This is a genomic window from Spirosoma migulaei, from assembly GCF_054776855.1.
The window spans coordinates 357485-415155 of sequence record NZ_BAAHBG010000011.1 but is presented as its reverse complement, the minus strand read 5'-3'; the positions used below and the strand labels follow the sequence as shown (position 1 = coordinate 415155).

The 57671-nt window shown below is 49.4% G+C and carries 44 protein-coding genes (2 of these 44 running past the window's edge); 23 read left to right on the top strand and 21 right to left on the bottom strand.

From position 1 onward, the window contains the following. From ACYVGO_RS15380 to ACYVGO_RS15320, 13 genes are all read left to right on the top strand, one after another. Positions 1-21 carry the final stretch of an O-antigen ligase family protein gene (locus ACYVGO_RS15380; protein WP_460970041.1) on the top strand. 1236 nt of this gene lie to the left of the window's left edge, so 21 of the gene's 1257 nt are visible here — the last part of the coding sequence; its start codon lies off the left edge, out of view; it ends in the stop codon at positions 19-21. Continuing rightward, positions 14-898, top strand: a complete 885-nt coding sequence (locus ACYVGO_RS15375; protein WP_460970040.1) for a glycosyltransferase family 2 protein — start codon at positions 14-16, stop codon at positions 896-898. Before ACYVGO_RS15380 ends, ACYVGO_RS15375 begins: the two co-directional genes overlap by 8 nt. A gap of 4 nt (positions 899-902) precedes the next feature. Next, positions 903-2171, top strand: a complete 1269-nt coding sequence (locus ACYVGO_RS15370; RefSeq protein WP_460970039.1) for a glycosyltransferase family 4 protein — start codon at positions 903-905, stop codon at positions 2169-2171. Positions 2172-2219: 48 nt separating this feature from the next. Further along, complete coding sequence (locus ACYVGO_RS15365; RefSeq protein WP_460970038.1) at positions 2220-3107, top strand: aldo/keto reductase; 888 nt, start codon at positions 2220-2222, stop codon at positions 3105-3107. Further along, the gene (locus ACYVGO_RS15360) at positions 3104-4777 is read left to right on the top strand and encodes a GMC oxidoreductase (protein WP_460970037.1); all 1674 of its coding nucleotides are present in this window, start codon (positions 3104-3106) and stop codon (positions 4775-4777) included. The genes ACYVGO_RS15365 and ACYVGO_RS15360 overlap by 4 nt, the downstream gene beginning before the upstream one ends. 60 nt (positions 4778-4837) lie before the next feature. Then, positions 4838-6106: a glycosyltransferase family 4 protein gene (locus ACYVGO_RS15355; RefSeq protein ID WP_460970036.1), complete on the top strand. Its 1269-nt coding sequence runs from the start codon at positions 4838-4840 to the stop codon at positions 6104-6106. A gap of 24 nt (positions 6107-6130) precedes the next feature. After that, on the top strand, positions 6131-7384 hold the full coding sequence (locus tag ACYVGO_RS15350; protein WP_460970035.1) for a glycosyltransferase family 4 protein: 1254 nt from the start codon (positions 6131-6133) through the stop codon (positions 7382-7384). Between the two features lie 95 nt (positions 7385-7479). Then, positions 7480-8481, top strand: coding sequence for an acyltransferase family protein (locus tag ACYVGO_RS15345; RefSeq protein ID WP_460970034.1), 1002 nt, complete (start codon positions 7480-7482; stop codon positions 8479-8481). A gap of 143 nt (positions 8482-8624) precedes the next feature. Then, a complete protein-coding gene (locus ACYVGO_RS15340; protein WP_460970033.1) occupies positions 8625-10328 on the top strand; it encodes an IPT/TIG domain-containing protein in 1704 nt (567 codons plus the stop codon). A 443-nt stretch (positions 10329-10771) separates the two neighbouring features. Then, positions 10772-11302: a hypothetical protein gene (locus ACYVGO_RS15335; RefSeq protein WP_460970032.1), complete on the top strand. Its 531-nt coding sequence runs from the start codon at positions 10772-10774 to the stop codon at positions 11300-11302. A gap of 51 nt (positions 11303-11353) precedes the next feature. Next, positions 11354-11521: a hypothetical protein gene (locus tag ACYVGO_RS15330; RefSeq protein WP_460970031.1), complete on the top strand. Its 168-nt coding sequence runs from the start codon at positions 11354-11356 to the stop codon at positions 11519-11521. Then, entirely contained in the window at positions 11475-11810 is a 336-nt protein-coding gene (locus tag ACYVGO_RS15325) for an ATP-binding protein (RefSeq protein WP_460970030.1), read from the top strand. Before ACYVGO_RS15330 ends, ACYVGO_RS15325 begins: the two co-directional genes overlap by 47 nt. A 5-nt stretch (positions 11811-11815) precedes the next feature. Further along, positions 11816-12070, top strand: coding sequence for a hypothetical protein (locus ACYVGO_RS15320; protein ID WP_460970029.1), 255 nt, complete (start codon positions 11816-11818; stop codon positions 12068-12070). Between the two features lie 325 nt (positions 12071-12395). Here the strand turns inward: ACYVGO_RS15320 and ACYVGO_RS15315 are convergent, their stop codons facing one another. Both ACYVGO_RS15315 and ACYVGO_RS15310 read right to left on the bottom strand, forming a co-directional pair. Next, positions 12396-12677 carry a DNA/RNA non-specific endonuclease gene (locus ACYVGO_RS15315; protein WP_460970028.1) on the bottom strand — a complete coding sequence of 94 codons (282 nt, stop codon included), beginning with the start codon at positions 12675-12677 and terminating at the stop codon, positions 12396-12398. Between the two features lie 12 nt (positions 12678-12689). Beyond that, positions 12690-13103 carry a DUF6640 family protein gene (locus tag ACYVGO_RS15310; RefSeq protein ID WP_460970027.1) on the bottom strand — a complete coding sequence of 138 codons (414 nt, stop codon included), beginning with the start codon at positions 13101-13103 and terminating at the stop codon, positions 12690-12692. A gap of 875 nt (positions 13104-13978) precedes the next feature. On the opposite strand from ACYVGO_RS15310, the gene ACYVGO_RS15305 reads away from it, so the two are divergent. The 3 genes from ACYVGO_RS15305 (at position 13979) to ACYVGO_RS15295 (ending at position 16002) form a co-directional block, all read left to right on the top strand. After that, positions 13979-14533, top strand: coding sequence for a Crp/Fnr family transcriptional regulator (locus ACYVGO_RS15305; protein WP_460970026.1), 555 nt, complete (start codon positions 13979-13981; stop codon positions 14531-14533). Positions 14534-14607: 74 nt separating this feature from the next. After that, positions 14608-15042, top strand: coding sequence for an ester cyclase (locus ACYVGO_RS15300; RefSeq protein ID WP_460970025.1), 435 nt, complete (start codon positions 14608-14610; stop codon positions 15040-15042). Between the two features lie 348 nt (positions 15043-15390). Beyond that, on the top strand, positions 15391-16002 hold the full coding sequence (locus ACYVGO_RS15295) for a DUF1579 family protein (protein ID WP_460970087.1): 612 nt from the start codon (positions 15391-15393) through the stop codon (positions 16000-16002). A 406-nt stretch (positions 16003-16408) separates the two neighbouring features. On the opposite strand, the gene ACYVGO_RS15290 is transcribed toward ACYVGO_RS15295, so the two are convergent. From ACYVGO_RS15290 to ACYVGO_RS15235, 12 genes are all read right to left on the bottom strand, one after another. Continuing rightward, on the bottom strand, positions 16409-16666 hold the full coding sequence (locus ACYVGO_RS15290; RefSeq protein WP_142774892.1) for a hypothetical protein: 258 nt from the start codon (positions 16664-16666) through the stop codon (positions 16409-16411). A 21-nt stretch (positions 16667-16687) separates the two neighbouring features. Continuing rightward, positions 16688-17701 (bottom strand): ScyD/ScyE family protein, encoded by a 1014-nt coding sequence (locus ACYVGO_RS15285; protein WP_460970024.1) that lies wholly within the window; start codon positions 17699-17701, stop codon positions 16688-16690. Between the two features lie 102 nt (positions 17702-17803). After that, positions 17804-18469 (bottom strand): hemerythrin domain-containing protein, encoded by a 666-nt coding sequence (locus tag ACYVGO_RS15280; protein WP_460970023.1) that lies wholly within the window; start codon positions 18467-18469, stop codon positions 17804-17806. 71 nt (positions 18470-18540) lie between these two features. Next, complete coding sequence (locus ACYVGO_RS15275; protein WP_460970022.1) at positions 18541-25599, bottom strand: putative Ig domain-containing protein; 7059 nt, start codon at positions 25597-25599, stop codon at positions 18541-18543. 286 nt (positions 25600-25885) lie between these two features. Then, positions 25886-27937, bottom strand: coding sequence for a hypothetical protein (locus tag ACYVGO_RS15270; protein WP_460970021.1), 2052 nt, complete (start codon positions 27935-27937; stop codon positions 25886-25888). 33 nt (positions 27938-27970) lie between these two features. After that, entirely contained in the window at positions 27971-28654 is a 684-nt protein-coding gene (locus ACYVGO_RS15265; protein WP_460970020.1) for a short chain dehydrogenase, read from the bottom strand. Between the two features lie 25 nt (positions 28655-28679). Further along, positions 28680-29795, bottom strand: a complete 1116-nt coding sequence (locus ACYVGO_RS15260) for a PLP-dependent cysteine synthase family protein (protein WP_460970019.1) — start codon at positions 29793-29795, stop codon at positions 28680-28682. Positions 29796-29832: 37 nt separating this feature from the next. Further along, positions 29833-30705 (bottom strand): c-type cytochrome, encoded by an 873-nt coding sequence (locus tag ACYVGO_RS15255; RefSeq protein WP_460970017.1) that lies wholly within the window; start codon positions 30703-30705, stop codon positions 29833-29835. Positions 30706-30929: 224 nt separating this feature from the next. After that, positions 30930-35045, bottom strand: a complete 4116-nt coding sequence (locus ACYVGO_RS15250) for a hybrid sensor histidine kinase/response regulator transcription factor (protein WP_460970016.1) — start codon at positions 35043-35045, stop codon at positions 30930-30932. Between the two features lie 809 nt (positions 35046-35854). Next, the gene (locus ACYVGO_RS15245) at positions 35855-36676 is read right to left on the bottom strand and encodes an alpha/beta fold hydrolase (protein ID WP_142774901.1); all 822 of its coding nucleotides are present in this window, start codon (positions 36674-36676) and stop codon (positions 35855-35857) included. Positions 36677-36993: 317 nt separating this feature from the next. Next, positions 36994-38574: a Na+/H+ antiporter gene (locus ACYVGO_RS15240; RefSeq protein WP_460970015.1), complete on the bottom strand. Its 1581-nt coding sequence runs from the start codon at positions 38572-38574 to the stop codon at positions 36994-36996. 27 nt (positions 38575-38601) lie between these two features. Further along, positions 38602-39072: a nuclear transport factor 2 family protein gene (locus tag ACYVGO_RS15235; RefSeq protein ID WP_460970014.1), complete on the bottom strand. Its 471-nt coding sequence runs from the start codon at positions 39070-39072 to the stop codon at positions 38602-38604. 443 nt (positions 39073-39515) lie between these two features. Between ACYVGO_RS15235 and ACYVGO_RS15230 the strand changes: the two genes are divergently transcribed. From ACYVGO_RS15230 to ACYVGO_RS15220, 3 genes are all read left to right on the top strand, one after another. Then, positions 39516-41588 carry a sigma 54-interacting transcriptional regulator gene (locus ACYVGO_RS15230; RefSeq protein ID WP_460970013.1) on the top strand — a complete coding sequence of 691 codons (2073 nt, stop codon included), beginning with the start codon at positions 39516-39518 and terminating at the stop codon, positions 41586-41588. 13 nt (positions 41589-41601) lie between these two features. Continuing rightward, positions 41602-43890 (top strand): tetratricopeptide repeat-containing sensor histidine kinase, encoded by a 2289-nt coding sequence (locus tag ACYVGO_RS15225; protein ID WP_460970012.1) that lies wholly within the window; start codon positions 41602-41604, stop codon positions 43888-43890. Between the two features lie 111 nt (positions 43891-44001). Beyond that, positions 44002-46314, top strand: a complete 2313-nt coding sequence (locus tag ACYVGO_RS15220) for a tetratricopeptide repeat-containing sensor histidine kinase (protein ID WP_460970011.1) — start codon at positions 44002-44004, stop codon at positions 46312-46314. Positions 46315-46324: 10 nt separating this feature from the next. On the opposite strand, the gene ACYVGO_RS15215 is transcribed toward ACYVGO_RS15220, so the two are convergent. The 5 genes from ACYVGO_RS15215 to ACYVGO_RS15195 all read right to left on the bottom strand — a co-directional run bounded on the left by ACYVGO_RS15215 (position 46325) and on the right by ACYVGO_RS15195 (position 51190). Continuing rightward, entirely contained in the window at positions 46325-47218 is an 894-nt protein-coding gene (locus ACYVGO_RS15215) for a helix-turn-helix domain-containing protein (protein WP_460970010.1), read from the bottom strand. Positions 47219-47701: 483 nt separating this feature from the next. Continuing rightward, the gene (locus ACYVGO_RS15210; protein ID WP_460970009.1) at positions 47702-48703 is read right to left on the bottom strand and encodes a type I glyceraldehyde-3-phosphate dehydrogenase; all 1002 of its coding nucleotides are present in this window, start codon (positions 48701-48703) and stop codon (positions 47702-47704) included. Positions 48704-48838: 135 nt separating this feature from the next. Continuing rightward, on the bottom strand, positions 48839-49786 hold the full coding sequence (locus ACYVGO_RS15205) for a ring-cleaving dioxygenase (RefSeq protein WP_460970008.1): 948 nt from the start codon (positions 49784-49786) through the stop codon (positions 48839-48841). A gap of 108 nt (positions 49787-49894) precedes the next feature. Then, a complete protein-coding gene (locus ACYVGO_RS15200; RefSeq protein WP_460970007.1) occupies positions 49895-50299 on the bottom strand; it encodes a response regulator in 405 nt (134 codons plus the stop codon). A gap of 105 nt (positions 50300-50404) precedes the next feature. Then, positions 50405-51190 carry an alpha/beta fold hydrolase gene (locus tag ACYVGO_RS15195; RefSeq protein ID WP_460970006.1) on the bottom strand — a complete coding sequence of 262 codons (786 nt, stop codon included), beginning with the start codon at positions 51188-51190 and terminating at the stop codon, positions 50405-50407. Between the two features lie 593 nt (positions 51191-51783). Between ACYVGO_RS15195 and ACYVGO_RS15190 the strand changes: the two genes are divergently transcribed. Together ACYVGO_RS15190 and ACYVGO_RS15185 are read left to right on the top strand one after the other, a co-directional pair. Continuing rightward, positions 51784-52416: an HAD-IA family hydrolase gene (locus ACYVGO_RS15190; RefSeq protein ID WP_142774911.1), complete on the top strand. Its 633-nt coding sequence runs from the start codon at positions 51784-51786 to the stop codon at positions 52414-52416. A 123-nt stretch (positions 52417-52539) separates the two neighbouring features. Beyond that, complete coding sequence (locus tag ACYVGO_RS15185; RefSeq protein ID WP_460970005.1) at positions 52540-53193, top strand: DAPG hydrolase family protein; 654 nt, start codon at positions 52540-52542, stop codon at positions 53191-53193. Positions 53194-53312: 119 nt separating this feature from the next. Here ACYVGO_RS15185 and ACYVGO_RS15180 read toward each other — a convergent pair whose 3' ends face one another. After that, positions 53313-54695 carry a sensor histidine kinase gene (locus ACYVGO_RS15180; RefSeq protein ID WP_460970004.1) on the bottom strand — a complete coding sequence of 461 codons (1383 nt, stop codon included), beginning with the start codon at positions 54693-54695 and terminating at the stop codon, positions 53313-53315. Between the two features lie 517 nt (positions 54696-55212). Next, positions 55213-55851: a CGNR zinc finger domain-containing protein gene (locus tag ACYVGO_RS15175; RefSeq protein WP_460970003.1), complete on the bottom strand. Its 639-nt coding sequence runs from the start codon at positions 55849-55851 to the stop codon at positions 55213-55215. 103 nt (positions 55852-55954) lie between these two features. Here ACYVGO_RS15175 and ACYVGO_RS15170 point away from each other — a divergent pair, with 103 nt between their 5' ends. Both ACYVGO_RS15170 and ACYVGO_RS15165 read left to right on the top strand, forming a co-directional pair. Further along, the gene (locus ACYVGO_RS15170; protein ID WP_460970002.1) at positions 55955-56881 is read left to right on the top strand and encodes an EamA family transporter; all 927 of its coding nucleotides are present in this window, start codon (positions 55955-55957) and stop codon (positions 56879-56881) included. A gap of 214 nt (positions 56882-57095) precedes the next feature. After that, positions 57096-57671 carry the 5' portion of a hypothetical protein gene (locus ACYVGO_RS15165; protein WP_460970001.1) on the top strand. It continues 768 nt past the right edge of the window, so the window shows 576 of its 1344 coding nt (coding positions 1-576); the start codon lies at positions 57096-57098; its stop codon lies off the right edge, out of view.

Here is a 57671-nt window from a genome sequence, read left to right as displayed (position 1 = left end):
TCCACGCACCGCCATGATTAGTATTGTTATCCCCGTTCATAACCGAAGGGAGTTTACCCGCCAATGTCTGGGCTGTTTAGCCGGTCAGACGTACCGTAATTTTCAGATAATCATCGTGGACGATGGATCGACCGACGGGACCGACCTTATGATTCAGAATGAGTTTCCCGACGTAGTGGTCCTGAAAGGTGATGGCAATTTATGGTGGACAGAAGCTACTAACTGGGGAATACGCTACGCCCAAAAAGCGCAGGATAATCGACAGGAAAACTTTGTGCTTACGCTTAACGACGATACGCTTGTTGCACCAGATTACCTGCAAACCATGCTGGATGCATACCGAAAATACAAGCCATGCTTGATTGGTTCGCCCAGTGTCGACAGCGATAATCCCGATAAGCTGGAATACGCAGGGGCTATTTTTGAATTATATACTGCTGGTGGACACCATTTATCAGAAAACTATAGTAGTAGCTATCGTGAACTGGCCGCACGAACTTCCTTTTTGGAATCGCACTCGCTTCCGGGCAGAGGAACGCTTATCCCAATGGAGGTTTTTGATCGGATTGGCTTGTATGATTCGAAAAATTACATCCATTACATGTCCGACATTGAGTTTTCTGTCCGGGCGCGTAAAGCAGGTTATCGCCTGATTGTCAACGTATCCAGTGTGGTTTATGAATTTGTAAAGGCAACTGGCATTCAGGTGGAAAAGCAAATTAGTCTGACTGATTTTATCAAAGGGTTTACCTCCATTAAGTCGCCAACATACCTGCGGGTTCGTTACCGCTTTGCCATCGACCATTCCAAAACCAAATTGCTGTATTTCTGCTTCGATGTCGCTCGAATTTGTACGGGTTTTTTCCTGCGCAAGGTCCGAATAATGAAACCACTATAATCCCATGAGAAAAGTATTGCTCTCGGCCTACGCCTGCATACCTAATCTCGGCTCTGAAGAAGGGACGGGCTGGACGTATGCCTCTACCCTGAGTATGAATAATTTAGAGGTGCATTGTCTGACTAAAAAGGATGGCAAAGCTATTATTGATGGCATTCTGGCCGATGGATTCTTTCCGAATCTGACGGTCTATTACGTAACGGTGCCAGCCTGGGTGGATCGTTTCTGTCACCTCAATCTGATCGGGATGTATTTCCATTATCTCTACTGGCAATGGAGTGCGTTGAAGCTCGCCCGGCAACTTGATCGGCGACTTAGCTTCGATATTGTGCATCACGTTACCTATGGTAGCATTCAGCTCGGAAGTTTTCTCTATAAACTTCGGAAACCCTTCATCTTTGGTCCAGTTGGCGGTGGGCAGCGTGCGCCCGAAATGCTGAAAAGTTATTTCGGTGCCTACTGGTCCAGAGAGTGGATGCGCGACCGAATGAGCACGCTTCTGCAATATGTCAATCCAGGCTTTTACAAATCGGTAAAGATCGCCGACAGATTGGTGGTGACCAATTTAGATACGTACGCGTTGGCCCGTAAACTTCGGCCTACCTTACCTATCGACCGGATTTGGGACGCAGGCTTGAGCCGTTCTTTCCTGCCCGATGCTGCCCTTCCACATTACCCTGGTAAAATTTTAAAGCTATTATGGGTAGGACGGCTATTGCCCCGAAAAGCACTGGAGCTAACGATCCAGGCTCTTAGTCAGGTTGATCCCACGTTAACCGTTAAGCTGACAATTGTAGGTGGTAAAGGTGAAATGGCCAGTCAGGTACGCCAGTACATTGAGACCTATAAGGTGCACGACCGGGTGAACTGGGTCGGCCATGTGTCCTATCAGGAAGTGAAGGACTACTATGAGCAGTCGGACGTATTCTTTTTTACAAGCTTACGCGATTCCTGTCCACACCAATTATTGGAAGCGATGGCCTATTCCCTACCCATCGTGACGCTGGATTTGCATGGGCAAGCTGAACTCGTGAATGAGAAAACAGGGCTGCGTGTGCCTATAAAGACGAAGGAGCAGGTCGTATCGGATTTAGCGGGAGCCGTTGAGTGGATGTATGCGCATCCTGATGAACGATTGGCAATGGGTCAGGCTGGCTATGCCTTTGCCCAGACCCAACTGTGGGATACCAAAGTCCGCCAATTTATTGACGAGTTATACCCGGCTGTACTTAGAAAAACTGCCGATGAGTCAGTCGTTATGAAACGGGCTTGACTAGTTGAGTACTAACCTAATCTGAATAGAACGTAAACGCTTTGTCACATGATTACATTGAACCAGCTATCGCAGGTAGGTATCGGAACCAGTCGGGTTGCCTCGCTGGGTAGCCGTTTGTCATCAGATGCGTTTACCGATTTCCTGACAATTGCCAATGCGCGGGGCGTCAACCTGATCGACACCGCCGACTTCTACGGATCTGGCGATGCCGAACGGCTAATTGGCAAGTGTTTAAAAGAGGCAGACTTTCCATTTTTTGTCGTTACTAAGGCCGGATTGCCCTGCGTCCATACGCCCGGATGGCTCTCTCCAATGAACCAAATCGGCAAAAAAATAAAGCAGCACGCAGGTGCTAAACGCAATTACACAGCAGCCTACCTGGTTGACAGTGTACAGAAAAGCAATAAACGGTTGGGCGTCGAAACGGCCGATGCACTATTACTGCACGAACCTACCTGGAATGACCTCGCTGATGCTGATTCCTGGGACGGACTAGCCCGGATTAAACAGCAGGGTTTAGCCCGATACACGGGAGTCTCGACTAATGATGTGCGGATTGTGGAAGCGGGTATTCAGAGTGGACAGATAGATTTAGTACAAACCGCAATAAGCTGGCAGGACAATACGTCAGACGCGATCATCGCCTTATGTCGCACCCACCATATTCCGCTGATTGCTAATCAAACGCTACAGGCTTTTAAGCCATTGCAACCGGCCTTTGCCAAGCAAGCAGACACCATTCGACAACTGGCTGGACTAGCCAATATATCGTTAGTGCAATTGCTGATTGCTGCTGTACTGGCACAAAAGAAAGCTGATGTCGTCCTGTTCGGTACCAGTAACCTCCTGCACCTGGCCCAAAACACAGAATCGGTACGATATGTATCCAGCCTGTCATCGGCCTTGCCGATAATTAACCAACTGCTGTCATGATCATCACAAAAAATACGTTTCAAGCGGGGCAAATTCTGACAGCGGACATTTGTATCGTTGGCAGTGGACCAGCGGCTATTTCGATGGCATTGAGTCTGGATGCCTCACCGCTTCGCGTGTTGATGCTGACAGGTGGCGGCTGGATCGAAACCATTGCCAATCAGGATTTGTATCGGGGAAATGTTTCACCAGCAGGCTCACACGAGCCGTTGGAAGAGAACCGCAGACGACAATTTGGCGGGACCTCATCCGCCTGGGGGGGGCGTTGTATTCCGTTCGAACCCATTGATTTTAAAACTCGATCCTGGGTGCCGGATAGTGGTTGGCCCATTTCCTACAATGACCTCCTTCCTTACTACCAGAAAGCCGCTGATCTATGCCAAATTGGGCGATATGAGTTTGACGCTCAAGCCGCATTCCCCAACAGCAAACGGGAAATACTGGATGGGCTGGATTCGGAAGAACTGGTGTCGTACCCACTGGAGCGCTGGAGTCCTCCTGTTCATTTCGGCAAAACGTACCAGACTGCTTTAGAAACCAGTACCAACATCCAGGTTTTGATGGATGCACATGTACTTGGCATTCAAACGGAAAACAACACTAGTACCGTCAGCCACGTAACCGTGTTATTGGGAGGGCTTAAACTATCCGTCAAGGCGCGTGAATTTGTGCTGGCAACGGGAGGTATCGAAAACGCCCGCCTGTTACTAACGTCTAAAAATACCCATTTCCCAGCCGGACTTGGCAATCAGCATGATAATGTCGGACGATATTATATGGTGCACTTGAGCGGTGTATATGCAGACGTAAAACTGCATGACAAAGCCAGGCTGATGGCCGACTTTGAGCGAGATACCGGTGGCGTATACTGCCGCAGACGCTGGTGGTTTCCCGACGTGGTACAGGAAACCAATAAACTCCTGAATACCATCTTTTTCCTGTACCATGCCAATACCACCAATGGGCACCGTGATGTTCTGTTTTCTTCCCGTTTCGTAGCAAAGTCCGTTCTGTCTATACTAAGCCAAAAGTCGGTAACCCGGTTTGTCAGTCAGGGTAAGCAACTTCTGCCATCTATAAAAGAACATGCTGTTAACATTGCTAAAAACGGGTTTTTTGAATTACCGGACCTGATTAAACTAGGCCTGCAACGAATGGCAAAACGCCGATTGCCCTTCCTGCTTCCCTCCAAACGAAACGATTACTGGGGTTTATATTTTCAGGCCGAACAGGCACCTAATCGGGAGAGCCGGATTTGCTTGTCCAGTTCGCAGAAAGACTCATTCGGGATTCCTCGGATTGAGGTTAAACTAGCGTTTCTGGAAGCCGATATTGAATCTATTGTCCGGACACATACGCTGTTCGTCCATGAATTCAGGACAAAGAAGCTTGGCGAGATTCGCTATACCGAAGCTGGGCTACGGAAGCACCTTCAGGAACAGATAAGCGCGTTTAACTCTGCATCACACCACATAGGTACCACCCGGATGTCGGATGATCCACATACGGGTGTTGTCGATCGCCACTCTAAAGTATATGGGCTGGAAAATCTGTATGTAGCTGGCTCTTCAGTTTTCCCAACGGGTAGTCATGCGAATCCTACACTAACTATCGTTGCTCATGCATTATTCCTGACTAATTACTTGAAAACCAAGGAAAATCACAAATAATGTGGTCAGTGATTTAGTTTCTTATTGCCCATAAAATGGTTTTTTATACTCCCTAACGTTATGAAAAAAATATTAATTTCTGCCTATGCCTGCATCCCTGATTTAGGGTCGGAGGAGGGGAATGGCTGGCACTACGCTACTATTGTCAGCCAACAGGGCTATCAGGTCTGGTGTTTGACCAGGACTATTGGGAAGGCACAAATCGAGAAGAAATTACAAGCCTCGCCCCAGCCCAATCTGACGTTCGTATATGTTGTTGTTCCCAGTTTGATCGATAAGGCTAGTAAGTGGGGTCTTCTGGGCATGTATTTTCATTATTTGTACTGGCAGTGGGCCGCGTTACAGGTGGCCTTGACATTGAGTAAAGATCATCTATTCGATCTCGTTCACCATGTTAGTTATACTAGTCTTCAGCTAGGCAGTTTTCTGTACCGACTGAAACGTCCCTTTATTTATGGACCGGTGGGCGGTGGTCAGGAGGCCCCCGAATCCATGCGTCATTATTTTAAAAACTACTGGATAAAAGAAAAAATGCGGTCGTGGGTCAGCAATCTTCTGCTTCGTTTCAATCCCGGTTGCTATCAGTCGGTGCGCTATGCCGATTATGTACTGGCCTGGAATGAAGATACACGCCGAATGATTCACTCGCTAGGCCGGGAAAAAACGGTAGTTAAGGAGTTTGGCGGCATTGGTCAGTCATTCCTTCCTGCTGAGCCTATGTATCGGCCCTATCAGAAAACCTTACAACTTGTTTGGGTCGGTCGCTTAATGCCGCGCAAAGCGCTTGAATTGTCGTTACATGGATTGAGCAAAGTAGATCCGCAAGTGCCTGTTCACTTGACAGTTGTGGGTGATGGTGAAATGGGACAATATGTATCCGATTACATCAACACTTATAAGTTGGCAGATCGGGTCACCTGGGTGGGTAAAGTCAGCTATGAGCAAGTGAAAGAATATTACCAACAAGCCAATGTCTTTCTATTTACCAGCCTACGCGATACGGGGCCTGCTCAACTAATGGAGGCTATGGCCTATTCATTACCCGTTGTTACGCTCGATTTACACGGACAAGCAGAACTTGTCAATGCATCAACGGGTATACGTGTGCCCATTACGGAACCCGAAATGGTAGCCAACGACTTGGCAAAAGCAATTGAATGGATGTACCATAATGGGGAAAAACGCACCTCTATGGGGTTGAATGCCTTCCGGTTCGCTCAACAGCAGAACTGGGAGTCAAAGATTAAGCATATCATTCAGACCTATTATCAGTCAATAATTGCTAGAGAGGTTAGTGTCGATCTTACCGTTAGACAGATCGCTAATTAAACTTTCTTTTAACCAACATCAGCCATGTATATTGGAGTTTTAGGCGCTATTGCCACCAACGACTTGTTATCAGAAACGGCTACACGACAGCTTGGTACCTATCCGAAAGGTCAGGGGTGGGCTCCGTTGATCAGTAATCTTATACTTGAGTATCTGACTCGTGGCTATAAAGTGCTGGCCATTACGACCGATGCCGAGATGGATGATGATGATCCGCCTTTTGTCTATGAAGAAGGTCTGCTAACGTACGTTGTTATACCCGGTCGTAAACGTACTTTCCGACCCAACGGCTGGCGGCTAGGTCGTACTACCGATTTTTATGGCTATGAGCGTAAACGGATTCTGGGCGTACTGCGGGAATATAAACCCGATGTTGTCCATGCGCACTGGACGTATGAGTTTGCCTTGGCTGCACTCACCTACACACCCGATGCTCTTATAACCGTTCACGATAATGCCCAGATTATTTATAAGTATGTGCCAACGCTGGAACGTTTATTTATGCTGCTTTTAGCACGCTATGTTTTCCGCAAAGGACGTTGGTTTACAGCCGTATCCCCCTATATGGCAGAATCCGTGCAGAAATGGGTAAAACTGCCCGTTGCCGTTGTGCCAAACCCGGTGATTATACCGTCGAAACAAGTTGAACCATCGATACCAGATGCCCCCATTATCAGTATAGTTGTCAATGGCTGGGATGAACGTAAAAATTGCAAAACGGCTCTATTAGCCTTTAAACGCGTTCAGCAACGTCATCCTCAGGCGATTCTGTGGGCATTTGGAACAGCCTTTGACCCAGATGCACAGGCAGCCGATTTTTGTAAAGAGCATCAGATTCCAAACGTTGTGCTTTTTGGCCATACCCATCAAGCCAGATTACTGGAGAAAGTGGGCGAAAGTACGCTTCTGCTTCATGCTTCCCTGGAAGAATCATTCGGGATGGTTCTAGCCGAAGCCATGAGCTATGGTGTTCCGGTGGTAGCAGGTGAGGCTAGTGGCGCGGTACCGTGGGTCGTTGAAGACGGTGGGTTATTGGTAGACGTCACGAAGGTTGATTCAATCGCTGAGGCTGTCGATAAACTTTTATCAGATTCAATACTGTACAAACAACTGTCAGCCAATGCAATCCGAATCGTGAAAACGAGGTTTCCAATTACGCGGATTGCTGATCTATACCTAGACCTGTACCGAAAATGCAGATCGCACGCAGGCACGGATCGGAACCCGGTCCAGTATGCAAAGCCCGTACTTACACAATCAGCCCAAAGTAATAGTTGATTGGATCCGCCGAAAAAATGATTAATCGCTTCTGATGATCTAAGATTTAAATAAGCTCAGGCAAACACACAGTCCTAAGCGAATCTGATATAAAAATGACGGTACGCCATACATCCATTGATTACATGAAATCCTTTCTGGTGATCGGGATGATATTGGCTCATTCTATTCAGTTATTAAGTCAGCCCAAAGGCTTTTTCTGGCTATTTTCAACGGGTATAAACCTCATTACTTTTTCTGGCTTCTTTTTTTGCTTTGGCTACGTTTTTTACGGTGCTTACCTAGTCAGAAAACACGAAAATATAAGGCAGAAAATAGCTAAAACGGCTCTAAAGACCTTGATAGGCTATTATTTGTCGTCTTTTGCTTCTTCATTGCTATTAACTGAGCATTTTACTGGAAATAAATATGAGCTTTCGTTTGCTAGTAGTTTGAAGGTTATTGTCTTTTTGGAAATTCCTTGGTACTCAGAATTCCTACTAGCCTTTTTTCTGATTACGGTTCTGGTCTTTTTATTTCTCTCGTTCTTTCGAAAACTGATTACGTCAAAAGTTTTGGCCGTAGGTATTGTTACCTTTTGTTTGCTGGTTCTTTTGTTTCTACCGAATAGTCTGGCAATACCTTACCCACTCAATTTATTCGTTGGTGATAGGGATCGCCTTATTTTTCCAGTTATTCAATACATGCCCGCCTTTTTGATAGGTATTTATTTCGCGAGGTATAAATTTGAATTTCAGTGGATTGTATTCCTATTAAGCCTGGTCGGCAGTGGCTTGTTTGCTTTCTACTACCTGAAAAATCACGAACTACCCACACGATTTTTGCCGTCTATCTATTGGGTACTTGGCTCAACGGGTATTTTGTATGTATACTTCTTAGCCACAAACTGGCTTGAAAAAAGATCAATAGTTATAGTATCCGTATTGCTAATCGGGATGAATACACTCTTCTATTTATTGATAAGCAATTTTATTTTATTCGCGTTAAGCATTACCTTAAAAACGACCCCATCAATAGCCTTGGGTATTGGCATTTTCATAATCGCTACAATTGGGTTTCTAACTAGTCTGGTACAAAAGTTTCGTTTGACTGTATAGATAAAAAAAAGATAGCCCTTATTAAAACGAATAAGCCACTAAGTAGTAACGGTTTATTGGTAGTACAAATGATCGCCTGCCAAGTTCTGTATTTTCTTCTTTAAGTATCAATTCATTAACAAAATTTTATCTGTAAACAACGTATGGAAATCATCAAACATCTGTTCATTTCGCTTCTCGTTTTGGCGAGCCTGTCAGTGAGTATAGTCGCCTGTAAAAAGACGAACGACGATCCCCCGGTTACGCCAATTCCGGTAACCAGTATCACTAGTATTGACCCATCTACCGCCCCGGTTGGCAGTACAATCGCTATCACCGGTACTAATTTTAATACTGACCCTGCCAGTATTACTATTACGATTGGAGGAGTTACGGCCACTGTCGTGTCGGCTACAGGAACACGCCTGGTCGTTGTAGTGCCTACCGGAGTCGTTAGTGGTCCCGTTTCAGTCACATCCGGTGGTCAGATGGCACAAAGCCAGGGATCATTTACGGTCAGTCTGCCCAATCTCAAACCCACGAAGGAAGTACAAGGGACTACTTTTGCCAACCTGACTTGGAAAAAAGACACGATTTATCTGCTGCGTGGGCTTGTGTATATTCCGGCTAAATATACCTTAACCATCGAACCAGGAACGATCATCAAAGGAGCAGGCCCTGAGCTAGATCCATTAGGTTCTGGCCATCCAGGAACGTTGATCATTGAACGATTGGGAAAACTAGTAGCAACAGGAACAGCCGCACTTCCTATTGTGTTTACATCGGCCAAAGCAGCTAACCAGCGGAATTATGGCGACTGGGGTGGTCTTGTCCTAATTGGTAAAGCGCCCATAAATCAGCTTGCTACAACGACTAATCCGGGTGGCATACGGGGTACGGTTGAAAGTTATGGTGAACCCCTCGATAATTCAGGTACGCTACAATATGTACGGATCGAGTATGCAGGGGCCGTACAGCCCACTTCGCCAGTAAGTCGACTTGGTGGTTTGTCGTTATATGGCGTTGGTTCAGGGACAATCATCGATCATATCCAGATCTCATTCAGTGGTGGTGATGCGTTCTCTTGGTTCGGTGGTTCAGCTAACCTGAAAAATCTGTTTGCCTACCGAAATTTCGACGACAACTGGAGTATTGATTGGGGGTATGTTGGGAATGTTCAGTTCGGCGTTTCCCTGCGTGACCCAGATGTTGCTGACGTATCGGGTTCTAATGGATTTGAGATAGAAAATTTCTCACCAACCGCCACGGCTGATGTTACCGCCGTTGTTCTGGCGAACGGCCTTACGCAGACTGCTCCTGTCTTTACGAACATGAGTGATTTTGCATTCAGTACAACACCTGCCACTGCTACTACAGCAAAGGGAACAGGTGCTTACAAATCAGCTATATACCTACGTCGGAACAGCGCTATTAGCATTTACAATTCCCTGTTTTACGGTTATCCAGAAGGATTGCGATTGGAATCGATGGGATCGGGAACGGGTCTGACCAGTGGTACAATCGATTTACGGGGGATTGTGCTGGCCAATGTGCTTACACCCATCGCAGGTGCTGGTGTACTTACAACCGACCAGGTTACGTCCTACTTTACCACTACTGGACGTAACAATCAAATCATTCAAACAACTGACCTGACTTCGCTTTTATTGAATGGGTCTACGTTCAGTCTTACCACGCCTACATTTCTGCCTCAGGCCCTTTCACCACTATTAGCGGGGGGCGTAACAGGTGGTAAACTAGCCAATCCATTTATTACTTCTGTTGCCTATCGTGGGGCTTTTGGAGCTGACAATTGGTTATCGGGTTGGATCAGTACCAATCCTCAGGTTACCGATTACGATCGGTAACAAAGCAAGCCTTGTCAGCACGTAGTAGGGTTGACCAAACCACGTATTAAGCTGTTCAAGTGAGAATAGAGGATTGTTTTAAGAACAGGTCAATCAGGCCTTGGAAAAAAGTTGATTTCCAAGGCCTGATTGACCTATAAACGTTGGTTGTTAGGCTTAATTCAAGCGCATGAAATTCTCTTGGGCAATACATAGTTGAGACCCTTATCCCTTCCTTGTAGAGGCAACTTCGGTTGAGGCCAACTATAGAGCGTTGCCTCAAATGGCCTAGAGGCTAATTCTTACCTACTTGAGAATGTTTATATAGTTTAAAAGGTATTCAAACAAATTTGAATTTAGGCCTCCTTAACTACTTCCACGGTTTCATATGTACCGTTAACTATTAATAAGTATATTCTATTCCATTTATACCATTTAGCTTAGCCTATTTCTCAACTGTCAAGATGACTAAAACCCGAGTTAACGCTGAAAAGCTACTTCACCTGCTGGTTAATAATCTAGCTATGCGCCGGGAAACGATCCTCAATTTATGGCGTACCCGCTGTCTGAATGACCAGGAGCTGAACAGCAAAATCAGCTTTTCCCGCGAAGAATTTAATGATCAGGCACCGGCCTTGCTTAATATTTTAGGCCAGCGTTTAACAGGAGAAATCCAAGAGTCAGACACGCTTGAACGGGTGGGTGAACATGGGATCCATCGCTGGCAACGTGGCTACTCCCTGCCCGAATTGCCCACGGAGTTGGAGCATTTTTATTGGGTCATACTCGATGAGGTACGTACGTTTCAGCAGCAACACCTTCCGCTCTCAGGGGATAATCTTACAGAAATTTATCGACAGGTGTTTAAGCTGGAAGCCGAAAGCAAACGGGGTAGTGTGCTGTACCACGATCAACTGCGGCAGACCTACGCAGCCCAGCAAGCCAATAGCCTCCAAGATGCCCTGGCTTCACTTCAGCAGATGAGTCAACAATAGGATGATCACCTGAGCCACAGCTCGCATGATTTGCGCTCCAGCTTTAATATCATGACCTTAGCCGCGCACTTATTAAAGCTGCCTACCACCAAGAAAGCGCGCGAGCAGTATGTCGATATGCTGAATCGCACCCTGGCTTATATCGGTGACATGCTGTATCAGCTAACGGATTATGCCCGGATTGAAGCGGGAAAAGACCTTGGCTATCCACTCGTTTGATGCAGCTGCTTTAATTCAGGAATGCGTTGATGTAGCCCAACCTTTGGTTGGGAAACGACCTATCCGCTTACAAGGCGATGGTCCTGACAGTCTGCTGGTACATAGTGATGCGGTCAAGATTCAGCGTATCCTACAAAACTTATTCTACAATGCCTTGAAGTATACCCAATCGGGTTGGGTGCACGTGTCCTGGGCTCAAGAAAATGAGACCCGCTGGATATTAAGTGTCCAGGATTCGGGCGCTGGTTTTCCCCCCACCAGCCCACCGGGTTTGTTAGCCGAGAGTTAAAGCCCTTGAGTCAACCCAGTAGCACCCATCAATCAACAGGGCCTGAAGAGTATCCGCTTCAAAAGCCACCGACAACGGAATCGCTGGAAATACCTTCGATCAGCGGCCACAAAGAAAGTGAAGGGTTAGGCTTGTTCATTGTCAAAAAGCTGTGTGAATTACTGCAGACCAGCATGGACATGGAAAGTGTTGTGGGCAAGGGCACTTTAGTGCGCATTCGGTTTTTATCGAACCAGGAGTTAACTCATGAGGCTACTTAATCTTTTTTTTACCACACTTGTAAACAAGCGATTGTGTTGTCATACAAATAGGCCGCTATTTACACTCTCCATAAACTTGACATTTCGGTGTTTTCTGGAATTGTTATTTCGTATTTTTTAGAATAGCATGAAATGGAATTATCCTGTTTAGCCGGTCGCCTGGCGATAGAATAACTATAACCTATGGTTTATAAGCATAAACAAATAGGCGAAGCTATGCGCTTTTAAGACTAGCTATATAAGTTGGTTAGTATGAGCTAACGCAGGTATGTGCCCTAATCAATTGCCTATTGAGCTAAAATCAATCGCCGGGCATTTTTGTGACTTAAATATTAAAACTGTCAGTACTCGCCTCAATCCCTTTTTGCACACTCTCCGGCGCATTCAACAACAAATTATACCCCGTCTGCTTCTCAACTTCATCGACGCTGACCCGGTAGCTTCCCCAGGCTCCTTCACCGATTACGTTTGTGTTCGGCATCCAGACTGCAATAACTCGCGTCTGCGCGTTTATCCGATTCACATCATCTGAGCCTACCGGCAGCACCACTATCACCTTCCAGAGCGCAACAGGAACTGGCAATAGTTGATATCTTACTTTTAACACATGCTATTTGACTCAATGCATCGTAGTTGATCGACCTAGTCTACGAGTTTCCAGCCAATAGCCAACCCCCAAAAACAAAAACAGAACTCCATCCAGGATAAGTTGATCTGGCCATTGACCAGGATGAGTAAATTCGGGATCAAACAGAGCCGTACCAGGAAAAAAATAAGCACCTAACTGACCGAGCCAGTACAAACACCCGAAAAGCACAGCTAATTGGAGGGTGGATCGCTTTTCGCCTTTCTGAAACCATAAAAACCAGCCCGATAGCAAGCCCAATAGTGCACCAAGGACCATTGTCTGTGCATTGTGGAACTTAGCGTGAGGTGGCCACCGGGGGTTGAAGATGTGGGTCTCATTCCAATCGAAAACAAATCCACCCAGAGTTGTTATCAACGCTACGAGTGTGATCAACAGCTTGCCCATTTAATTTGATTAGTTTCGTTAAATCATACAATAATAACTTTGTTAAAGATAAGAACTTTCATATAAGCTCGAATTTCCGGTTAGCTTTTTTCAAAGTAGCCAACAAGGGTAAATCTATGAAACTAGATGTTGTGGCTCCACTAGGATTATCTATTGTCGTGTTATTGTCATGCATAGGCGTCGGATTAGCCTGAGTAGGAGAGCTGTTTACATTGATCGAGCGGAAAAACGAGGAGAATACCTATACTTATCTGTGTGATTGTTTTCATAAACTAATCAGAACAAAAACGGGTCGGGGGAACCACCCACCTGACCCAAGAAGCCGAGGGAACCACCCGCTCGGCTCTGACCAAACCAAGTAGCCACGAATGGCCGCTTGTTTAAAAGGAAAAATACGTACGGTAACCCGGCAACTTATCCCCCGGCAAATAAAAAGTTTTGTCTATCTATTATCATAAATGTCCCCTATTTCGTCCCCTACCCTTTTTTATTAAAATTAAATATTTGAATTTCAGCACATTAATACATTTAGTTCAAGTCCTATAGGAGGCTCAACTTTTGAATCAAGCACTTAACAAATACGTTAAGTGCTTTTTTTTGTAAGATTGCAAAACATTTTGATGGGTTGATTTCAGACTAAACAATCGCCTGCCAAGCAAGTAGATTTGTTAAAAACGAGTGGGCAGAGCCAATAAGCGTACTCACAATTATGATAGTAAAGGCTATCAAGACATTTCAGCCAATGCTTGTTGGCTTACTCAAGCTGCTTGATCTCCTCGACGCTATTGCCATTATGTTTTAACTAAAAAGTTCGGAGTAGTTAAAGCCCATGACAGCGACAATTAATATATTGGCACTTATACAACTAGTTCGTCATGCTTGACGCTCTTAAAAAGACGACACAATTAGATGGAGATGCTTGGTTGTTATTCAGCAAGATAGTGACTCACCAGCAATTGATGAAAGGCGAAACTCTAGTACAGCCTGGCCAACTTTGTAGGCATATATTCTTCCTGCAAACTGGACTTATACGGAGTTTTTATCTTAAAGAAGGGGATGAACGGAATGTAGCGTTTAGTGTTGAAAACTCGTTTCTAACGGACTTGAAAAGTTTGCGTAACCAGGAGCCAAGCGAACTAACTATCCAAGCACTTGAGCCCTCACTAGTGCTGAAAATGGCCAAAATAGACTTGATTAATCTGTATCAGCAATCTCATCAGATTGAAGCTTTAGGCAGAAAGTTAGTAGAATCTTTTTTAGAAGAGCAGGAGGAATACGCGTCTTGGTTTACCTTGTATTCGGCTAAAGAACGCTATGATTTGTTAATTCAAAAGAAGCCTGAGTTAATTGAAAGACTTCCGTTGGGTCAATTGGCATCTTTCTTAGGAATTCGTCGGGAAACATTAAGCCGAATCCGTCGCTTGAAGTAATGCTTTTTTGACTTTTGTCACACATTTTTCGCTTACGGGCTGTCTACTTTTGCTTCCATTAAACTAAAGAAGCAATGGACATAAATCAAACGAAGCAGTTGGCAATCAACTTCATTGAAGAAATTTGGAATCAACAACAGTATGTTAAACTGGATGATTATCTTCATCCTGACTATGTTGACCACTCCCTACCAACGCCCCTAGCCCCCAACAGAACTGGCTTATTAAAGTGGATTCAAGCCACCAGTCAATCATTCTCGCATCAGACTGTTATTGAGGATCAAGTTACCGAAGGAGACAAGACAATTCTAAAAGTTAAACTGTTGATGACCCATATTGGGCTATGGCGTGGTATCGAAGCGACCAGGGCTCAGGTCAGCACTACAGGGTATCGATTCTACCGATTAGCCGATGACAAGATCATTGAACATTGGGCTGCCATTGACGGTACAGTGTTAGAGGCCCAACTGAAACATAAAGCAAGTGAAGGTTGCAAAATTCCGGAATAATGTATTACTGTACGATCACGCCTATTGTAATTAATAGTCTGATTTCTCGTTTAATTCACTTTCCATAAAGTGAGTTCTTCAACGGCTCTAGGAAAGGGGCAAAGGTAGCCAATCCTAAGTTTTGTACTTTTCCAGAGGTATTATATCATTTGCTTGACTAGGGTACGCCAGCGGACGTACAAAGCGACAGAACTAGTTCAGACTTTTTTTGGGTGGATAGGCTGGTCTAACGCGGTGTGCTTACTTCAAACACACAAAATAATACCATTGCCTCAAAGTCAGTACCCTACTTGCTCGCATACCGCTATCTTGAATTAACATGCGCTTTCCGAATCAGAAACCGGTTAAATCAATGAAAAATACGTTGCTTTACCTAATATACATTTTTCTTTTTGCTGGCTGCTTGGCCTAGGGACAAACGCCGTCAAAAGCGCCCACCAAAGAGCAGGAAACAATGGCCAACTACTGGATTACTCCAGACCAGGCCCTAACCATGCCATCCTGGCGGGTTTGATCGGAACATGGGCTTTTCAGGATAAGAACTTATCGTTTGTGAAAGGAACGCTCGTCCGAAAATCAATCTTTGAAGGACGGTTCTTTTGGGTAGAGATAACGGGTGGTCCCTTACAAATACCAATTGCGGAGGGCAAAACCAAACTGGCAAACTACCAGGGACTGGAGATTGAAGGCTATGATAACGTCAGAAAATGCTATGTGACCACCTCCATTAACAATCATATCGGCAGCGAGACCAACCAACAAATCGGCCAGTATAATGCCCAAACCAACGTTTTTACCTACGAGTGGGAAAGTGAGTTACGGCCCGGTTTGCCACAAAAGAATCGCAAACTATTGCGAATAATTGACCCTGAGCATTATACGGAGGAGTACTATGAGCAGCAAAACGGTATCGAGAAAAAGGTTAGGGAGTTGAGTTATACAAGAACTACAGCCAAGTGATGGGTCGGGGACATGTTTTGAATACCACCTATAGAGTCAATAGTTGCCTTCTAAAAAAAGTAGTGCTAACAACCCCTTTAGCGATCTATTCTGCTGCTTACCCTGAGCCTTGGCCTGCTCTCCCTATCCCAGGTACAAACCTTGTATCTTTTTTGTCTTGCCCTGTTCAAATACGTATTTAAGTGAGGCCATAAAAATGGCTAGCAACTTCGTTCCCTACGATCAATTACGGGATAGTACTGTATTAGTAGATGTTAAAGTCCCCTCCTATTTGCTGTTAGTATTAATCGTTTCAGATGGTCTTATGGCTGTTAGTGGTACTATTGTTGATTTACGTCGGTAATTAAAATAGGGGAGCAGTCAACACTCGTACGAAATGTATAAATTAAGAAAGAGTATAATAAAATCAGGACAGAACGCGCAGCACTTGGTGATACTCCCTGGTCAACTGGAGCAGGTGATCAACTATAGATGACCCATCAAACGCTTCGACGGGTAAGTCGAAGCGTTTGCCCTTTTCATCCAGCAGGTAAGCCGATACCAGCACGTTACCATTGGCAACAAAACTGTTTAGGACTTCCAGTTGTATCTCCAGTTCCGCACAGCAAACACCAGGGCTATGCAGGGTACCATCCGGAGCCTTTAGAGAAAAATAAAGAGTCATGGCCTTGCTGGTAGGGAGAGACTAGAACGTAATTTTATATAAGGTCCCGTCGCCCAGGCTGGTCAGATAAGCCGTGTGGCTATCAACCACTTTCAAGTCCGTTGGCAGGTTCAGCTTGTCGAGCAACACATCGCTACTGGTTCCTTTTGCCCGGAGCAGCCGACCCGTTTTCGGAGTCCAGCCCATGGGCCCAAACACGGCAAATTCAAGCGCTAAATAGTTGCCACTGCCATCGTTTTCCAGATCAACCAGGCTGTTAAAGGTCTGCTGAAAGACACTGATTTTCCCAGCCAGATCCATCCTATAAATGAGCGCTTTGCCCGCCGGAAACGGGAAACCAAGCAAGGTACTGATGGCGAACTGCTTGCCATCATAAACGATACCCGTTGGTACCGACTCAATAAAAGGCGGTCCCGGTGGTGGACCAGCCGGATTAGGATTGGCAATACCCGGAACGGCCGTTACCACGCTTATCTGCCCGGTTTTAGACCGGCGAAGAATGGCATTGGCGGCTGCATCGGCGATGTAGAGAGCACCATCAGGACCAAGCGTCATATTGTAAAGATGGGATTCACCCGTGTCCTCGGTAAAGGTATAGTCAATGACGGTCTTCTGAATGTTTTCCGGCGTCAGACTAGATGCTGGAATCGGTGCATTACCCGTTTTGTACGATGCTAGATTGAACGTATAGAGACCTTTGGCATTCAGAATATAAAGCACACCATCGGCGGCCAGCAGGTGATCGGTTGCGTCCAGCTCATTATCGGGGCGTGTAAAGGAATATAATCCGGTGATTATCGGATGCACTTTCCCATCCGGTGTGATTTCCGAGACGCGGCCGTCATTGTTGCCCGTGCCTTGTTCCGTGACAAAGACCCGTCCATTGGCATCGGTTTCTACGCCAATGAGCCCCACCAGGCCGGTAGCCAGCGTGGTCGTCGTGGGCTGAACAGGGGTGGTTATTCGGTGATCCTGACAGCCGGTGAGTAGGCTACCCGCCAGAAATAAAGAGAGAATGGGCAGTTTGTAATGCATAACCTGAGTTGTTTTTAAGAATAGTAATGGATAATAAAAACGCTTACGAAAAATCATAGCTATTGAGTAGACGGAAGCTGGAAAAAACACAACTTCTAGCTGTCAGGCCAGTGCGGCCTGCACGTTCGTCAATCGCTCGGTCGATAGCTCCTCCTGGGCCAGTTGCCAAAACCGATCGTATACCGCCTGGGGAGCCCCGTGTTTTACGCCCGACAGCCAGGCAATCACTTCCTTATCGTTGATGGAGCGCATCATCCAGCGACTCTCGGCCATCAGCGTCTGAGGGGGAATGGACGCTATAATCGCCTGTTCCATCTGCCGAATCTCGGCATCGGTGTAGTGCTTCCAGAGCAGGTCGATCAGTACGGTCTCTTCCTTATTCATATGGTAGAGATTAAAGGCGATAAATTCATGGAAGGCAAACAGGATCTGCTGCCCGATGGCTTCACGCTGGTTACTGGAGGTGGCGGTTTCCCACGCCCGTATGTGATCAAAGAGCGTCTGGGTCAGTTGGTGATCGATCTGGTGATCGTTTTCCAGTTCGTCAATGAGCTGCGTCTGGTAGGGGCGAATGTGAGGCAGAATAAAGTGGTCCTCATTCTCAGCGTGTTCATCGAAAAACAGGAGTAACTGATGTAATGGCTCAATGGCCTGGCTGGCTTGTGGCCCAGAAAAATCAGTTTGTTGTAAGCGAAGCGCCGTATCATACAGCATGCCCCGCAGCCCTTTGTGAATTTGGGTGAAGATGTTGTGTCGTTGATCTTGCATGGGTTTTAACAGGTATGTATTGGTCTGATTAGTTGACAATTGAGTTGATTGCTCATTGGGTACGGCCCGGCTCATAAGGCTTGAATAATGCGGGCATACACATTGTTGAGCCGATTCACATCGTACTGCCCACTACTATCGTCGGCTACGTTCACCGTGATGTTGGACACACTGCCCGAGTTGGCACTCGTCCGGCTGATGCTTACACCCAGACTCACTGTACTGTTAGCTCCCACCCCCTGGCCCCCATTAATGGTTAGACTCAACTGCCGACCCTGCACCGAATTACTTTGATGCCAGCGGACATTATCGACTGCCACCGGGTTGGCACTTCTCCCCGACACGCTGATAGTAGTCAGTGTGTTGTCGAAGTTGACGCTGTAGCCAGGGGGGACGCTGATGGTCACTACAATGGCTCCACCAGCCGCTGTGCCATTGACCTCCTGAAGCTGCAGCAGCAAGCCCTTGGTGGCCCCCACCTCAAAGTTGGCATCGGGCAGACTAACGGTGGCCGTCAGGTCGGGACCGCTCAGGGCCGTCACGCTCACCAGGGCGCTTTGGCTACAGCTTCCACTGCTGGCCACCACGGTAAAGGTTTGCACCCCGGCCGTTGGTAAGCGGGCTGTCACCGCCGAACTGGTGGGGGGGCTGGTCAGGGAGGCCGAGCCAGGGGCGCTCCATTGGTAGGCGATTGGGCTGGTGGCTCCACTGGCCGAAGCGGTCAGACTGACTAACCCACCCACATTGACCAGGGGCGGGGTGGCTCCCGCCATAACGGTTAGCACCGATTGGCAGTCCGATTGGCGCTCACTCTCATAGGCTCCCATGTCGATGGTCGTTTGCTGAATCCGGCTATTCCCCCCCAGATCGGTGGCCGGTCCCCCCGCCGTCTGGTAGGCCCCGTTGTCGCCCGCGTTGATAGCCGGCGAGCCCGCTCCTAAAAGCAAGCTGGTGGGACTGGCAAAAGGCGAGCTGGCCGTGGTTCGGTTATTACCAGCGTCCGTGTAGCCTGTGACGGAAGCCTCCAGCAGACTGTAGCGGGCCGACAGGGTCACCTCACCCGTGTTGGAGAAGGTAGTGGCTCCCCCATTGTCAAACAGCACGCTGTTGGCCAGCGTTAGCCCGATGGGGCCACCAGCTGGAGCCCCCCCCGGTATGGAGGTTGCATTGTAGAGAGCGCCACCCGCCCGGTTGCCCGAAAACGAGCAGTTGGTGATAAGGGCATTGAGGACACCGGCCTGTATCGTGGCCTGCCAGATGGCGCCACCCTGGGTCGCGCTATTGCTCTGAAAGGCGCAGTTGGTGATCGCTGGGCTGAGGGTGCCCCCAAACGAGACGTTAGCGATGGCTCCGCCCCATTGGGTTGCGCTATTAGCCTGAAAGAAACAGTTGGTAATCACCGGAACGCTGTTACCACTGGTCGTATAGTTGGCGATGGCTCCCCCAACACCCGCCGTGTTCTGCTCGAAGCGACAGTTACTGATGGTCGGACTGGCCGCACTGCCAGCCCCATAATTTAGGATGGCTCCGCCTATGTTAGCCGCATAGTTGTTGATAAAAAACAGGTTGGTCAGCGTAGGGCTACTGCTGCCTGTATTGGTCACGTTCGTCAGCCCTCCCCCGATAGGCACATTAGAAGCCTCGGCCCGGCCACCAGTGATGACAAAGCCATCTAGCACGGTGGTGGGAACCAGATCGGCCCCAGCGACGACCACCAGGCTGTTGTCCAGGTCGTTACCCGGCTGGCCAATATCCCCACTCAGGGTGCTACTGCTGGGCTTCGATGCACCGCCGAGGTTGGGGTTGACCGAAGGGCGCTGCGAGAGAGCCGTTTCGTTGCCCACAAACCCCCCGTAGAGGGCCACCCCGGAGAGCAGTGAAAAGTAAACATTGCGGTCACCGGTGGGAGTGGGTTTGTAAACGCCCCCGGCCACCCAAATTTCCTTGAGATTATTCGCGCAGGCGTTGCCCACACTAAGGGCTGATTGCAGATCGGTGAAGGCATTGGCCCAGTCCAGGCCCGTATTGGCACCCGTGGCGCTGGCGTTGACGTAAAAACGGGCGGGCACCACGGGCCCAACCGTCAGACTAAAGGCGGTACTGGTCAGACTGAGTCCTCCCCCGGTAATCACCACCACGTAGCTACCCGCATCCGTGGGATTAGCCGAGGCCAGCGAGAGGGTAGCCGAGGTCTGGCCCGAAACCAGGGTGTTGTTCTTGTACCACTGGTAGGCGGTGGGTGTGCCCGAAACGCCCACGCTCACACTGACGGAGTTGTCCGCACAGACCAACAGGCTGGCTGGGGGCTGGCTGGTGATGCTAAACGGAGACACATTGATTACGTAGGGAGTCCCAATGCCTGGGCAGCCATTGGCATCGGTGGCCTGAATGACGACCGTAAAACTGCCGGTTTGGGTTGGGCTTCCTGACAATCGGCCATCAGCCGACAGACTAAGGCCCGGCGGCAGACTCCCGCTGACGACGCTAAAGCTGCGGGGAGAAACGCCCCCCGAGGCCGTGAAGGCTTGACTCACCGCCTGATCCACCAAAAAAGATGACGTGGCCGGATTGGCAACGGCAATCCCAAGACTGGTCACCGTCGTGGTGGCCGATCGGGTGCAACCGTTCAGTGAACCCACCACTGCATAGGTGCCCGGACTGTTCACGACCAGCGTGTTACTGGCCGGATCACCAGCTATCGTTAGGTTCCCCGTAGTAAAGGTATAGGAGGTCGCTCCCGATGCCGTCAGGGTAACACTGGGCTGGGCGCAGGTAAGCGGACCGTTATTGGTTAAACTCACCGTAGGCACCGGGTTGATTGTAACACTAGCCTGACCACTCAGGTTACTGATCGGGGCAAAGCCCTGGTCATCAAGCAGTGATTCAATGGTCAAATACAAGTAAGAGCGGGGAATATCTATCGTGCTGACAGGGATCGAGAAGGTTGACCCGCTGCCTGTGCCCACTGTACCATTGCTGAGCACGATCGTCCAGTTGCCTTTGGCGTTAATGGTGCCCTCTATGTTCGCGGACGAGCCATCGCAGATCGCCAGACTGGTGGTTGTGATGGCTGCAGTAGCTGTGTTTTGGCTAAAGTCAATGGTGGCTATGCCATCCCGGTTCCGACTGATTCCGCCGATACCTGGCGTTACGCTGGTGTTACTGCCAGCGGGACTCACATACGAATAGCCTCCCGTGGCTCCTCCATTAGACGGAAACACACTATCTCCGCCATGACCCCCACCATAACCTCCGCCCCCGCCACCAACCGGTCTCAACGGGGATGCGTCACGTCCGCCTATGGCCCCACCACCCCCAAAACCACTACCGCCAAACCCATTAATAGAACCGTCGTTATATGTCCCGCCGATACTTAGGGCCGTTAAGCTGGCGGCTCCACCGCCCGTGCCTCCGGGACTGTAGCCGCTGATCCCATTGCCTCCTGGCGCATCCAGACCACCACCGCCACCGCCACCACTGTAATTACCGTCAGCGGAAATACCATTTTGCCCCCCCTCTCCACCGGTACTGGGACCAAGGCCCTGGCCACCACCACCCGGCGTTATGTTTCTTCGCCCGCCACCGCCACCACCGCCAGCAGCCACCAGGAGCGTTTGGGTACCGCTATGAGTCAGCACCACCGCCGATCCACCACCACCACCGCCACCGCTACCGTTACCATCGCCCCCGAGGCCCAACTTACCACTCTGACCAACCATCAGTGTTAAGAGATCGCCACTCTGAACCGTATAAGACCCCTCAACACGGGCCCCCGTGCCGCCGATCGAATACGCCCCCCCGTCTCCGCCCCGAGCCGTCAACCAGACTCGGTAAGGACCACCCGCCGGGACAGTGTAGGTGTAGAGACCGGGGGTAGTGTACGTGGCGACCAAACTCATGTCGATCGGCTGCGTTACATTCACTTCGTACGGAGCACCAAGGCCTGGGCAGCCATTGGCATCGGTGGCCTGAATGACGACCGGAAAACTACCGGTCTGGGTTGGGCTTCCTGACAACTGACCATCAGCCGACAGACTCAATCCCGGCGGAAGGCTCCCGCTGACGACGCTAAAACTGCGGGGAGAAACGCCCCCCGAGGCCGTAAAGGCTTGACTCACCGCCTGACCCACTACGAAAAGTGTCGTGGCCGGATTGACAACGGTCACCGTGGCAACACTGGTCACCGTTGTGGTGGCCGAGTTAGTGCAACCGTTCTGGGAGACGCCCACCACGGAATAGGTGCCCGGACTAGTCACGACCCGGATGTTACTGGCCGGATCACCAGCTATCGTTAGGTTCCCCGTAGTAAAGGTATAGGAGGTCGCTCCCGATGCCGTCAGGGTGACACTGGGCTGGGTGCAGGTAAGCGGACCGTTATTGGTTAAACTCACCGTAGGCACCGGTTTGATTTCAGTAACACTAGCCTGACCACTCAGGTTACTGACCGGGGCAAAGCCCTGGTCATCAAGCAGCGATTCAATGGTGTACGTGGTGGGGCTGGCCGGGCTGACAGGGATCGAGAAACTGGTCCCGCTGCCCGTGGTCGTTAGGCCGTTAGTCAGCACCAGGGTCCAGCTGCCTGTGGCGCTAACGGTGCCCTCTATGTTCGAGGGCGTGCCCTGGCAGACCGCTAGGTTGGTGGTTGTGATGGCTGCGGTAGCCGTATTTTGGCCAAAACCAATGGTGGCTACGCCCTCCCGGTTCCGACTGGCTCCGCCGATACCCGGCGTTACGCTGGTGTTACTGCCAGCGGGACTCACATACGAATAGCCTCCCGTGGCTCCATCAACCGGAGCTCCATTATCTCCGCCATGACCACCACCATAACCTCCGCCCCCACCACCGACTGGTCTCCCTGGGAGTGAGTCACCTCCGCCCACGCCCCCACCACCCCCAAAACCACTACCGCCAGCCCCATCATCAGAACTTCTATACGGCCCGCCGGAACTTGGGGCCGTTAAGCTGGCGGCTCCACCGCCCGTGCCTCCCGGATCGAAACCGCTGCCCCCATTGGCCCCTGGCGCATCCAGACCACCACCACCACCGCCACCACTGTAATTACCAGTTGATCGGCCACCTACTCCACCGGTACTGGGGCCAAGGCCCTGGCCACCACCACCCGGGGTTATGTTTACTTGTCCACCACCGCCACCACCGCCAGCAGCCACCAGGAGCGTTTGGGTACCGCTATGGGTCAACACGATCGCTGAACCACCACCGCCACCACCACCGCCCCTACTGAAGAGCCTGCCACTCTGGCCAACAATCACCGTTAAGAGATCGCCACTCTGAACAAAATAAGACCCCTCAACACGGGACCCAGTGCCGCCGAGCGACTGCGCCCCCCCGTCTCCGCCCCGGGCCGTCAACCAGACTCGGTAAGGGCCACCCGCCGGGACCGTGTAGGTGTAGAGACCGGGGGTAGTGTATGTGAGGGCCGGACCTGTGAAGGTAGACTGGGTTACATTCACTTCGTAAGGAGCACCAAGGCCTGGGCAGCCATTGGCATCGGTGGCCTGAATGACGACCGGAAAATTACCGGTCTGGGTTGGACTTCCTGACAACTGACCATCAGCCGACAGACTCAATCCCGGCGGAAGACTCCCGCTGACGACGCTAAAGCTGCGGGGAGAAACGCCCCCCGAGGCCGTGAAGGCTTGACTCACCGCTTGACCCACTACGAAAAACGTCGTGGCCGGATTGACAACGGTCACCGTGGCAACACTGGTCACCGTTGTGGTGGCCGATCTGATGCAACCGTCCAGGGAGCCCACCACGGAATAGGTGCCCGGACTAGTCACGACCCGGATGTTACTGGCCGGATCACCAGCCAGCGGTAGGCTTTCCGTAGTAAAGGTATAGGAGGTCGCTCCCGATGCCGTCAGGGTAACACTGGACTGGGTGCAGGTAAGCGGACCATTACTGGTCAAACTCATCGTGGGCGAAATTATGACAGCAGCCGTTCCCGTTAGCTTGTTAGCATCGGCCAATCCCTGTTGATCGGTTAGGGAAGCAATGTTGTAAGTGGTTGACATGGCCGGACTGACCGGAATCGAGAAGGTTGACCCGCTGCCTCTACCCACTGTCCCATCGCTGAGCACCAGGGTCCAGCTGCCCGTGGCACTGACCGTGCCTTGTAGATTGGTCGAAAAGCCCGGGCAAATACTCTGGTTGACCGGGGTAAGGGCTGCGGTAGCTGTGTTGTTGGGAAACGAAAGAATCACTAAACCGTCCTTGTTTTTACTGGCCCCATCGGCCCCCGGCGTTACGGTGGTGGCACTACCTGCAGGACTTACAAACGAGTAGCCACCCTGGGCATTCAAAACGGCTTGTGGGGTAGAAAAGGCTCCCGCCCCATTTCCCCCTCCATACCCACCACCGCCACCCCCGGCAGCTTGGGGAGGGTATGAGTCATATCCGCCCACGCCCCCGCCACCCCCAAAGCCACTCCCGCCAGCTCCATTTGCACCGGAATTGCCACCGGGACTGATGGCCGTTAAACTGGCGCGCCCCCCGCCAATACCACCCGGATTAAAACCTGCAGTACCATTGCCCCCCGGCCCATCCAGTCCTCCCCCGCCACCACTACCACTGTAATTGCCACCCGTTGGTCCACCTGCACCGGCAGAACTCGTTCCAATGCCCCGCCCGCCCAAGCCTTGTATCGTTTCCATAGGAAAATTTCCTCCCTGATTAGTTCCTCCCCCACCACCACCCCCAGCGGCTAGTAACAGGGTGGGGGTTCCATTATGCGTCAATATCACCGCCGACCCACCGCCACCACCGCCATTTGCTGGATTACCAGGATTACCAGTAACGGGCACACCGCTTTGGCCAATGATGAGGGTTACTACATCTCCACTCTGAGCAGTGAAGGTTCCACCAACACGGGCCCCACTGCCTCCATGTCCATCTCCGCCCCCGTCTCCGCCCTGGGCCGTTAATTTAATCTGGAAAGGGCCACCCGCCGGAACGGTGTAAGTGTAGAGACCAGGGGTGGCGTAGATGCCACCGGACTGGGCCAGCATAGGATGACCGATCAGCATAAAAGCCAGTCCCACAAGTAGGGAGGTGACCGAATAAACAAGTCGCTGAAGAGCGGGGTGAGTGAGCCGGAAAGGTAGTTTCATAAACGTATGTAGGGAAAGAAATGGGATGTACTCAACTAAATCGGATGCCGCGCCCGCGGCTTTTAGGCTGCGGGTGGAGACGTCGGTCGGGCCAGGTTCATCCAGGATGCAAGGCGGATCGTCCGCGCCTAAGGACAGGCCAAAACTAGGAAGCAGATACCCCGTCAAACGATAACAAATGATCCAAATCCGATAAGAAATGATCCAAAATGATGCCTAGAGGGCTGTCAAGACGGGTTAAGTGAGCGCAGTTCAGGATTAGTATAGGAAACGATCGCCAGGCCACTTACAAGCCGGTAATAATACGGGCGTACACATTATTAGTCGGGTTACCGTCATTGGCTACGTTGACCGTAATATTGGACAAACTGCCCGAGTTGGCACTGGTTCGGGTCATGCTAAAGCCCAGAATCAACTGACTATCGGCACCAATGCCTTCTCCCGAATTGATGGTTAGGGTGAGCTGCTGATTACCTATGTTATTAGTCACATGAAACTTGCTATTCTGGACAGCAATGGGAGTATTGCCCCCCCCTGACACCAGAAGGCTGGTAAGGGTGTTGGAAAAGGCCAGACTATAGCCTGTCGGGGCAGTTAGGGTAATGACCACCGTCCCGATAGCCGTTGGTACGTGTCCCACTTCATAGAGGTTGATAGTAAAGTTGCGGGTAGCCTCGGGTCCACTGGCGGCAAAGTTGGCCTGGGGCAGTGTTAGTGTGGGCGACAGATCGGGGGTACGTACGGTGACCATCGAGGTAGCAGTGCCCGAACAGTCTCCAACGGTACCCGTCACGGAGTAGGTGCCCGCCGTACTGACCGAAATACTGGCCGTCGTTTGTCCGGTTGACCACCGGTAATTAAACGATTCCGAAGCAGTCAGGGTAGCCGTCTGTCCCTGGCTGATGGTCAGTGAGGGGTTGACCGTCAGAATGGGACTGGCACTGGGCCCGCCTGGGGTAGTGGTCAGTATGCCTGTGTTATTGGCAACATCAAAATAGCCCCCATTGAGGTTTCGTATTACCCCTGAATTATTAGTAATTAGGCCACTACAGCAAGGCGCATACTCAATGATGAAACCGGAGTTGTTAAACTGGGTATAGTTATGGTATTCGTCTGGCCGGTTAGCCCGGCGTACAAAATAGTGGCTTACGTTGCCATAGCTCTCTATATAAGCGTCACAACCGGTGTTGTAAAAATTGCCTACATTACGAATACCATTCAAGCCGACTTGTTCGATGGCTCCGATAATAATCTGACCCTTGTTGGTAAACTCGGCATAGGTATCGATGCCAGGGCCAGCGAGCTGTGGTATACGGTCAGGATAAGGATATATATCATCAGAAGGATCACTTAAACCAATAGTCCTGTTATCCTCGTTCTTCAAGGCAAGGTTGGTTGTGCGGTCAATGGCGATAACTCCGCCCGGATTGTTGTTGAATGTAGTCTGATTATAGAGTCCCCAATAGGCTGCTTGTGCGACGCTGCCAATCGTAATTCTGGCTGCGTTGTTAACGAGGCCAGTGTTCCACATACCAAATTTGGACGTTCGGTCAATGCTGATAATTCCACCCGCACTATTGTCCAGAGAGCCCAGGTTATAAAATCCAACGAAACCCACCTCTACAGTGGCTCCGATGGAAATCTGAGCCGCGTTATTGAATATATAACTGTTTTCCAGGCCGTACCATGATGTTCCGTTAATGGAGATAACACCCTCTGGATTATTATCGAAGCGAGCCGCGTTTGCCAGCCCTATGATTCCCACCGTTGTATTGGCCCCGATGATGATTTGCCCTGAGTTCGTGAATAGCCTTCCTGTAGTAGCACTGTTTTGCAAACCATAGGCAGTTGATCGGTCGATAGCGATGCCCCCACCCGTTTCGTTGGAGAAGCTTCCCTTGTTTATAAGTCCATATCTACCTACCGCTGACGTGTTGCCAATAACTAACTGCCCCGCGTTGGTGACCGTGCCGCTCGTGTAGAAAGCCGTTGTTTGGCCGCTACCAAAGTCCCTGGAGCCGTTTAAGGTTAGCTTACCACCACTGGTAATACTCAGTGAAGCTCCGCTCTGTACTTCTACCGAACCAGCTAGAGCCGAGACAGTTAGAACGGGCTGCTTAGTAGCACTAGCGGCAATCACTACATTGTCGCTGGCCGTAGGAATGCCAGCCGGGCTCCAGTTGCTGGATGTGTTCCAGTTCGTCGTCGTCCCGACCCAGGTTTTTTGCGCCTGCGCGTTTAACCCAGTCAGCAGTAAAAGCAAGCCCGACAGAAGACTGCCCAACAAACGTGCATAGACGTGTCGTGGTTGACGGGTAAATGTGTACTGTTGTTCCATAGCGTGTAAGCGGATAAAAAAGGGCGGTTAGTTTTAAATAACGTAGTTGGTCAGACTGGTATCACGGCTATCCTGATCATCGGTACTACTATCGGTCAGGCCAGAGCTATTGGCTGGAGCGTAGCCGCTTACAAAAACTGCCGTTCCATTCTGGCCGCTCTCCACGGCTTCCAGATAAGCTCTGGCTACAGTGGCCGCCGTTGGGTATTGGGTGCCATCCAGACCAAATAAACCAGCCGTTTCGGCCACAAGCGGGGGATGAACAATCACCAGCCTTCTGTCCTGGGTCATCTCCAGTGCAGCCGCCCGGACAAAGCCTTCCAGACCGGCATTGACCATGGCCACCAGCGACGTTCTGGGCCAGGGCGTATAGGCCAACATGCCCCCCGTCATCACCAACACGCCATGGGGCCGCAATCGGGCGATTCCTTTTCGTGCCATATTAATCTGGCCCATCAGCTTGCTTGATAGCGTCAGCTCAATCTGCGAATCGGTCAGTTGATCCAGGGAACCAAAGGCCGCATCACCGCCAACAATCAAAATGGCGTCCAGGTCGCCGATCTGCTCGTAAAAGGCATCGATACTGGCCAGCTCGGTGAAATCAACGCTGGGCTGCGTAGAACGGGATGCTCCGATAAGTGTAAACCCCTGCTTGGTAAAGAGTTGAGCGACGGCTGTGCCAAGGGTGCCCGAGGCTCCGATCAGTAGGACGTTCATAAGGTATAGATTATTGAGGTACCTGCTAAAACACTCCTGGTCGGTCAACCAGCAAGCGGCTAATGGGGCGATAATCCGTGAACTCGACGTTGGGGGCGATATAGCCGGGTCTGATTGGTTCTTTCCGAACCAGGTCGGTGCTCAGGTATTTTTTGTTGCAATCGCACAAAACCGTCACCACGCGGGCTTCGGGCCCCATTTCCCGTTGGAGCTTAATAGCCCCGACCAGGTTGGCACCCGACGAAATACCCACAGCAATCCCCAGTTGGCGGGCCAGTTGCTGGGCCATCAGGATCGCGTCGCCATCGCTGACCTGGACAACCTGATCCAGTTCGTCCAACTTCAGAATGTCGGGAACGAACGCATCAAATAAGCCCTGAATCCGGTGCGCGCCGGTCTTGTAGCCGACCGATAACGTGGGCGATTCGGCAGCTTCGAGCGGATGAACACGAATAGCCAGGTTTCGGGATTTCAGGTAACGGCCTACCCCCATGACCGTCCCCCCCGTACCGACCCCGGCCACAAAGGCATCCGGTATAACGTCGACGCTTTCCAGCTGGCGCCAGATTTCGTGGCCCGTGGTCAGGCGGTGGGCTTCCGTATTATCTTCGTTGGCAAACTGGCGGGGCAAAAAAACGCAAGGATCGCAGGCGGCCATCGCTTCTGAGTGGTGAATAGCGCCCATGAACCCGCCCTCTTCCTGGGTAAACAGCACGACGTCGGCTCCCAGACTGCGAATGATGTCAATCCGTTCCTGGCTAACACCGGCGGGCATGATAATGGTAACAGGGTGCCCCAACGCCTGGCCTATGGCCGAGAAGGCAATCCCTGTACTGCCGCTGGTGGCTTCTACAATCCGGTCGCCCGGACGGATCCTGCCTTCCCGATACGCCTGATACAGGATATGAAGCGCCATGCGGTCTTTCATGCTGCCGGTCAGGTTGTACTGCTCACATTTGACGTAGAGCGACCGGGGCTTTCCCTGATCGGTATAAAATACTTCCAGCATGGGCGTGTTGCCGACCAGGTGCCAAAGCCGTTCAAACTTTTTCTGAACAGCGGGCGTCAGCGTCGTGGCTGGTGACGAAACGTCATCCGCAACCTGCGTAAACCGCTGAGGATAGTGGAAAATGGTGTGCATAGATCGGTGTCTGGGTTGGGTTAGGTGCATCTTACGTTCAGTTTAGCTCGTGTAGAAACAGATAAATAGCTTTCAATTCATCGTCGGAATAGGTGAAGGATTTAACCGGCATATACGGGCTTAGCACACGCCCTTCAGGAGTTTTGCCGGTATGAAACACCTGGACAAATTCCTGCTGTGTCCAGCTGCCCAGGTGGCCGGTCGATGAAATGTCGGGGATAGGCGGCTGTTCGGGCGAATGGGAAGGCGCTCCTTTGTAACTGGCCGTATGGCAGCCCGTACACGTCACGGCCAGGTATTTCCCATAATCGGCATTGATGGCCGGTTTTACCTCGTCTACATATGTAGCGGTATGATCAATTTCTTTGGCGGGCAACAACGGAAACTCACCCAAAAACGTCAGAATCCGCCCCAGTGGTTTGATTGATTTTGGTGGAGTCGTTTTATCGACTGGTGGCTGCTTTTTAACGTAACTGATCAGGGCGGCCATATCCTGGTTCGACAAGCCGCAGATCTCATGCGAGGGCATAAACCAGAGTGATCTGTTGTCTTTTCCCAGGCCATGCCGGAGCGCCCGAATCCAGTCCTGATCGGTGTACTGAATTCCCCCCTTGCCACTCGTAATATTCGTGGCCTGGATGTAGCCGATTGGTGAATGTTCATCGGCGAATACTTCACCTGTTGCCAGATTAGCCCCGTGACAACCCAGACAACCCCGGATCTCGGCAATGTGTCGGCCAGCGATATACTCGGCTGAGTCGTCGGGAATAGGGAGCGGCTGGAGGGTTACCGCATACACTTTATGAATATCCGCTTCGGTTTTGGCATAGACAATACCATAAAAAAGCAGGAGCAGCAGAACCAGACTCCCCAGGGCAAGGCTGGTCCATTTGAGGATTTTTTTGACCATGGTGATCGCGAATGAACACGTGAAAACGTACTGCTTATCGTTTCTGAAAGACCAGGTCAAAAGTAGAGGGCGGGTGGTACGGGGAACGATAACAAATGGTCCAAATCCGATAAGAAATGGTCCAATAGACACCAAAGCATAAAATGAGTCAGTTCGCTGAACTGTGCTTCATACGCCATATCTTCGAGATATGGCGTATGAAGCACAGTTCAGCGAACTGACATTCAGGCTTGAGCGGCAAATTCACTGGGGCTCTGCTGATACAGTTCCCGAAAACATTTACTGAAGTAGGCCGCACTCTCGAAACCCACCTGATAGGCAGTCTCGCTCACTGAAACGTTGGAGCGTAGTAGCTGGGCCGCTTGTTTCAGGCGGTAATTGCGGAGCAGTTCATGGGCCGTCAGTCCCGTCAGGGCTTTTACTTTGCGGAACAGGTTGGTGCGGCTCATGCCCAGTTCGCTCATCAGTTGGTCGAGGCCAAAGCCCGAATCGCTCAGGTTGGCCTCAAACAGGGCGTATAAGCGAATCAGAAACGGGTCTGTGGTTTCGGGAGATGGCGGAGGGGAAGCCGGATCTGGATTACGCAGACTGGCCTGTACCCACTCCCGTTGCCGCTGTTTACTCACCAGCTGATTGCGCACCCGGAGTTGAAGCTCCGTGATCTGAAAAGGCTTGGTCAGGTAGTCATCGGCCCCCAGCGAGAGCCCCGCCAGCCGATTCTCCACCGACGACTTGGCCGTTAGCAGAATAACGGGAATATGACTGGTGCGCAGGTCGGTTTTCAGTTGATTACAGAGCGTGAAACCGTCCATCAGCGGCATCATCACATCCGAGAGAATCAGATCAGGCATCTGCTCCAAGGCTTGCTTCAGGCCATCCTGACCATTGACGGCCCGCTGGATGCGGTAGTTGCGGGGCAGACTTTCGGCAATAAAGCGAGCCAGCTCATCATTATCCTCCACCACGAGCAAGCGGGGGTGATCTGATTCATCCGAGGCTTCCCCGATGTCGTCGCTGGCTTCCCGGTGCCAGTGGGTGGCTCCGTCCGGTGCATTGTCCGACGCATCAACCCGGCGGTAGGGCAACTCCACCACAAACGTAGTGCCCTGGTTTAGCTGGCTCTCGACTGAAATGTGCCCCCCCTGTAACAGAACCAGTTCCTGCACCAGCGCCAGACCAATGCCCGTGCCGGGTATAGCCGTTGTATCACTGGCCGACCCAATCCCGCTCTGACCGGTGCCAGCTCCCCGGACGGGCTGGGGCGATACCCGATCAGCCGTATCACCCACTTGATAAAAGCGGTCGAAAATATGAGAGAGATGCTCAACCCCAATGCCAACGCCTGTATCGGCAACGGTGAGTAGGATAGGCCCCGACGCTTCTGTCAACGTTACGGTAATCGTACCAGCTTTGGTGAACTTCAGCGCGTTGGCCGTCAGGTTATAAACAATCCGTTCCAGCTTTTCGGCGTCGAACCAGTAATCGCCCGTTACCTCAGACGTAAATGTCAGATGGAGTCCCTGCATGGCGGCCTGATCAGTTAAAGGATTGAGCCAGTGCTGGACAAACTCAGTGAGGTTCCCTCTCGACTCGTGGATGGGCATGACGCTGGCTTCCAGCTTGGACAGGTCCAGCAGTTGATTGATCAGGCCCAGGAGTTGATGGGCGTTCTGTTCGATCGTTTGCAGTCTTCGCCGATTTTTAGGGCCCGGATTCTCGCTGGCCATCTGTTCGGTGGGACCCAGAATCAGCGCCAGGGGTGTCCGAAACTCGTGGGTGATGTTGGTAAAGAAGTTGGACTTCATCGTATCGACGGCCCTGAGCTGGTCGGCTTCCTGCTGGCGGAGCTGAATGGTTTGGTTGAGTCGGATTCGATTCAGGTACACCTGAAGTAAAGCCCAGGCCATGCTTAAACCGATCAGGGCGTACAACCCGTAGGCCCACCAGGTGGCCCAGAAGGGCGGCTGAATGGTAATGGCCAGTTTGCGCACGTACCGGCTCCATCGATCCGAGGTGTTAGATGTATTGAGCAACAAGACATAATCGCCCGGTGGCAGGTTGGTATAATTAGCCTCGGGCCGGTTCGTCTCCTTCCAGGCATCTTCCAGACCTTCCAGGCGGTAGCGATACCGGTTTTTGGCGGGTCGATTGAATTGCAGGGCGGCAAATTGAACGGTCAGGTAATTCTGGTTATGCGCCAGAGTGAGCTGGCTAGTAGCCTGGATAGGTAACGTACCCAGTACGGAGGTACCCAGTACGGAGGTTTCCACTAAGGATCGGTTGGCGGACGTCGTGGCGTCTGTGCCGTCTGGCTCTGGCAGATCAGGCTGAACAATCTGATTGTTTACCTGAAGCTCGGTTAATTCAACTCGTGGCTCAAAGGTATCCTGACCGATCTGGCGGGGATTGAATAGGGTGAATCCTTCCAGACCACCCATCAGGATGTTTCCCTCGGGGAACCGGACGTAGTGGTAGCGGTTAAACTCGTCGGCCATAATACCGTCATCCCGCGTAAAGGTTTGGGTGGTAAAGCTCCGGCGGTTCATCCGGCATAAGCCTTTGTTGGTACCCATCCACAAATACCCATAGCGGTCGGGCAGAGCCGAGTAGACGACGTTGTTGGGTAGACCCTGAGCCTGGGTAAACCGGCGAAACCGCCCCGTTCGTTTATCGAATAGACACAACCCACTACCAAAGGTACCAATCCATAGCCGATTGCCATCAGCGGGATCGGCCGACAGGCAGTACAAGGTATTGCTGCTCAGGGAGGTGGCATCGCCGGGCCGGTTGACAAATTGCCGGATCTCGCCATTGTGGCGGTCGAGCCGCCAGAGTCCCCCCACCTGACTGGCCAGCCAGAGCGCCTGCTCATCGACCACCAGTTCGGTAATGGGACCCGAAGATAAGCTAATAGGAATTGGGTAGGGAAACCGGTTCCAGCGCCGGGTCGGCTCATCGAACCAGAACGCCGTTGAGTGATACACCGCCCAAACGCAGCCCTTTGGATCGGTGGTCATGGGGAACGGGATCATTGTACTCCCGTCCAAGTAGCGCAAGCGGATGGGCAAGGGGAAATGCCCGGCCTGGCCCGTTTCCCGATCCAGCCGGTAGAGGTCCGAGGTGCCTACATTGAACCAGAAACAGCCGGCCCGGTCGAAGGTCGATCGAAAATTATAGTTGATCAATCCCCGCAGGCTGGCCAGTACCGCTGGGGGAACGGGGGGTAGTCCCAGCGAATCGCGGGTGAGCAGGTCCCAATAAAATTCATGTTGATACCGGTGCTTCTGAAACGGGCTCGGCTGAAGATTGTAGGTGCGGATACCAGCTCCCGTGGTGCCCATCCATAAGACATTGGTCCGATCAACGAGCAAACTCCGGCACTCATCGTTGGGCTGGTCCCAGTGGGCCACGAGTTGGACACCCTGTTGGTCGGTAAACCGAAACAGGTTCTGTATCCGACCGAAATAGACCGTTCCCTGCCGGTCGATGGCCGTATGAGCGCCTAGCCAATCGTTCCCCTGGGCGGGTAATCGATAGGAACGCAACTGGCCTGTACGGGGCTGTAGCAGGGTCAGATAGTACCTGGAAAAGAGCATAAGCTCGCCGGTCGGTCGAAGCCGAACGGCGCCTAACGAATCTTCGGGCAACGACTGGGCCTGGCCCGGCTGGTGTCGAATGTGGGTAAACCGATGGCTGGCTTCTTCGAATCGGTCGAGCCCGTTTGACGTAGCCAGCCAAATCGTCCCATCCGCTCCTTCCAGAAGATCGTTTACCGAATTGGTAATAAGGGAAGCAGCTTGCCGGGGTTGGTGACGGAACCACTGCCCCTGTTTTTTGGCCACATCCCAGCAAAGAATGCCAGTGCCAAACACTACTAACCAGAGCCGATCCTGTCGGTCAATGCGAAACTTATACGCAGTGCCGGGTTTGACCAGTCGGCGAAAGGCGGCCTGCCGGGAGATATTGGTGAAGGTTTCCGTCCGTGGGTCGAAGACATCGATATCCATCCGCTCGGAAAGAATCCAGATGCGTCCGTGCCGATCCAGTTCAAGTTGGTTGAGTCCGGCAAAGGAGAGCGAGGGGCGTCCGTCGGGGTCGGGTTGAAAGACCTTAAACCGCTGGCCATCGTAGCGACAAAGGCCGTCGCGGGTGGCGACCCAGATAAATCCCTGTTTATCCTGAAGAATGGAGGGCACAAAGGCCTGGGGTAGTCCCTGGCGGTCGGTAATGACCTGAGGCTGGGGTAAGCGAAACGACTGCGCTCGCAGACTGCCCGATGAGGCCAGCAGGCTCATCAGACAGACCAGTGTACGTATAATTGACGGTATGGATAGAGTCATACCCGTTCAGCAAGCTCAAGCTACGTCGTCTGCTGTGACGTGTAGCCTACAGGCATCGCTAGTTGTTTATGGGTTAGTTGAGTAACGCTTGAAACAAAGCTAACTTTTTTTACACTACACTCGGCCTTCCCGAGCTTAAAAATGAGTGAGAGTACATATGTACGTACGGTGTCTACAGGTAGGCGTATTTCGCATGACATTTCCTGGCTATGCTTGCCACTGACTTATCCTGAGTAGTCCCAACTATATATTAAATTAGATAACAACCCCTTGTATAAACGATTTAGGCTTAGAATAGGCGTTGATTGAAAAGTATTCAGAAAAACGTCCTTTTGTGGGCAATCCACGCCATTGACATCGCCCAGGTGCCCCGGCCGGTTTTTGCGACAATCTCCTCCATAGGTGCTTGTTTCAAAGCCACGCTGTCCGATTGGCAAATGAAGTAAAATCCAGCAGGGTGGCCTATGCGGTGTCAATCATAGCTTTGCTGATGATCGCCATTGCTGTGTTTATTGAAAGTTCGCACGCCACGGGTCGCCCCGCTCAAAATTCACATGGCTGCGGGGATTTTTCATGAAGTTTAAAACAGCTTCATCTTTATAATCAATAAATTCATTCAGGAAACCCACCGATAGTTTTCCTGACAACACATATTATCAACGCGTATTGAAATTGCGGGATAACTCCAATGACGACCAGGGGTCAAGATAACGATAGTCCTGGCCATCAACTGTTAACGCATCAAAAGAGCTGTCAATAAAAATAATGACAGCTCTTTTGATTTAATTTTGGCCTAATCTATTGATTCATTATGAATTAATAAAAGCCAGTAGGTCCGCATTAATGGTATCCGCTTCAGTGGTGGGCATACCATGGGGAAAGCCCGGGTACGAAATTAATTTCCCATGTTTTAGCAATTTAACCGCTTTTGCCCCGGAAATGGGAAAAGGAACGATCTGGTCATCTTCGCCATGCAGGACCAGAACTGGTATATCCACACCTTTTAGATCTTCCGTAAAATCGGTTTCTGAAAAAGCCTTGATACCATCATGATGGGCTTTTATGCTTCCCATCATGCCCTGACGCCACCAGTTATCCCGAATGCCCTGCGAGATGGTTGCCCCCTCCCGATTGTATCCATAAAATGGAATCGTAAAATCCTGGAAATATTGGGGGCGGTGTTTAGCCGTTCCTTCCCGTATTTCGTCAAATACCGACATCGGAACACCGTCAGGGTTGGCTTCTGTCTGGACCATTAGGGGTGTAACCGCACTTATCAGCACCGCTTTAGCAACCCGGCCCTGTCCATGTTTGGCCACATAATGAATCACCTCGCCACCGCCCGTTGAATGGCCAATGTGGATCGCATCTTTTAAATCAAGAAATTGGACTAGCTCCGCCACGTCGGCAACATACGTGTCCATATTATGACCCTCAGATGTGTGCGATGAACGGCCATGCCCCCGGCGATCATGGGCAATCACGCGAAATCCACGCGCTACGAAGAACATTAATTGTGTGTCCCAGTCATCGCCCGATAAAGGCCAGCCGTGGTGAAACATAATAGGCTGTCCTGTTCCCCAGTCTTTGTAAAAAATTTCGGTACCGTCTTTTACTGTGATCTTGCTCATGATTGTAGGATTAAACTATTGAGAGTAGATAAAAATTAGCGATTGGTATTCTTGGTTTACAAAGCCATTCCCCTTCATTGATCAGGTTAACCGGCAGTTAGTATTGCCTTCAATCAAGGAGTAGTTGGGTCTTGACCTGGTTATTTTCGTCAGAACAAAACTACAGCCAGAAGTCCTTTAGACAGCGGTACAAACAGATGGTATTCCAGTAAAAAGAGAGGATCATAAAACAAACTTTTCAGGTATAATCTGCTATACGATCCGGATCACAAAGTATTTCCGAAAGCTACCAGGAGTCTTCTTTAAATGGTAATCTTTTATGTATCAGCCCGTTGCACCTGTATCTCTTCCCGATCCAGTTCGTTTTCTAATTCATGGAACAAGTCAACATCAATCAATTGGTCATCCCGTAAGGATAATAACTCAGCCCGTTGCGCCTGAATGGATGATAAGGTCAGTTTTTGACTGAGTTGATGCTGAGACAACGTCTTAGCGGAATCGCTTCCTTCAAGCGCATCAACGCGTTCCTGATGTCGGTCAATGATTTCCTGGACAGTGTCTCCGCTAAGCCCTTCCTGATCAATTACACGATGAATCACCGTCAGCGCTTTACGGGAAAGCCGTTTACGGATCTCCCGGCGGGATAAATAGTCGGTGGACGGCTGACCGAATTGTAAAGCCCGAATCACAACAGGTAGCATACTCCCCTGCCCGACCAGCGTAAAGAGGATCACACAAAACGTAATAAACAGGATTAGATTCCGGCCGGGGCATGGAAGGCCATTAGGAAGTCGTTCAGGTATCGACAGGGCAGCCGCCAGGGATACAATGCCTCGCATGCTGATATACGCCAACAGCGTCGTGTGTTTGTAAGACGGAAACACAGGCGCAAGGTGCAACACCTTTCGTATCCGGGTAGAAACTGTATCCGCAATAAAGATTCCCAGGAAGCGGATTGCCACGGCGGTCAGGCTAATAAGTAGTCCGAACCAGGCGAGTTGCCCCAGCGACTGCCCTTTGATTGAAGCCACCACATGCGGCAGTTGCAACCCAATCAAAATAAAGATTAGCCCATTCAGCAGCACAACGACAAAGTCCCAGACCGCTACTGCCTGCATCCGTGTGGTTGGGCTATGTACGCTTGACTGCTTATGGCCTAACAATAATCCCGCCGTAACCACACTAAGTACCCCGCTTAACTGAAGATGTTCTGCGGCAATATAAGCCGAGTAAGCCGTCACAAACGTCAGCACTGTTTCCAGCGCGGGTTCCAGATTGCCGTACTTATGCAACCAGAACGATAAATAACCAATAACAAGTCCGGTACCAACTCCGCCCCCGGCTAACCAAATGAAATCCAGTAGCGAATTGGTCAGTGAAAAGCGCCCGGTATTCATGGTGGCCAGGGCCAGTTGAAAGAGTACTAATGCGGTTGCATCATTAACCAGACTTTCGCCTTCGAGAATAGCGACAATTTTTCGGGGAACTGCCAGCGTCTTCATAATCGCTGTAGCGGCTACGGCATCGGAAGGCGAAACGATAGCTCCCAGTAGTAAGCCCGTAGCCAGCGTAAAGCCGGGAATAACCGATTGCGCTACGTACGCTATACCCACGCTGGTTGCCAGCACCAAGCCTAGGGCGAGCACAACGACAGGCTCTAAATTTCGGCGAAAGTCGCTCCAGTTGGTATACCAGGCCGCACTGTAGAGAATGGGTGGTAAAAAAACCAGCAGCACAACCGAGGAGTCTAACCCTACGTTTGGCAGACCGGGAATAAAGCCAATAAGCAAGCCGCCTACCGTCAGTACTATCGGAAAGACCAGATGTAGTCGCCGGGCTATCAGCGCCAGCCCGATAACAAAAATCAGTAGCAGTAGAACCGTTTCGAGTGGATGCATGCCTGGTTTAAGTAGGTGTGCTAGGTGTTAGGGCAGGTTGCTCCCGTTCGCCGTACTATGCCCGTTTGGCGGGAGATTAGGGCCTCTATTCGCCTGTTGCAATCGGTTGAGGAGTTTGGCAGAATCCCAGCTAAATGCCCTCAATTCAACTACCCGATCATCTTTTATTTGCCAGCAGTGGACAAAAGGAACAACAGCGGGTTCGTTGTCTGCCAGAAGTTTACCTTCAAAAAAACCGGTCGTAATAACAGCGTTTTGTTGAGGATCATTTTCCGGCATGAAATACACGAGCGAATGCACGCTGAGGTTTTCACAAATCGTGTAAAGGCTGGACATCATAGTTAAAAAACCACTTCTGCCATGGTATTCATTACTGGTAAGGCCATTCTCAGCGATATATAGCACAATTTTCTCATCCAGCACGGGCAGTATTCGGCTTAGGTTGTTGTCCGAAAAAACACCGTAAACTACTTCGATTAAATGCCTGGGAATAGCCATATCAACAAGAGGTAAGCTTCATGACTATAGGCTCTATCAAGGTAAGTGCCAGCCTTTGACACCTGCGTAAAATAGCAATTTAATGGGGTGAGGAATTCCAAATTCCTCATTATCAACAGGCAGTAATCCTTTTTGGGTGTTGATCGGTCAACTGGCCTGATTTTTCAATTTGGAGAACTCCAAAAAAACTGGAGTTTTCTATTTTTTCCGTAGGCCTAGTTGAATCAAGCCTCCGGTTTCAGTTTGAGTAAGCCTGTTATGCAATTAATTTTTACTCAATTTATGAGCTATTTATTCCTTCTCTTAATCGCTATACTAAATAAAGTAGTTAGTTTAACAATCGTTTTCATGCCCTTTGCGCTTCTCAGGCATAATTGGGACTAATTCTTGTAAGCAGATGAAAACGCGGTCTGTGTATGCAATCCTTTAACCCATTTCGGACTATGCAATCACCAGTCAACCCTCCTCTTTCCTCACCGTCGGCCTGTAAAATATTAATCGTTGAAGATGAATACATTATTGCGAATGACCTGGAGCTCATTTTACAGGAAGCAGGCTATCCAGTCATTGGCGTTGCCGACTCTGTTTCCGAAGCCGTGGCAATTATGGATCAACAAAAGCCCGATATCGTTTTACTGGATATTTACCTGAAGGGAAGAGAAACCGGCATTGATCTGGCAAAGCAACTGGACGATCTTGGCATTCCCTTTATTTACATATCAGCCAATGACAATAAGAGTGTGCTGGAAGCGGTAAAGGCCACACAGCCAATTGGCTATATTGTCAAACCGTTTCGGGAAAAAGATATACTGACGACGCTGGAAATCAGTCGATACCGCCATGCGCATAGTGTTGAAATGAAACTCCGGGAAGAAAAGGCGCTTCAGATTGCCCTGATGGATGCCCTGTCGGCTCCCGAAAGTTGGGAACAGAAACTGCTGAAGGCTGCGATGGTTCTTCAGCAGCATGTGCCGTTCGATTTCATGTCGATTCAATACCAGAAAAACGGCACAATCCAGCATTTTAATTACTACCGGGTGGGCTTTGAGGAGTATCAAACGATACGTCTGGCCGATTTCCAGCAAATGACGAACACCCCCATCGATCAACTTCTCCAGTTACAAGTTGACCAGCTACCTCCCGGCCCTGTTCGCTATACTGACGATTCGTTTAGCGTTCTCTGCAAACAGAGTCCGTTTAGGCAGTTACTGGCTAAAACATTCCGGTTTGAGTCGGCATTAACGATACCGCTACGGGTAGGGCCAGTTGATACATTCAGTATTTCGTTCCTGAGTCGTAAATCCGATGCTTACCTGTCCCGGCACGTTAGTTTACTGGAGCGGCTGGAGCAACCGGTTGTGTTAATGCTGGAGCGGGTGCTCGCCTTTGAGGAAGTGGCCCGCCTGAGCGAACAATTAAAACGGGAGAATAACTACCTCCAGGAAGAGGTCAAAACATTAGCCAATTTTGAAGAGATCATTGGCCGGAGTCAACGCCTGTTACGAGTTTTTGATCAGGTAACCCAGGTTGCCAATACCGACACAACCGTACTTATTCTGGGTGAAAGCGGCACTGGCAAAGAACTCATTGCCCGGGCACTCCATAACCTGTCGGCCCGGAAAGATAAAATTCTGGTCAAAATCAACTGTGCAACTCTACCGGCAACTCTGATTGAGTCTGAACTTTTTGGCCATGAGAAGGGGGCGTTCACGGGGGCCTTCGAGAAGCGGATCGGTAAGTTTGAACTGGCGCAGGGCGGCACTATTTTTCTGGATGAAATTGGGGAAATGCCCCTCGAATTACAAGCCAAACTACTGCGCGTACTGCAGGAGAAAGAGATCGAACGAGTAGGCGGCCGTACCCCCATCAAAACGGATGTACGCGTGCTGGCTGCCACCAACCGGTATCTGGAAAAAGAAGTAGCCGAAGGCCGTTTTCGGATGGACCTGTATTATCGGTTAGCTACGTTTCCCATTACCTTACCAACGCTACGGGAACGGCCTGCCGATATACCGCTCCTGGCCCAGTTTTTCGCCCAACGTTCGGCCCGTAAATTAGGGAAACCCTTTCGAGGCATTAGTGAGACCGTACTCAATGAGCTGATCAATTACAGTTGGCCGGGAAATATCCGGGAATTGGAAAATGTGATTGAACAGGCGGTTATCATCAACGATGGTCATACACCGTTAATGCTGGGCCGCCCCCTGGTGAACAGCCTGTTTTCCAGGACTATGGCTGGCCCCACGCTTCATCCAGACACCAGTTTGATTGGGTATGGTCAATCGGGGATGTCAACGCCAAAAGATTTGCAGGATGTAAAACAGATTCAACAGGAAACAGAACGGGAATACATTCTGGCGATTCTGAAACAAACGAACGGGCGTATCCGGGGCAGCGGTGGAGCTGCTGAATTAATGAACTTAAAACCAACCACACTGGAGTATCGGATGGAAAAGCTGGGTATCCGAAAAGTACTTTCCGCTCAGCCACCCACTTCCTCATCTGGTATCAATTAAGGTATTGGACATAATGAAGCAGTACATTTTTCTGGCCGTGTGGACGCTGTCAACCTTATCGGTCAATGCGCAATGGTCTCCGTCTCAAATTGATAGTCTACAACACTTATTGAGCGTTCGTAAACTGGATACCAACCGGGTGAACTTACTCCTTCAATTGAGTCAGTGTTACGTCCTTAAACCAGGTGAAGATGCTCATGATCTGGACACGGCGTTACGGATGAGCCAGCAGGCCACGGCATTAGCTCAATCGTTGCATGATCAGACCTGCCTGGGTGAGGCCGCTTATACCTCATTCCTGATCTGGCTGGAAAAGGGAGATTTTTCGAAAGCCAGCCTATATGCCGAGCAGGCAGGTGAATTTTTTCGGCGCCATAAGCAATGGGATCAGCTTGGGTATGTGTACATGAATCAAGCTCGTTTTTACACGCTCGAAGGCGACGAACTGCCCAAAAAGATTCATTTCTACGAAAAAGCACTCGCTTGTTTTATCCAGGCCAACGATAAAGTTAAACAGGCTGACATGTATAAGGAGTTATCGGACCTCCATCAGATACAGGAAAATTATGCGTTAGCCCTGACTGAACTGCAAAGTGCCCTTCGGTTATTTCGCGCGATTGGCCATACAGATTTAGCCACGGTATATGATCTGCTCGGGTTCGTATCGGCAAAACTGGGCGATTATAAAGAAGGACTGGCGTTTGGTTTGATGGCTGTTCGGGCGGCCGAAGCGAACAAGGATAGTTCGCTGACACTCTGTACTATTTATAACCGGGTGGGCCTCACGTATTATGGGATGGGTCAGCTCAAACAGGCGGAAGCTTATTTTCAGAAATCGCTGGCCATTGCCTTAAAACATAAAAACAATGCCTACATCCTGCACCTGGTGGGCAACCTGTCTGATTTGTTAGTTCAACAGCATAAATCGGAGCAGGCCCTTCGCTTTTTACGGGAAAAGTCCAGACAATATCCACCAACGACAGCGGAAAGCCAACTGCTGGTCGACTTTCGTTTTGTTACGATTTATACGGCACTAAATCGGTTTAAACTTGCTCAGACCTACTGCAATCAGGCATTGGGACTACTGGCCAAAGGAGGCATTGGGAGTTTGGGCCACGCCCGCATTTATCAGGCGGTTATCAACTTTTTTATTAAGAGCGGGCAGTTTCAGCAGGCCCGGCAGTATCTGGCCCTCAATGAATCGCGCTGCCAGTTAAATGGATCGATCATGGCGTTAGCTAAAAATCACCTGCAATGGTTTAAGCTGGATTCGACCCAAACCAGCTATTTTTCCGCCATTCGCCATTATCAACGCTACAAAGGACTCCAGGATTCTTTGCTGAATACCACAAAAAGCCGGCAGATCGCCCAGTTGGAAATTGAGTTCGAAAGCGAGAAGAAAGATCAGAATTTAAAGCTCAGTCAGCAGAATATTCAATTCCTGACGAAGCAAAGTCACTTACAGCAGAATCAATTACAACAGGCCCACACCATTCGAAACGGTACTATTGTGGGCATCATCATGCTGATTTTACTGTTGGGGCTAAGCTACAATCGCTACCACCTCAAGCAACGGAGTAACCAGCTCCTGGAAGCCAAACAGCTGGAGATCAATCAAAAAAACAGATCCCTCCAAAAGGCAGTCGATGATCAGGAACATTTACTACGGGAGCGCGAATGGATGCTTCGGGAAATTCACCACCGGGTAAAAAACAACCTGCAAATCATTACCAGCCTGCTCCATTCTCAATCTACCTACCTTACAGATCAGGCCGCGCTGGCCGCCATCCGCGAAAGCCAGAACCGGGTTCATGCGATGGCCCTGATTCACCAGAAATTGTACCAATCAAACCGGTTGTCCAGCATTCCAATGGCTGAATACATCAATGAAATTGTTGAGTACCTGATGGGCACGTTTGATCTTAAGGGGAATATAAAAAAGCAGATTGCCGTTACGCCTGTTGATCTAGACGTTACATTGGCCGTTCCGCTGGGGCTGATTATCAATGAAGCCATTACAAACTCCCTGAAATATGCGTTTCCGATGGATCGAAGCGGAACTATACAAATTGAGCTTAACCAGGTGGATGATCATAATTTCTGGCTTTTAATCGGCGATGACGGTATCGGTTTACCAACTGACCTGAATCCTTCCCGAAGTCGTACGCTGGGCATGAGTCTGATTCGGGGGTTGAGCAAACAGCTGGGGGGCAAGCTGCAAATCAACCAGATGAATGGCGTGCAGATTAGCCTGCTGTTTGCCGAAGATAAAGTAGGTCAGTCAGCGCTGGTCAGTGCGTAACGTTCATCGATTGCCGATGTGGATGCGTTTGGACAGAAAAAGGATTTTTAATACAAACAATCGATGCGAAATTGGGCACGACTTTTTCAACGAGTGAGACAATTGGCAACCGTGTATGCTACAAAAATTGCCTGGTTAAGCCTGTTTAGTATTACGTTTCATATTTTGGCTGCGGCCTCGTGCAATGGCCAAAATAGTACACGGAAAATGGTCAATCAATTATTGATCAAACTACAGAAAAGTGAGTTCGATACAGCCCGAATTTCTACCCTGATTAGCTTAGGAAAATTTCACGTATATAAAGCGGGGGAGGCTAAAATTGACCTGGACAGTGCGCTACTTTATTTACATCAGGCCGAAGAGTTAAGCAACAGGCTGCACGTTTCAAAAGAAAAACACCAGGCCGAAAGTATACTGGTTATTGCCTATATGGAGCAGGGAGATGTCCGGCTTGGCGAGGCTGTTTTTTCTAAACTCATTTCAGATTGCCGCAGAACGGGTGATAAAGAAACGGAAGCCGATGCTCTATACGGATTCGCCACCGCCCAGCGGTATATCACCCGAAATTATCCCAAAGCGTTTGCTGGATATCGTCAGGCCGCATCGCTATATAAAGTGCTCAGAAATCCGGAAAAAGAAATTCAGCTATATGAGCACATTGCTGGTCTCCATGCCGATCTGGGCGAGCTGGATCTGGCTGAAAACGAGTTTCTGGATGTGCTGAAACGGTATAAAGCGATCAACTACGCGAAGCTTCATTACACCTATAGCTGGTTGGCCAGTGTTAGTCGATTAAAGGGAAATTTTGAGAAAGGCCTTTATTACGCGTTGCAATCCCTGGAAAGTATGAACAAAACCCAGGATACATTGGCTGCTGCCCGCTTTTATGGGACTATTGCCGAGGTATACATGGAGCTGGGTAAACCCGATCAAAGTACGTACTGGTTTAAGAAGACACTTCAGCAATGGCGGCAGGAAAAACTACCGAATTATTCGCTGTATTATGCGGCTAGTTTTATTGTGCAGGATTTAATCGGACATCATAAAACCCAGGAGGCCCTTCGATTAATCAAAAACCTTATTAAAGAAATTCCGCCCGTTACGATTATTCAAAAAGGATGCATCGCGCAAATATTCGCGTACTGTTATAACGACCTGCAAAATTATTCGTTGGCCGAGAAATATTACCTGGAAGCAATTGCCTGGTACAGCCAGTCGGGTAATGACTTCGAAATGGCTCAAAAAGCACCTAAAGAAGTCGGCGAATTTTATTTAAAACGTAACGATTTAAAAAAAGCAGGCTTTTATTTACGAAAAGCCCTCGCCTTCTCACCCCAGAAAAACGCCCCCTCAACTGTAAAGGATATTCACTTTATGTTATTTAAAGTTGATTCTACGGAGGGGAATTACCTATCGGCCATTCGTCATTTTCGACAACACAAAGCGTTAAATGATTCCATTTTCAATGAAGTGAAAAGTCGGCAGTTTGCGGAGTTGGAGGTTAAGTATGCAACCGCGAAAAAAGTACAGCAGATTCAACAGCAGCAGAATGAACTGGAAAAAGAAAAAACAACCCGCAATGGAATACTGGCGGGAACCGTTCTGCTCCTGGGTTTACTAGGTGTCAGCTTTAATCAGTACCGCTTAAAGCAGCGGAGTAACCAACTTCTGGAAGCCAAGCAGTTGGAGATCAATCAAAAAAACGAATCCCTTCAGCGTATTCTGGACGAGAAAGAAATCCTTATTGATGACAAAGACAACCTGCTCGATGAAAAAGAAGGGTTGTTGGAAGAAAAAGAATGGATGCTTAAAGAGATCCACCACCGGGTAAAAAACAATCTTCAGATAATCAGCAGTTTACTCCATTCACAGGGCGTTTATCTAAAAGACAAAGCGGCCCTGTCCGCTATCCGCGAGAGCCAGAGTCGTGTGCATGTGATGGCTCTGATCCATCAGAAGCTTTACCAATCAGACCGTATATCAACGATTCCAATGGCCGAGTATATTGACGAAATCGTCGATTATCTACTGGTTACGTTTGCCTGCCAGGATTCCGTTACCAAACGGATGGCCCTTACCCCCATTCATCTGGATGTAATTCTGGCGGTGCCACTGGGCCTCATCCTGAACGAAGTCATTACCAATTCCCTAAAATATGCTTTCCCCGCTAATCAGCAGGGGAGCCTATACATTGAACTTACCGAAGTGGCTAAACGAACCTATCGACTCACCATTGGTGATGATGGGGTTGGCCTCCCCCCCGATCTGAATCCGAACCGAAGTCGAACATTGGGGATGAGCCTGATTCGGGGGCTGAGCAAACAACTTGGGGGCAAATTGCAAATCAGCCAGTTAAATGGAGTGCAGGTCAGCCTGACATTTTCTGAAGAAAAAGTGGGCGTGCCCGACGTCGCGAATGTATAATCCCTGGTTCTTACCTAAAGGAAGACTGTAAATAAGCATTTCTAACGCGGGCAGGAACGAACAAACTTCGCCGGTACTCTGTGGGCGTCGCCTGGTAATACCGTTTGAAGAGCTTATTAAGGTGGCATATATCCGTAAACCCAAACTCGTCTGCTATCTGCGAAATAGTCATACTACTCAACCGCAGTCTTGTTTCTACCAATTGAAGTTTATACCGAATAATGTATTGGTTGATGGATTCGCCCGCCTGTTGTTTGAATAGAGCGCTCAGGTGACTTTGGGAATAATTGAACACATCAGCCATCTTTTCCATGCGCAGGTGATCCGGCATGGTAATATGCTGGCAGATGTACACGCCAATTCGCTGCATCAGTGAGGCCGCGCTAACAGTCGATGAGTTTAAGCCCTGCTGTTGAGCGAGTTGCCGATCAATTAAACTCAAAATCGTTTTCATGAGAGCCTCTACGATTTGGTTTGAGATCAATGGCCGGTGGTTTTGCTGTTCCGTTAACAGGATGTCGACCAGCGCATTCAGATTTTGTTGTTCGATAAGGTCTGTTACGATACTACCCACGAGTTGACGACTAGTCGTAAGTGCTCGCTCTTTGATTTGTAGCCAGCCGTCTGTCCCAGGCGTCGTCAATCCAGTCATGTAAAGTTCAGTGAAGGAAAGACAGCAAAAACAGGTCATTTTATCAATTAAAAAATAATGGCTGTCTAAATGTCCCAGAAAGAATATATCGCCGGCCTGATAAGCGAATCGATTGCCATTAATTATATGCTGCCCACTGCCGGTTCGGATCAGGATGAGTTCAAAGTGATTGTGGTTATGAACTGGGTAAGACCATTGGTTAGTTTCCATTACCTGAACCGTCAGGAGTTCATGCTGCATGTTGCGTTTCATACGGGGAAGTGTTCTAGATGGATATGTTGACTCAACCACTTCGAACAACTTTGCCAATAAAATGCCAAACTAAAAACGCCCTTAAGCAAACAAAAAATTTATTATAAATTGCTGATAATCAAATATATATAAACAAACTAACCATAGAGACTACCTCCAAATAAATTGGAGAGTCCATTATATTTGGAGGTAGGCACTGGAGTTATTGCTTCGTTCTTTTGTTGCCACAAAAGTTCAAGCTCACCTCGCTGGTTATGGCCATCTGAATTGTGTCTATTTAAGATGTGCCCGCAACATCCAGGCTATTTTTTTGTGCTTTTCCAGTATCCCTGTCACAAAATCGCTTGTTCCGGCATCCTGATGGGCCTCCTAGAACTCGTTGATATTGGTGCGAATAAATTCGATGATACTTCCTTGGTCACTCAGCAATTTCCAGATCAGGCTACCGACCCTTGTTTCACGAATAGTAGCTTTATAAGTTGATCAGATTCGTTCAGCCAGAAATGCGGCAACTTCAGCCAGGCGATTCGAAAATCCCCATTCGTTATCATACCAGGCTGCTACCGATAATAGGTTACCTTCCTTGGCTGTCAGGGGTAAGTCAATGATGGACGAATGCGGGTCTGCCACAATTCGGGACGAAGCCCACTCATCCTCCAATACATCCAGGACCCCTTTAAGCGGGCCTTCCGCAGCGGCTTTTCGGAATGCATCATTAACTTCTTGTACCGTGCAATCTTTTTCAGTGATTAAATTCAGCTCGGCAATGCTGCCCGTGCGCGTTGGGACGCGGTACGCTTTACCCGTAATTTTCAGGTCTTTCCAGATAAATTGCAAAGCCCTGGCCGCTCCCGACGATGAAGGAATGATATTCTCGGCCGCAGCCCAGGAGTCACGACGATCTTTCATCGGCTGGTCCGTTAGGGACTGGGTATTGGTGTACGAGTGTACCGTCGAAAAAAGACCGTACTGGATACCAAAATTTTCCCGAATCACCTTGACCACCGCTGCCAGCGCATTTGTTGTGCAGCTACCCATGCTGATGATGTGGTGGTTAACCGGATCAAAGGTATCCAGATTGATGCCTTTCAGGAGTACGGCATCACAGTCGGCCAGGGTTTTGCTGGGTGCACTGATGAGCACGTACTTAGCCCCTCGGTCAAGGTGTACCTGCGCTCCGGCACGGGTTGTGGCCCGCCCCGTGCAGTCGACAACTAAATCAACGCCGAGCGAACCCCAATCAGGTACTTCTTTCAACGAATTGATGTAGGGAATTGTCTTTTCGCCAATTGTTAGCTTGCCATCGCTTCCCGAAACAGGTTCCGGCCATCGACCGTAATTGGTGTCGACCGCAAACAGTGCAGCCAGGGTTGGCTCGTCCCGAATGTCGGCAATAGCCGCTGGAACAAACAGGTTGTGCTGTAATCCTATACGCAGGAATTGCCGCCCGATGCGGCCAAATCCATACAAAGCTATTGTAGCCATGTGGTGTATTTTTTAGAGGAGATCAGTTAGTCAGGTTACTGAAGATGAACGAGGTAACGAACTTAATTTCATCTTTAACAATTGCATGCCCTTTATTGTTGAGTGGCGGTTTATATCCGTTATGAATTGGGTTGCTTACCGGGATGCCAATACGGGAAGTGCTTTTTCAATACGTGTCCTGGAGGATTCGTACTGCTTCGGAAGTTTTAGATGGCTGCTCAACTCCTGTAGGGGCTCATCGACAGTAAAGCCGGGATTGTCGGTTGCGATTTCAAACAGGACACCACCTGGTTCGCGGAAATAGAGCGAAAAGAAATAATCTCGGTCAATTTTCGGGGTTATCTGTAATCCTTTGCTCTGGATTTTCTCCCGGAATTCCATCTGGATAGTCTCATTGGCGACCCGGAAGGCCACATGATGGTTAGTACCAGCAGCATTTCTACCTATTGTCCCTGCTGGTTCTTCCAGCAAATCGACTATTGATGCCGTAGCAATGGCATCGGTCACGAACCGGTAGCGATTGCCTTCCTGCGCTTGTAGCGTATACCCAAAAATGTCGGTCAGCACACGGGCAGTTGCCTCAATTTTTTGCAGGCTTAACGTTACACTATGAAATCCCTGGGTCGCCATGTCTTGCTTGATATCGCCCTTGATATCGCCGGTCTCCCAGGCGGGTCGATCATCCGAATGCTGAATGAGGGCAATAGCCAACCCATCGGGATCCGTAAAGGGCAAATACGTTTCGCCAAACCGCTCCGCCTGTTCACCCATAGATACGCCAAACTCTCTGAATCGCCCAGCCCAATTATCCAGGCTTCCGGTCGGTACGGAATAACCAATTTCGGTAGCCATACCCACACCGTTTTTGCCAGGCCCAATGCCTTCCCAGGGAAAAAAGGTAAGAATGGTGCCGGGGGATCCATTTTCGTTGCCGTAGTAAAAATGATACGTGCTGGGGTCGTCGAAGTTGACGGTTTTTTTTACCATCCGCAGCCCCAGCACGTGGGTATAAAAATCGTAGTTGCGCTGCGCGTTGTTAGCGATAGCCGTGATGTGATGAAGGCCTAAAATACGGTTGTCCATATCTGATAAGTGAATAGTTGTTAGTAGAGCTTCGTAATGAATCTAATCGGGCCTGATGCTTCCAGGTTAGTCTAAAAATCGCCTACTTATTGTTCATGTATCTGATTTTCACGCCATCGGAAGCGATAAAAAACACACTTTAATTGCATCCGCAATCTGGTCATATTCGTCAACATGAACTGGTTTTTTGATAAAGGGGTTTATCCCTTTTGCATAGGCTGATGTTATTAATTCTGGCTGGTCACTGGTTGAGAGCATGACAACCGGCGTAGAAAATAGTTGGTTTTGCGCCCGAATGAATACCAGCGTTTCCAGGCCATTTAATCCGGGCATGTTCATGTCCAGGATGACTAACTGAATAAAATTTGTTTGCAGCAGAGCTAGCGCTTCTTCACCATTTTTGGCCTCCAAAACAGCCAAATCGTCGATGACCCGCTCAATAGCCTGACGTAGAAAGTAACGATCATCGTCATCATCGTCTGTCAATAAAATGGTAGTATGTCTTTGGTACATAGTCAACTACAGTAATCTATGAACAGATTCTTCGCAAAAGCTCAACCGGATCTACCATTCTTAAGCTAATTCAGCTCCTATTAAAAGTGGGCGCCCGGTCCTTATTCACATTGACTTTACTTTGCTGGCAGCTTCTAAAATAAACGCAGCTACTTTATCTGGCTGAGCCAGCATGGCAACATGGCTGGATTTGAGTTCAATCGTAGTAGCCTTGAGTTTTTTGGCCAGCGTTCGTTCCAGATCCGGATTAATCATTCGGTCATTAGCCGCTACGACGTACCAGGAAGGTTTGCTTTTCCAGGCTGCTTTGGTGATTTTTTCTTTCAATGCCGTGAACGCTTGGGGGCCCTGCGTTGCTACTAGTAACTTCCGTTCCGATTGGGGTAAATCCTGTGCGAAATCTTCATTAATTCCTTTAGGCGACATGCTGACAAACCCATAGGCATCCGGTTTTATTTCATCATTGCCCGGTGTGGAGGCTGCGGTCTGCACCAGTTCCAGAAACGACTGGCCTTCATCAGGAGCAGCTGCAGCTACGTAAACAAGCCCAGCTACCTTGTCATGGTTACCCGCTTCGGTAATGACCACGCCCCCCCAGGAATGACCCACTAATAAAACTGGCCCATTCATTAATTCGATGGCTCGTTTGGTAGCCGCCACATCGTCACCCAGGGAGGTAAGTGGGTTTTGTACGGCTATTACGTTAAATCCCTTAGCTTCCAGCAACGGAATTACCTTGGACCAGCTTGAGCCATCAGCCCACGTTCCGTGAACCAATACTACATTTTTTACCCCGGTAGTTGATGCCTGAGCCGAAACGTTCTGGGTTGTTGAAAGAATTAGGGCAATACTAAGTGATGCGCATAAAACGGCGCGATTAATTGTCCACATGGTTATTGAGGATTAAGAATTGGTTGATTTAAATACAGGTCTTGTACAACTGATGGAATCAAGGCGGTAGTAGGTTGCGTGCGTTATTCATCGCTTATATATGGATAAATTGATTGATATACCGGATTGACGTTCAAGAACTTAATGAGGTTTAACGTCCGGCTTTTGTTGAAACAAACTTACCAGAAGAAGGGCCGGAAAAAGCGGTACAAACAGATGGTATTCCAGTAAAAAGAGGGGATTTCAACCGTTGCTAAACAACGAACAATCAATGAAATACCTGAAATGATGAAAACGGGAAAACAAAACCCTAGGCCCTGCCTTAGCAGTCGCTCATGTTAATGAATCGCTCACGTTAATGACTCATATAAGCTAGAATTTTGCATCTTAGACTAGTATTGCCGAGCAAATCTAAAAGCATACGAAAATCAATATGTCGTGGGTAAAGTCAGTTCAGATAAGGAAATGCACAGGTAGAGGCCCTAATTCTCCGGTTCAACTAAGCTTGCATTCTTCTACCTGATCTCTTTCGCCAATTTTACTTCCTAATTAGCCTAGCCAGGCAAAACGGATCTATTAGAAAACTTTAGAAAATGAATTATAAGCTGATTATTTTCGATTTTGACGGAACACTAGCCGACTCATTTCCGTATTTTCTACAGACCATGAATGCATTGGCAACTACTTATAACTTCCCTAAAATTGATTCTCAGGAGGTAGATCGACTGAGGGGGCTAGATGCTCGCCAAATGATGAAACGTGCTAAATTGCCAGCCTGGAAAATGCCACTCATTGCTCGCTCGTTCATCCATCTTATGAACCGCGATATTGATCAAATACAACTGTTTGATGGCATATCTGAACTATTGCGAACGTTAGCTACTCAACAAGTTAAGTTGGCTATCGTCAGCTCTAACAGCGAGGAGAATGTGCGTCAGGTACTAGGTATTGAAAATGCTTCATTGATTAGCTACTACGGATGCGGCACATCGCTTTTTAATAAGGGTCATACGTTCAAACGAGCTATGACAAAGCTGAAAATTAAGCCTGAGGAAACGCTTTGTATAGGCGACGAAGTGCGGGATATTGAAGCAGCCCAAAAAGCAGCTACGGCTTTCGGTGGCGTTGCATGGGGATATACCCGTTCAGATGCATTGGAAGCCAACCCAGGTGTTATTATGTTCTATACCCCTAAGGAAATCTTAGAAGCGGTTTTAAGGGTTTGACTATAGACCCTATCCTATCTATTCTTGATACACTAACTAACTAAACTGCTTACCCAGCCAACAGGAAAGATACTAATTTGAGATTTGCGGCAGTAGCCGACCAATAGAACAACAAGTAGTACCATGAAACCTTTGCTTCCTTCTCCACTGCCGCTCAACTGGCCGATGAAACCCCTTGTATCGGCACGCACAAACTTTTCGGTGATGCCCTATGGCAGTTACGAACTGACTATTGAACACGAACTTATACGGCACGTCACGCCGACAATGCTGCTGTGGTGGTTCAGGCACATTGGCGGCACAATGACGGTTGAGACGCATACTTACCCCCGATACCGGATCTGGCACCCGCTCGATCATATCCACTGGTCAATGACCAACCCCGGCCCTGACGGTGCCGCGCAGGTTGGTTCGCGGTTCCGCATCGTAGAAGCCTTCGGGCGCAACCCTGACCACTTCGTAGACAGCGTGGAGGCCGTAGTTAAACTGGACATAGAAGGTATCCGGCTGGTTCGGCGTGAACTGGGTCAGGAAGTATTCAGCCTGCAACACTGGTTCGAGACGGCTTCGGGTGGAACGCACTATCGGTCACGCATGCAGGTAGGCGCGGAAAACACGTTTGGTCAGTACCTACTCAATCCCTTGATTCATCGCTTCCTGTTTACACCCGCGATGGGCCATGCGTGGCTGAAGCATAATGTAGAGGAAGTAGGTAATTTTGAGCATTTTCTACCAAACTTGTATCAACAACAGCTACATATTGAACCAGTCGGGTAACGTACCTTCGGTAGGAATGCGCGCCTGTCAGTTATCGCCACTCCGAATTAACAGCTGTGGGGCCGATGTATGTAAGTTACCCATTTTTGCTGATGACCACGCTCCAACCAGTTCAACAATTAGTTATTGGCGTTTTCAAGCGGCTGAGCCGTTGGCAAAAGGGGTAGCGTTACCCGAAACCAGCCTTCCTTTTCCTTAATAAAAGGAAGGGGGTAGCCCAGTAGCCGGTATTTATCAGCAATATTATTGAGCCCCACCCCATTCGATTCGACTCGGACGTTTCGATGCTGCATATTGTTTTCGACTACTAAGTACCCTTGCTCCGTTGTGCGGATGCGGATGGTCAGCGGCTCATCAGACAGGACACGGTTATGTTTGACGGCGTTTTCTACTAGCAGTTGCAGGGTCAGTGGGGGAATTAAGGCGTCGTAATAATTGGGGGCGATGTTCAATTGGGGGCGGATACTATCACCGAAGCGGGTCTTGAGCAGGTGAACGTACGACTGGATAAATTCCATTTCGACACCTAGAGTTGTCAACTCCTGGTCCGCTGACCGCAGCAGGTAGCGGTATACGCTGCTTAACTCGTCTACGTAATCAGTGGCCTGACGCGGGTTTTCGTCGATGAGCGCGGAGAGCGTGTTAAGCGCATTAAACAAAAAATGCGGGTTAACCTGACTTTTCAGGGCGCGCATCTGCGCTTCGGTATGTTGTTGCTTGAGTTGTTGAAGCGCGAGGTCGGATTGAAGTTGCTGGCGCAGGTGTTGTTCCCGTTCGCGGATGAGCTCCTGTTCGGCCCGCATTTGTTGCATAGCTCGCTGCTGTTGCCTGTACGAGAGGCCCAGTGACACGCAGGCGATGTCTATAAGGATGCCAAACTGAATAAGAAATCCGGGATGAATCGGTGACGGCAAATCAGAAAAACTTAGTATTCTCTCCTTAGCCGCATAATAACTGATAATGAAAACACCAATGCTTTGGGTAATCCATAAGGCCAGGGTACCTATTATAAAAAAGAGGGCAAGCAGATCACTAAATCGGACGTGCTTGATTACCGTGTAAAGAATCATCAGATAGACCACCGAAACAACAAGCACCCTCATACAATTGAGCTGGGTTTCGTGCCACTGGGTTAGCCAGGCCGACGAGAATAAATTAAAATATACTTCGGGCAACGCCACAATCACTATACCTTTCTGTATAATCCGATACCCTTGCAACAGGTCGGGCCGGGATTTTAACTGTAGAAACGTTATGGCTATTTCGAGGTACAACCAGGCAAAAATGTGCACATTGACGGTGTGGATAAAAGCGGTTAAAGGTGTGACAGGAACGTTATCTAAGCCAAATGCGAGTAGTAACAATAGAAGGTATAGTGTATAAAGTCCGTAAATCCGCTCCCGGCGCACAACCCATTGGATTAGGTTAGCAGCCAGAATAACCATAGTAGCTCCAAAGTAGAGCAGTATCCATTGATTATAGGTTGGTAAAAAAGAGGGCATAGTTCAAATGATTCGGCATTGACGAAGTTAATTAATTAGCGCTTCAGATGACGCTGTTCCTACTGAAAGTGAGTAAACCCAGCACGTCGCCAATGCGCTAAAGTTCTGGCTGGCCTGTAGCGGCTTCACAGGTTTTTTTTTCGTTCCACGCGCCTTCCGCTTCCCCGCGAACAGGAATGTGAACATGTGGACTACCCTGTGTGACAACACCAAAAGGCTTATCCAATTGAGCGGTTAGGTAAGATCGTCACGCTGTGCGACTTGATCTATACAGAGCCCCGGGGAGGGACAACGTTCAGGCCCTCTTTAGCTAAGGGGCACCGACTGATCGTACAACGCCTGGTGTAGCAAATTCAGTAGTTCGTTCAGATAAAGTTCATTGGCTACCGGAAGCGGATATGAAACTTTACCAGTTGTTAACCTGCATTATTCCCATGCATTTGAGAGGCAGGATTACTGAGCCAGTTAAAGTCGATGGAAGCCTACCCTTTATAAAACGTATCGGATCACTTTATCACTACTCACTAATAGCTGTTGAGAAAGAACCCTGTTTCTGTCGCTGATAGTAGCGACGGGCTTTCTGCTTGGTGCCGCAGGTTTGCATATCGCACCATTTCCGGCGGTGGTTCTTGGTTTCATCCAGGAAAAACCACGCACAGGCATCACATTGTTTAATCAGGCGTTGGTCTTTAGTGGTTAATAGCTCATAGGCCGACAAACTAAAGACCCAAACGGCTTGCATAAGTTCTTTTTCAGGTCGTTCCCAACTTAGTTCCAGTTTGGCTCCTTGTACAGAAAACCCTCGCTTACCAAGCGCTTCCTTGATATGCCCGTTAAAGGATGCCAAGACCTGGGCCGTAGCCTGTGGCAGCTCTCCTTTTACCAGGGCTGAGAGTAGGGTTAGCATAGACTGCCGGACCGTACGGGCTTCTAACAAAACACGCTCTGCCTGCTGCGAATCTTGTTCCGCTAATCGCTTCAGAGCAGCAAGCGTGTCCGTATCCAACAGCGATAAGCGCTGGATTAGTGTCAGCAGATCGGTATAGCTATGGAGCCGCTCCACTAACAGCTCATCGTTGAGGACGGTGTTCACAAAATCAAGACAGGCGGCACCGCCTGCCAGATCCATTTCGGCAATCGTACTGACCTTTCCCATATCCTAAAGGCGAACAAATTACATAATCGCTAAAACAAGTTTAGTCGGTTATAGTTTCTCTTTCAGAATTCATACCATTATAGTTCATTTTAACGGTTATATTATGAATAAGGCAATCGGCCCTCGTTTTTGGTTGGTTTTAGCTTTTATAGCCATCTATTTCATATGGGGAACGACCTATCTGGCCAACCTATATGCCCTCAAAGCAATTCCGCCATTTATCATATCCGCGCTTCGTTATCTTCTTGCGGGCTTATTGCTGGCAGTCCTGGCCTATAGCAAAGATCAAGTTATTCCGACTGGGAAACAGATCCGGGATTTGGCGATTAGTGGCGTCTTAATGCTAGTGGGTGGCTCTGGCCTGGTCGTCGTCGCTGAGCAGTATATTACCTCTGGCTCAGCCGCTGTTATCGTAGCAACCGAGCCATTTTGGTTTGTCCTACTGGATCAACCTCGCTGGAAGCTCTATTTTAGGGATAAAAAGATTATCGCCGGTCTACTGCTTGGCTTTGCCGGTATCATCCTGTTTACCCAGTTTTCGCCAGCGAGTACCTCCCATGAAGGCCAATCTGCCAATCAGCTGCTAGGGACAGTAATCGTTCTGGCAGGTGCTGTTTTGTGGGTAGGCGGAACCTTATTTGCTTCGCGGAGGATAAAGCCGGGTAGCTACACACTTTGGCATACCACGATTCAGCTCCTGGCAGCCGGGCTTTTTGCGACGTTCCTTGCGCTGGTCAACGGCGAGTGGAACGGTTTTGCCTGGCAAGCCGTGTCACTGCAAGCCTGGGGCGGGCTTGCCTTCCTAATTATATTCGGTTCCCTGATCGCCTATCTGGCCTTTGCCTGGCTGGTCACCATCCAACCGCCCGCCATCGTTAGTACCCATACCTACATAAATCCACTTATTGCTGTGCTTATTGGATGGATGGCCGCTGGCGAACAGGTTACTGGACTTCAACTCATCGCGTTAACGGTCGTCTTGACGGGTGTGGTGCTAACACAACTCAGCAAAACACAAGTTGGGAGTTGACACCTGCAGAATACCTTGATTGACTTGGTCATTTCAGGCCCGCATTGATCTTCTGAGCTTGTTATCCGTTTACAAATCGCGTAAGCATATATACAGTTGATGCGCTAGTTGACTCATCTCAGTCGGGTTCTGATACTGGTGGCTTGTTGGTTAGTGCACTTTTGTGGCGAAAGAACGGCACGAAGTCGCTCTAAAACTTTTCGTAAACAACGCCATGAACGTACGTTATTACCTTGTTTTTAGCTGGAGCCTGCTTGCAACCCTATTGGCCTGCAAACATGATCAGGAACAGATTATTCCTGGGCCTGAAGAGCCCGTTAAGCAGAATTTCATCCGCCCTAAGGGAACGCCCAATGGTCAACTCGTTCAGAAGACCATTGGCCCTGAAGGCGGGACGCTGGTATCCGCCGATCACCGCCTGATAATGACTATACCTGCTGGAGCGGTTAAACAGGTAACTAACTTCTCTATCCAGCCAATTACCAATACCCTGTCGGATAGCGCCAGTAGCGCGTATCGGTTGCTGCCCGAAGGAACCACGTTCGAGAAACCAGTCACACTTCAGATGCCTTATACACAGACTGATTTGCTAAACACCTCCGCTCAGGCTCTGTTTCTGGCCTATCAGGGCAGCGATGGGGTATGGAAATACCTACCAAGCACCGAACTGGATGAAGCGAACAAAACGCTGAAGGTGCAGACCCATCACTTCAGCGATTGGGGTGTTTTTGCTGAATTTTATTTGTCCTCCAACACAGGATATCTGAAGGCTGGAGAAAGCGCCGACGTT

Bases quoted from the DNA above. Each gene is read 5' to 3' on its own strand.
- ACYVGO_RS15375 (WP_460970040.1), top strand. From the start codon at position 14: ATGATTAGTATTGTTATCCCCGTTCATAACCGAAGGGAGTTTACCCGC.
- ACYVGO_RS15370 (WP_460970039.1), top strand. From the start codon at position 903: ATGAGAAAAGTATTGCTCTCGGCCTACGCCTGCATACCTAATCTCGGC.
- ACYVGO_RS15365 (WP_460970038.1), top strand. From the start codon at position 2,220: ATGATTACATTGAACCAGCTATCGCAGGTAGGTATCGGAACCAGTCGG.
- ACYVGO_RS15360 (WP_460970037.1), top strand. From the start codon at position 3,104: ATGATCATCACAAAAAATACGTTTCAAGCGGGGCAAATTCTGACAGCG.
- ACYVGO_RS15355 (WP_460970036.1), top strand. From the start codon at position 4,838: ATGAAAAAAATATTAATTTCTGCCTATGCCTGCATCCCTGATTTAGGG.
- ACYVGO_RS15350 (WP_460970035.1), top strand. From the start codon at position 6,131: ATGTATATTGGAGTTTTAGGCGCTATTGCCACCAACGACTTGTTATCA.
- ACYVGO_RS15345 (WP_460970034.1), top strand. From the start codon at position 7,480: ATGACGGTACGCCATACATCCATTGATTACATGAAATCCTTTCTGGTG.
- ACYVGO_RS15340 (WP_460970033.1), top strand. From the start codon at position 8,625: ATGGAAATCATCAAACATCTGTTCATTTCGCTTCTCGTTTTGGCGAGC.
- ACYVGO_RS15335 (WP_460970032.1), top strand. From the start codon at position 10,772: ATGACTAAAACCCGAGTTAACGCTGAAAAGCTACTTCACCTGCTGGTT.
- ACYVGO_RS15330 (WP_460970031.1), top strand. From the start codon at position 11,354: ATGACCTTAGCCGCGCACTTATTAAAGCTGCCTACCACCAAGAAAGCG.
- ACYVGO_RS15325 (WP_460970030.1), top strand. From the start codon at position 11,475: ATGCCCGGATTGAAGCGGGAAAAGACCTTGGCTATCCACTCGTTTGAT.
- ACYVGO_RS15310 (WP_460970027.1), bottom strand. From the start codon at position 13,103: ATGGGCAAGCTGTTGATCACACTCGTAGCGTTGATAACAACTCTGGGT.
- ACYVGO_RS15305 (WP_460970026.1), top strand. From the start codon at position 13,979: ATGCTTGACGCTCTTAAAAAGACGACACAATTAGATGGAGATGCTTGG.
- ACYVGO_RS15300 (WP_460970025.1), top strand. From the start codon at position 14,608: ATGGACATAAATCAAACGAAGCAGTTGGCAATCAACTTCATTGAAGAA.
- ACYVGO_RS15290 (WP_142774892.1), bottom strand. From the start codon at position 16,666: ATGACTCTTTATTTTTCTCTAAAGGCTCCGGATGGTACCCTGCATAGC.
- ACYVGO_RS15285 (WP_460970024.1), bottom strand. From the start codon at position 17,701: ATGCATTACAAACTGCCCATTCTCTCTTTATTTCTGGCGGGTAGCCTA.
- ACYVGO_RS15280 (WP_460970023.1), bottom strand. From the start codon at position 18,469: ATGCAAGATCAACGACACAACATCTTCACCCAAATTCACAAAGGGCTG.
- ACYVGO_RS15275 (WP_460970022.1), bottom strand. From the start codon at position 25,599: ATGAAACTACCTTTCCGGCTCACTCACCCCGCTCTTCAGCGACTTGTT.
- ACYVGO_RS15270 (WP_460970021.1), bottom strand. From the start codon at position 27,937: ATGGAACAACAGTACACATTTACCCGTCAACCACGACACGTCTATGCA.
- ACYVGO_RS15265 (WP_460970020.1), bottom strand. From the start codon at position 28,654: ATGAACGTCCTACTGATCGGAGCCTCGGGCACCCTTGGCACAGCCGTC.
- ACYVGO_RS15260 (WP_460970019.1), bottom strand. From the start codon at position 29,795: ATGCACACCATTTTCCACTATCCTCAGCGGTTTACGCAGGTTGCGGAT.
- ACYVGO_RS15255 (WP_460970017.1), bottom strand. From the start codon at position 30,705: ATGGTCAAAAAAATCCTCAAATGGACCAGCCTTGCCCTGGGGAGTCTG.
- ACYVGO_RS15250 (WP_460970016.1), bottom strand. From the start codon at position 35,045: ATGACTCTATCCATACCGTCAATTATACGTACACTGGTCTGTCTGATG.
- ACYVGO_RS15245 (WP_142774901.1), bottom strand. From the start codon at position 36,676: ATGAGCAAGATCACAGTAAAAGACGGTACCGAAATTTTTTACAAAGAC.
- ACYVGO_RS15240 (WP_460970015.1), bottom strand. From the start codon at position 38,574: ATGCATCCACTCGAAACGGTTCTACTGCTACTGATTTTTGTTATCGGG.
- ACYVGO_RS15235 (WP_460970014.1), bottom strand. From the start codon at position 39,072: ATGGCTATTCCCAGGCATTTAATCGAAGTAGTTTACGGTGTTTTTTCG.
- ACYVGO_RS15230 (WP_460970013.1), top strand. From the start codon at position 39,516: ATGCAATCACCAGTCAACCCTCCTCTTTCCTCACCGTCGGCCTGTAAA.
- ACYVGO_RS15225 (WP_460970012.1), top strand. From the start codon at position 41,602: ATGAAGCAGTACATTTTTCTGGCCGTGTGGACGCTGTCAACCTTATCG.
- ACYVGO_RS15215 (WP_460970010.1), bottom strand. From the start codon at position 47,218: ATGAAACGCAACATGCAGCATGAACTCCTGACGGTTCAGGTAATGGAA.
- ACYVGO_RS15210 (WP_460970009.1), bottom strand. From the start codon at position 48,703: ATGGCTACAATAGCTTTGTATGGATTTGGCCGCATCGGGCGGCAATTC.
- ACYVGO_RS15205 (WP_460970008.1), bottom strand. From the start codon at position 49,786: ATGGACAACCGTATTTTAGGCCTTCATCACATCACGGCTATCGCTAAC.
- ACYVGO_RS15200 (WP_460970007.1), bottom strand. From the start codon at position 50,299: ATGTACCAAAGACATACTACCATTTTATTGACAGACGATGATGACGAT.
- ACYVGO_RS15195 (WP_460970006.1), bottom strand. From the start codon at position 51,190: ATGTGGACAATTAATCGCGCCGTTTTATGCGCATCACTTAGTATTGCC.
- ACYVGO_RS15190 (WP_142774911.1), top strand. From the start codon at position 51,784: ATGAATTATAAGCTGATTATTTTCGATTTTGACGGAACACTAGCCGAC.
- ACYVGO_RS15185 (WP_460970005.1), top strand. From the start codon at position 52,540: ATGAAACCTTTGCTTCCTTCTCCACTGCCGCTCAACTGGCCGATGAAA.
- ACYVGO_RS15180 (WP_460970004.1), bottom strand. From the start codon at position 54,695: ATGCCCTCTTTTTTACCAACCTATAATCAATGGATACTGCTCTACTTT.
- ACYVGO_RS15175 (WP_460970003.1), bottom strand. From the start codon at position 55,851: ATGGGAAAGGTCAGTACGATTGCCGAAATGGATCTGGCAGGCGGTGCC.
- ACYVGO_RS15170 (WP_460970002.1), top strand. From the start codon at position 55,955: ATGAATAAGGCAATCGGCCCTCGTTTTTGGTTGGTTTTAGCTTTTATA.